The following is a 54,144-nucleotide window of genomic DNA, read 5'->3' as shown; positions in this document are numbered from 1 at the left end:
GCCGACCGCAGCGGTCCACATGCTTTTCAAGCCCCGGCGAGCAACATCCAGTGATGAGCGACACGTGGCATCCGGGAGAGGAGCGATGACCGTCGGCGTCGTCGGCGAGTCCGACCTGGCGACCCGGGTCGCCGATGCGGTCCGCGACGCAGACGGGACGGTCGAACGCGGCACAGCCGCGACGGTGCTCGACGCGGACCCCTCGGTCGTCGTCGCGCCCGGCGAACCGGCGGTGCTCGACGCGGTTCGCGCCGGGACGTCCGCCCCCGTGCTCGCCGTCGCGGCAGGACCGGAACTGGCCAGCGTCCCGGAGTCCGACGTCGAGGAGGCGGTGGCGGACCTGCTCGCCGACGAGTGGTCGACCACCGAGCGCCCGCTACTCTCGGTACGTATCGACGGCGAACGCGTCGCACGTGCACTGTACGACGCGATGCTGGTGACGAGCGAGGCCGCCCGCATCTCGGAATACGCGGTCCGGACACGCCACAGCGATGTCGACCAGTTCCGCGCCGACGGCGTCGTCGTCGCTACGCCGACCGGGAGCACCGGGTACGCGTACGACGCCGGCGGGCCGGCAGTGGAGCCGGAAACGGGCGTCCTCTCGGTCGTTCCCGTCGCACCCTTCGCCATCCACCTCGGGAACTGGGTGCTGTCGGGGCCGGTGACGCTGTCCGTCGAGCGAGACGAGGGCGAAGTGTCGCTGTACGTCGACGACCGCAAAGTCGCGGAAGTGCCGCCGCGGACCCCAGTGGAACTGGCGTACGACGGCGCGGTCGAACTGGTGACCGTCGAGGGGAGCCGGCGGTTCTTCGAGTAGCGCTCGCGACTCGGAGCCCCTTCTTCGAGCGGGGCTGGCCAGGCGAATTGGAAAGAATATAATATGCTACCGCACTCAGTTCCGGACATGCAACTGCTATCGCTGCTCGGGCCCATCGACGTGCTCGAACCCGTGGCCGGCTACCTCGTGGTCGCGCTCGTGCTGGTCAACATGGGCACGCGGTGGCTCGCGTTCGGGAAATACCGCGAACAGGCGAAAGACGACGACCGAGAGGAAGTCGACCGCTGGATTCCCCACGAACTGACGAACGTCCTGCTCGTGCTCGCGTCGTTCTACTACCTGACGCTGCACCACCACGGCGGCATCGTGCTCTCGTCGCTCGTCATCGGCCTGTTCATCGCCGACTTCTTCGAGGTCGAGGCCCGGAGCGTCGAGATGCGCCGGGACGTCCCCCTCGACCGCCCGAAGGCGGCCATAGCCGCGTCCGTACTCGTGTTCCTCTACGCGGCGTACAACACGCTGTTCTTCCTCGTGAAGCCCTGGTGGAGCGCCATCGTCTGACGACGGCTCCCCCCTCTAGCTTCGAACGCCTTCGAACGTCGCTTTCGTCGAGCTACGGCCGACGCTCTCCGGTGGGTTGACGAGACAGCGATAGAGAGAGCAGCCGAAGGGACGATTCGCAGCGAAGGAAAGAGAGTGCCGGCGCGGTTACAGCGACTCCCAGGCGTCGAATGCGCGACCGATGGAACTCACGTCGGCGATCCAGCGCGCGGCGGCGGCCTTCTTCAGGAACTCGGCGGCCGAGGAGTTGAACGTGTCGACGGGAACCAGGGGGATGTCGTGGGCGACCGCTGCGTCGCCGATGGAGATGAGCGTCCCCTTGTCGTCGTAGGTCCAGGTCGCGAGCGGCTGCCCCCGGATGCTGCGGGCGATGTTCTCGCCGGCGACCTCGGCGGCCTGCCAGGCGGCCTGCGCGGTCGGCGGTGCGGGGTCGTTGCCCTGGTCGACGATGGCGCAGTCGCCGATGGCGAACACGCAGTCGTCGCTAGTCTGGAAGTTCGCCTCGGTCGTGACGCGGTTGTGCTCGTTGTCGAGTCCGCAGTCGTTCATCGCATCGCGGCCCGTGATGCCGCCGGTCCAGAGGAATACGTCGTACTCCAGCGGGTCGCCCTCGTCGAACTGGATGTCGTCCTCGGTGGCCTCCGTGATAGGGTCGCCCGTCAGAATCTCGACGTCTTTCTCCAGCAGGTACTTCTTGACCGTCCCCTGGAGTTCGGGGTCCTGGCCGGGCATGATCTCGTCCAGCGCCTCAACGAGGTAGATGTCAATAGGTGCGCGGTGTTTGTCACGGTACTCGGCGATCTCGCCCGCGCTCTGGATGCCCGACAGGCCCGCACCGCCGACGACGACCGTCGCTGGGTCATTGCGCGTGGCCTCGCCTGCGGCCTCCTTGACAGACTCGTGAATCTCCAGCGCATCGTCGAGGCTCTTCAGCGTCAGGGAGTTCTCGTCGAGGCCGGGGATGCCGTAGTAGGCGGTCTGGCTTCCAAGTCCGACGAGGAGGTAGTCGTACGCTATCTCGTCGCCGGAGTCGAGTTCGACGTTTCGCTCGTCGGTGTCGACGCCGGTCACGGTCCCTTCGACGAACTGCGTGCTCGGGGACTTGATGTCGTGGACGGGCAGCGTTATCTTGTCCTTGACCCGGGGGTCGCGGATGACCCGGTGGGCCTCGTGGAGAACGAGATGATAGTCGTTGTCGGAAACCCAGGTGATGTCGGCGCTATCGAGTTCTGCTTCGAGCTGCTGAATCGCGCCAGCGCCGGCATACCCGGCTCCGAGCACGACGACCTTCGCAGTCATACGCGCAACTCAGGAGGCATTCGATACAAAGGCTTTGAAACCCCGATACGATGGGAGAGATTCTCACTCGCAGAGGGCGGCCCCGGTCGCCCGGCCGTTTCGAGGAGCGCCGGACGGGAAGACTCGGCGCCGCCGAGCCCTACTGGACGGTAAGAGTGGAAACGGTGACCGACGGACGAGCGCTCACTTGAGTCGTTCCTGGAGAAACGAGGGATGGGCGGCCGTGACGCCGTCGATGGCGAGGACGTCCTCGCTGATGACCTCGCCGACGGCGTCGCCGTCCGGCGCGCGAACTTCCGCCATCAGCATGTGGTCACCGCTGCAGGTGTACAGCGTCTCGATGTCGTCGAGTTCCTTGAGCGCGCGCGTGGCTTCGACGTACTGCTCGCTCGCGACGTCGATGCCGACCAGGGCGATGCTCTGGCTGGAGAGCTTCTTCGGGTCCACCTCCGCCGAGTAGCCGACGATGACGCCTTCGTCTTCCAGTTTCTCGATGTACTTGCGGACGGTCGGCTTCGATACGTCGGCGCGCTCGGCAATCTCGGCGTACGACGCCTGGGCGTCGTTCTCCAGAACGGTGAGAATTCGGTCTTCCGTCGACTCCGTGCTCATTGCTACTGGAATGTTTCCCGTACAGTGAAAAATATCTTCCGAACTCGAAAACAGTTTGCTGGCTGTAAGAATGTTCGTCGAACTACCGTCGGAGTTTGGTCGAAAAAGCGTCGACAGCGAACGTAGCCGGGTTACTTGTGCCGGTCAAGCAGGTCGTAGCTCCGCTCCCAGTCGTACTCCTCGTCGAAGTACCGCTCTGCGAGCGGCGTCTCCGGCATGTCGCCGGTCGACTGCTTCTCCTGCTGGTAGGACGGTCGGTCCTCGTCCACGTAGAACCGGCCGGTCAGCACCGTTCCCTCGTACAGTTTGTCCTCGACCTCGTGCATCATCTCCGACGCCTCACGGCGGTCGTTGACGTCGAAGTCGTAATCGTCGCTGTCCTGCACGTCGACGTAGGGGACGTACTGCTTGGCGTCCTTGTTCCACGTCGGGCACTGCGTGAGGAAGTCGACGTGTGCGAACCCGTCGTGTTCCATCGCCTCAGCCAGGATGTTCTTCGCCTGGTTCGGATTGACCGCCGCGGTCCGGGCGACGTACGACGCGCCGGACGTCAGCGCGAGCGACAGCGGTCGAATCGGGCTCTTGGCGTTGCCTTGGGGCTGGGTCTTGGACTTGTGCCCCTTCGGCGACGTGGGCGACGTCTGGCCCTTCGTCAGCCCGAAGATCTCGTTGTTGAAGACGATGTACGTCATGTCGTGGTTCTCACGGGCGGTGTGCATGAAGTGGTTCCCGCCGATGCCGTACCCATCACCGTCACCGCCAGCCGCGACGACCTCGAGACCGGGGTTGGCCATCTTGGCCGCTCGCGCGACCGGCAGGGAGCGCCCGTGGATGGAGTGGAAGCCGTAGCTCTGGAAGTAGCTCGAGAGCTTCCCCGAACAGCCGATGCCCGTGACGAGCAGCGTTTCGTCCGGCGTGCGGCCGACCTCTGGCATCGCCTGTTTCAGCGCCTTCAGGACACCGAAGTCACCGCAGCCCGGACACCACGTCGCCTGCGGTTCCAGGCTCGGCGTGAACTCGTCTTTCTCGATATCTCGTTCCTCTCCGATGGCGTTGAATGCACTCATTTTAATCACCTGTCGCGGATTCGATACGGGTGTTGTAGCCCCCCGTCTCCACGCTGTCTTCGAGCCGGGACTCGAAGCCGTCGACGACTTCCGCCGGCTCGAAGGGGTTGCCGTCGTACTTCAGCAGACTGTACAGCTTCTCGCCGTACATGCCGAGTTCACCCTGGATGTGACGGCGGAACTGTGCCGACGCGTTCATCTCGACGACCAGCGCCTCGTTGACGCTCTCGAGGAACTCGCGGACCTCCTCTCGCGGGAACGGGAGCAGGTCGCTGACGTTCATCGCCTTCACCGAGTGGCCGTCGTCGTTCAGGCGGTCGACCGACTCCTCGACGACGCCCTTCGTGCTCCCGAAGCCGAGGATAGCGTAGTCGGCGTCCTCGGGACCGTAGACGGTCTGGTTCGACTGGTCCATCGAGTCCAGTTCCTCGCGGATGGCGTCGAGCTTGCCCATCCGACGGTTCATCTGGAGAACGCGGTTGTCGGGGTCCTCGCTGATGTGACCGGCCTCGTTGTGCTCGTTACCCGACGCGAGGAAGTTCCCACCCTTCTGCCCCGGGATGGAGCGCGGACTGACGCCGTCCTCGCCGTCGTAGCGGTACCGCTTGAACCGACCGGCGAGCCGCTCCGCATCCTCGAGTTCGTCTTCGGTTACGACGTCGCCGATGTCCGGATTGGGCTCCTCGTCGAACGTCGACTCCGGGACGGTCTGGTGGCCGCCCGACAGCTTCTGGTCGTAGAGGACGATAACGGGAATCTGGTAGCCGTACGCGATCTGGAACGCTTTTCGAGCCTGTTCGTAAGACTCCTGAGCGTCACCCGGTGCCATTACGACCCGGTTGGAGTCACCCTGGCTGGTATACAGGACGTGTTCGAGGTCGCCCTGCTCCGGCTTGGTCGGCATCCCCGTCGACGGTCCCGCGCGCATCGCCTCGACGAGCACGAGGGGCGTCTCGGTTATCTCGGCCAGCCCGAGCGGCTCCGACATGAGCGCGAACCCACCGCCGGACGAACCGCTCATGGCCTTCGCGCCGGCGTGGCTGGCTCCGATGGCGAGCGACGCCGCGGCGATTTCGTCTTCGACCTGCTCGGAGATGCCGCCCATGTCCGAGAGGTTCTGGGTCATGATGGTGTACACGTCGGTCCAGGGCGTCATCGGATAGCCCGAGATGAACCGACAGCCCTCGTCGAGAGCCCCGTACGCGATGCCGTGACTACCGGAGACGAGTACCTGGTCTTCGTCGTGTTCGCCCGTCGGCAGCGAGATACCGACGTCCGTCTCGTAGTCCTCCTGGACGGATTCGTAGGCTTCGTGGAGAATCTCGAGGTTCGGCTCCAGTATCTTCTCGGGCATCGCGTCTTCCATCAACTTCTCGATGGGTTCGAGGTCGAGGTCGACGATGGCGCACGTCGCACCGACGCCGGCCGTGTTCCGCATGACCTCCCTGCCGTGCTCCTTCGCGAGTCCACGCAGGTCGAGGTCGTAGACGTGCCAGTCGTTCTCCTCGACGCGCTCCTCGAAGTTCGGGATCTCGTCCGTGTCGAGCAGCCCCGAGTCGTAGACGATGACGCCTCCCTCGCGGAGTTCGTCCAGGTTCTCCGAGAGTGGTTTGATCTCCTCGTTGCCGTAGTAGGCTTCGTCCTGGGGGTTGCGAGCGAAGCTGTCCCCGAGTGCGAGGAGGAAGTTGTAGTTGTCGCCCCTCGATTTCACGTCGTGGTCGCTCGCGCGAATCTCCACGTACGTGTGTCCGCCACGGATGCGAGAGGGGTAGTGCCGATGCGTAAATACGTTCAGCCCCGAGCGCATCAGGGCCTTTGCGAAGTTCTGACTCGTCGAGTCGATTCCGTCTCCGGAACCGCCTGCGATTCGCCAGATGAGTTCATCGTCTGTCATAAGTGGACTCCTGGCCTCCCTGGCCTTGACTTACAGTTTCTCGGCTCAGAGGTAAAGCCTTTGCTATCGATTACCAAGGAACTATTGTGATGGATAGCTTCTAAGGGCCGATTTCGGCCATTTAGCGGTGTATTACTCAATATTTAACGTGGGTAAATCAGACCCCAAATTTCGATTTCGAATTCGATATTTTAACATTTCCCCCTGCTTTTTTCACTAATAAATTTTTAACATTCAATTAGATTTGAATATCCGAAAAGCTCTGAGATTCACGACCCAAATTATCATAATGGAAAATAATGCTACAGAAATCTTCTCTCCTTCAAGAACAGGTGCTATAAGAGATACAAGTGCTGCAAGATACAAAATTAAGAGCGCTAGTGTAGATATACCTGGAAGGGCGTATTTTTTGTCTACGGGGAGTCCATATTTATCAGTGAGTATATCGATACCCTTTGAGAGGGGTACATAGGCAAAGGGAGCAAGTATAGCGGCTACCAATCCAAGTAACAGAAACACCACATCATTTGTAAAAATATATATATATATATATACCAGGCTAATAGCTGGAAGATAGACCCCTTCCGGCTGGGCTTTTGCTGACTTAAAAGCAACTCCTGACAACACAGGAGCTTCTAAAAATGGTTGGTGTATAATACTTACTTTTTTATTATATATTTATAGCTAATTTTGTCAGGACTTCACTCCTCTTTGGTCCGGACGATTTCGCGCATGTTGAGGTAGATGTCGCGCGGCGACGTCTCCTCGTCGGGGTCGTACAGGTCGCTCACCCGGTACAGCAGCGCGGCGACCTGCTTGCTCTCGCTGCTCTCCCCGCGAACGTCGTCGGCGACGTTCCGGAGGAGTTCCACGCGCTCAGAGTCGGAGTCGAACGAGTTCGTCTCGGGAGACATGGTTCAGCGCTGTTTCCGGCGGTTGAGAATCCCGACGTTGTTGGCGACGTTCTCCGTGAGGATGCGGAACGCGTCGCCGGTCTCGCTGTCCTCGTCCAGGACGATGGGTTGTCCGTCGTCGCTGCCGGTGCGGACGGCGGGGTCGATCGGAATGGAGCCGAGGAACGGCATGTCGTGCTCGTCGGCGAACTTCGCACCGCCGCCGCGGCCGAAGATGTCGTGTTCGCTGCCGCAGTCCGGACAGCGGAACGTGCTCATGTTCTCGGCGATGCCGAGAACGGGCGTGTCGTGTTTGCCGAACATTTCGAGCCCTTTGCGCGCGTCATCGAGTGCGACCTCCTGGGGCGTCGTGACGATGACGGCACCGGTGACGGGGACGCTCTGGAGGAGTGTCAACTGCGTGTCGCCGGTGCCCGGCGGCAGGTCGACGACCATGTAGTCGAGTTGGCCCCATTCGACGTCCTCCCAGAGCTGAGTGAGAACCTTGTGCACCATCGGGCCCCGCCAGATGACCGGGTCGTCCTCGCCGACGAGGAAGGCCATGCTCATCAGTTTCAGACCGAACTGCTCGGGCGGAACGAGCTTCTCGTCTTCGGTCGCCCGCGGATGTTCGTCGGCGGCGACCATCCGCGGGACGTTCGGGCCGTAGATGTCGGCGTCGAACAGCCCGACGCGTGCGCCGAGTTTCGACAGTCCGGCGGCGAGGTTGACGGCGATGGTGCTCTTGCCGACGCCGCCTTTGCCGGACGCGACGGCGATGACGTTCTTGACGCCGGGCAGTACCTGCTCGTCGTGAGAGAGATCGTCGTCGACCCTTGCGGACAGCTCCGCGTCGAGTCCGTCTTCGGCGAGCACCTCGCGGACGCGGTCGGCTATCTGCGTCTCGTGTGGCGCGTACGGTGCTCCGAGAGCGAGCGAGACGTGAGCAGTCTCTCCGTCGACGGTGACGTCGTTTACGAGCTCGAGGGAGACGATGTCCTCGCCCAGGTCGGGGTCCTCGACCGTCCGGAGACGGTCACGTACGTCGGCTTCGTCCATGAAAACACCTAGGGAGGACCCGTCGATAAGGCTTGTGAACCGGTCGACCCGACGAGCAGAGCGAACGTCGAGACACCGGTGGGCTGGCGAGCCAATGGAACTCGTCCTCTTTTCTCTCCCTGCACCTCGTAACCGAATTCGGTTACGTCAGCGGACGTTCCTCCCGCGAGTTTATGAAGTCTCGTCCGGAAGGTGCGAGTAATGCTGGAAGACTCGTTCGGGCGCGAGGTCACCGGCGTCCGGGTGTCGCTCACCGACCGGTGTAATTTCGACTGCGTGTACTGTCACAACGAGGGACTGGGAGATACGCGCGGTCCGATGGAAGCCCAGGACGACGAGATGAGCGCGGACGACGTGGTCCGGTTTCTCGAAGTCGCACGCGAGTTCGACGTCGGCAAGGTGAAGTTCACGGGGGGCGAGCCGATGCTCCGTGAGGACCTCGAAGAGATAATCCGACGGACGCCCGACGAGATGGAGGTCTCATTGACGACGAACGGGACCTTCCTCCCCGGGCGCGCCGAGGCCCTCCGCGACGCCGGACTCGAACGAGTGAACGTCTCGCAGGACGCACTCGACCCGGACGACTTCGCGAAGGTGACCGAAACCGGTGCGTACGAACAGGTCCTTGACGGCGTCCGGGCCGCCGTAGAGGCCGGGCTGTCTCCCGTGAAGCTGAACATGGTCGTGTTCGAGGCCACGGCGGGGTACGTCCCGGAGATGGTCGAACACGTGGCGGACAACGACGGCCTCCGCCTCCAGTTGATCGAGTACATGCCCGAACTGACGGGCAACCCCGAGTGGGCCATCGACATCCAGCGCGTCCACGACTGGCTCGAAGAGAAGGCCGACGACATCGAGATTCGGGAGATGCATGGCCGGCGACGCTACTGGGTGGACGGCGGCATGGTCGAGATCGTCGACCCCGTCGAGAACCCCGAGTTCTGTTCGAACTGCCACCGCGTGCGCGTGACCCACGAAGGCTACCTCAAGGGCTGTCTGAACCGCAACGACGACCTCCGCTCGATGGGCGACATGACGAAGCCCGAGATTCGCGAGACGTTCCGCGAGACCGTCGCGAACCGGGTCCCGTACTACGGCGAGTACATGGTCCGGGGCGACGACGGCGAGTGGGAAGTCAACGACGAGTACATCGACGTCTAGAGCTTCTCACTCCAGGTCGTCGACGAAGCTCGGATGGGGCACGGGCGTCTCGTCCTCCCACTCTTCGAGGTAGGTCCGCAGGCGGTCGTGGCCTCGCCGAGCGCGGCGTCGGCGCTCTTCTTCGCTGATCTCCTCGCAGCCCTTCGGCACCTCGTGGCCGCGATTCGTGAAGTACCCCTCCGGCGTTACCCAGTCGTTGTAGAAGTCCGGGTCGGCGTCGCCGACGACAGTGAGACCGACCTGCGAGCCGTGGCCCGCGGCGACGATAGCCTGGTGGTACCGGTTCGCCAGCCGACCCGCCGCGTACAGTCCGTCGACGGCGGTCCGGCCGCCGTCCGTGGCCGAGACGAACCGCTTTCCTCCCGACCGCTCGAACGCCACGTCGAGCGGTTCGAGATACTCGCCGTCGGCCCACGAGGCGGCGACGACGCGCTCGGCTTCGACCGTCCCTCCGTCCGTCCGGACGACGAACCCATCGGCGGCGGACCGGACCGCCTCCGCCCGGGCGTCGAGACGCGAACAGCCGGCGCGTTCTATCTGCTCGTCGAGCATGAGGCAGAACAACCGGGGGTCGATGCCCGCGGGGAAGCCGGGGAAGTTCTCCAGGATGGCGTTCCGTTCGAGAATCGAGACGCCGTCGTTCACGACGAGCGTGTCGAGGTCCGCGCGAGCGGTGTAGAGGGCCGCCGACAGCCCCGCGATGCCGCCACCGACCACGACCACGTCGTAGCGTTCGTTCGTCATACCCGACCCTTCGAAGCCGGGGGATACCAACTGTGCGGTTGGGGCCGGTACGGCGCGAACATTAACTTCGAAGCCGAATGCCAGAATGCTTACTTTCGGTCGTTCACAATCAACGGCGTGGACAGCGTCGAACTCAGCACCGTCGTCTACGTGCCGCCGGAGGAGGCCTACGAGTTCCTCCTCGACTTCCCCGGGTACACCGACTACTCGAAGCACCTGGCGCAGGTGACCCACCGGGGCGACGGCGGACCGGGAACCGAGTACGACATCCACCTCCAGTGGTGGAAGCTAACCTACACCGTCAGGTCGGAGGTGACCGAACTCGACCCGCCCAACCGCATCGACTGGAAGATAGTGAAGGACCTGCACGCGCACGGCCACTGGCGCGTCGAGCCCGCGCCGGCGGATGCGCCCGAGGACCGCGAGGCTGCGTCGAGGGTCTACCTGTACATCAAGTTCGACGCCGATTCGGCCGACGCCGGCATGCTCGACCTGCCGATGTTCGTCTCGCTCGGCTGGGTCGTCGACAAGGTGCGGCCGCTCGTCCAGAAGGAGGCCGAGAAGGTCGTCGAACGCATCGTCGCCGACCTCGAAGGCGAACCGCGCGACGTGGACCTGGAGTTCCACGAGAAACCCGACACGGTCTGAGTTCTACTCCACCTGTACGACCAGTACGCCGCCGAGCACGAGCGCGCCACCGACCACGGTAGCGAGCGTCACGGGCTCGGAGAGGACGGCAGCGCCGAGCAGCAGCGTCACTACCGGCTCGGTGGTGCTGACAACGCTTGCACGGCTCGCCCCGATTCTGGCGAGGCCGGCGAAGAACGTGAAGATAGGCAGCGCCGTGGCGACGACAGCGATGGCGACGACGATGCTCCACTCGTACGCCGTGGCCGGTACCGCGAGCGCTCCGGTCGCGGAACCGTAGACGAAGTACGCCGCGGCTGCCGCCGGGAGGACGTGCGCCGTGAGCCGGTCCGCCGGGACGGCGTCCAGCGCAACCCGGCTGACGGTGATGTACGTGGCGTAGACGACCGCGCCCGCGACCACGACGGCCACGCCGCGCGGGTCGGCACCCGCGGGGTCCGCACCCGTGACGAGCGCGACGCCCGAGAGCGCCAGCGCCAGCGCGGCGGCGGTCCGCCGGGTGACGCGCTCGTCTAGCGCGAACGCGGCCAGCACGACGACGAAGACCGGATACGTGTACAGCAGGATGCCGACGAGTCCGGCGGTCATGAACGACAGCCCCCAGAAGTAGAGACCACTCATCGCCGCGTAGCCGAACGCGCCGAGGCCGAGGCCGACGAGCAGGTTCCGCCCGGAGAGGAGGTCGAGCCGCCCGCGAACCGCTAACAGTCCCCAGACCAGCGCGGTGGCGAGCAGGAACCGGAACAACAGGACGGTCGGAATCGAGAGGCCGGCGGCGGCCGCGAGCTTGCCGAAAATCCCCAGCGTGCCGAACCCCGCGGCCGAGACGAGAACGAGCGCCACGCCGACCCGGTCGGTCATAGGTGAGTCTCCGCCGTACTGCGTTTTAGGTCGTTCGACTGCGGAACGTGAGCCCTGCAGCTCGTAGCGAGTCGGGGACGGGGCCCGGAGCAAAGCAGGTCCGTCGATTCGATACCGGTGCCCGAGCCGGTCGCTATCAGGTGGACGACGCCCGTCAGCGGGTCGGTCTATCGGGGAACGTCGACCGTCAAGTCGCTGGCGATCCAGCCGTCGGTGTTCCCTTCCTCGGTCAGGACGTTGCGTCCGGGTCGCGTCTCGTGCAGCGACAGCGTGGGCGTGTCGGTCTCGGCGTCCGCAGCGACGGGTACGTCACTGTCTGTCTCCAGATCTGCGGCCATGCGAGGTTTTAGGCTAGCCTAATCATTAAAACGCTTCGGTCCCGCCTCTCGACGTCCGGTACAGAAGGAACGACCGCGTACTCGAGATAGCACCGCTGTAACGCCGGAATTCTCGTTTCGGCGGGAAATTATATACCGTGTGGCGGCGTAGCACTGACCATGGGAGCACGACAGCAAATCCGCCAGCAATCGGACACCGTCGAGGAAAACCCGCTTCGTCTCGACCAGGACAAGGCCGAGCAGATAATCGACGCGCTGAACACCGACCTCGCCAACGCGTACGTCCTCTACCACCAGCTCCACAAGCACCACTGGAACGTCGAGGGCGCCGAACACCTCGGAATCCACGAGTTCCTCGAGGAGGCCTACGAGGACGTCGAGCACGCAGCCGACGAGGTCGCAGAACGCGTCCAGACCCTCGGCGGCGTCCCCCACGCGAGCATGACCGCACTGTCGAACGCCGCGACGGTCGAGAGCGAGGACGAAGACGTCTACGACATCCGAACCTCCTTCGAGAACGACATCGAGATGTACGGCAGCATCATCGAGAGCTACCGCGAACACATCGAACTCGCGGAGAGCCTCGGCGACCACGCGACGGGGGAGATGCTCCGCCAGCAACTCGTCGAACTCGAGGAACACGTCCACGTCATGGACCACTACCTCAAGGACGACACCCTCGTCGAGAGTTCGTAGGTCCCCGTCGCCGACCGTGGAGCGCACGTCGGTCGAGTGGCGTCCCGGACGAACGCGGCGGTCTCACCGCCACCCGGAGACGGGCGCTTACCGACGCGGGGAGACGGGCGACCCCGGCTCTCCCGTCACGGAATCCGGACGTCGTGGGTGAGCGTGCCGACGCCCTCGACTTCGACCTCGACGCGGTCGCCGTCCGAGAGCGGTCCGACGCCGGCCGGGGTGCCAGTCAGCACGACGTCGCCGGGTTCGAGCGTGAGGTAGGTCGTTATCTCGGCGAGCAGTTCCGGCACGGAGAAGATGAACTCGTCGCGGGAGGACTCCTGACGGAGGTCGCCGTTCACGCGCAGTCGGACCGCGGCGTCCGCCGGTACCTCGTCGGGCGTCGCCAGCACCGGACCGAGGGGACAGGAGTTGTCGAACGCCTTGCCGCGCACCCAGTTCTGCTCGCGGTCCTGGTCGTCGCGGTTCGAGAGGTCGTCCGCGCACGTGAACCCGGCGACGGCGTCCATCGCCTCCTCTGGGGTGAGGTTCCGACACTGCTCGCCGACGACGACCGCCAGTTCCGCCTCGTGGCCGATGCGGTCCTTGCCGGCCGGGAGGGTGACGGTGTCGCTGTGCGCGGAGACCGCGTTCGGCGGTTTGAGGAAGAGGAGGGGACGCTCGGGCAGGTCCTTGTCGCGCTCGGCCGCGTGGTCGGCGTAGTTCAGGCCGACGCAGACTATCTTGGAGGGGTCGGCGGGTGCGAGCACGTCGACGTCGTCGGGGTCGTACGTCTCGCCGCCGAACGCGATGCCGGCGTCGGTCCACTCGCCGTTCCGGACGGAGCCCGCGGGGTCGCGGAATCGAATTCGTCGCATACGGAGTGGTCTCGTTCCCCGAGTCTAATAGCGTTCGGTCCCGGCGAACCCTCGTCGGCGACGCGAGGCCGCCATCCTTTATGGCTCTCTGCGAAGAAGTGAAACCGTACCCATGGAACTCACCTGGCACGGACACTCGACGTGGCACGTCACAGTCGGCGACACCGACCTGCTCATCGACCCGTTCTTCGACAACCCCAAGACGTCGCTCGAACCGTCGGACGTCGACGACCCGGACTACCTCCTCCTGACGCACGCACACGCCGACCACATCGGCGACGCCGGGGAGTTCGGCGACGCCACCGTCGTCGCGACGCCGGAACTCGCGGGGTACGTCGAGGACGAACTCAGACTCGACGAGGCCATCGCCGGCATGGGCATGAATATCGGCGGTACCGTCGAGTGTGGCGACGCCTACGTCACGATGCATCGCTCGGACCACACGAACGGTGCCCAGACCAGCTACGAGTACGACGTCGGGATGCCCGTCGGGTTCGTCGTCAGCGACACGAAGCCGACGCAGGTCAGCGACGAGGAGAGCGAGACGTTCTACCACGCGGGCGACACTGCGCTGATGACCGAGATGCGCGAAGTCATCGGGCCGTACCTCGAACCGGACGCCGTCGCGGTCCCCATCGGCGACCACTTCACGATGGGACCGTCCCAGGCCGCCATCGCCGTCGACTGGCTTGACGCCGACGTCGCCTTCCCGATGCACTACGACACCTTCCCGCCCATCGAACAGGACCCGGCAGACTTCGAGCGCGAGGTCGAGGCCACCGGCAGCGACGCTGAGGTCCACGCGCTCGACGGCGACGAGACGGTCGACCTGACCGAGACGCTGTACTGACCACCCGGACAACGCTGCGTCGACCCTCTTTTCGAAAACGACGCTGCGGAGTTCGCTCGACCGAGATACGGAGCCGTTCGCTGGCCGTCGTGCAATCGCTACGAGAGTTCACGTTCGGGTCGGTCGTCGCTCGCGAGCGGCGGAGAACGGGACTGCGGCAACGGGTTAACTGTGAATACCCATCGCCTCTATCTGTTCCTGGTAGCGGTTGCGGATGGTGACCTCGGTGACCTGGGCGACGTCGGCGACCTCGCGCTGGGTCTTCTTCTCGTTGCAGAGCAGCGACGCGGCGTAGATGGCGGCCGCGGCGTACCCCGTCGGCGACTTGCCCGACAGTAGCCCTTCCTCGGCGGTCGTCTCGATGATGTCGTTCGCCTTCGACTGGACCTCCTCGCTGAGTTCGAGTTCAGAACAGAACCGTGGGACGTATTTCTTCGGGTCGACCGGCTTCATCTCGAGGCCGAGTTCCTGGGAGATGTAGCGATAGGTGCGACCGATCTCTTTCCGTTCGACGCGCGAAACTTCCGAGATTTCCTCCAGACTTCGCGGAATGCCCTCCTTTCGGCAGGCGGCGTAGAGAGCGCTCGTGGCGACGCCCTCGATGGAGCGGCCGCGGATGAGGTCCTCTTTCAGTGCACGTCGGTAGATGACGGAGGCGACTTCGCGTACGGACCGGGGAACGCCCAGTGCGGAGGCCATCCGGTCGATCTCGCTGAGCGCGAACTGGAGGTTGCGCTCGCCGGCGTCCTTGGTCCGGATGCGCTCCTGCCACTTGCGCAGTCGGTGCATCTGACTTCGTTTCTTCGAGGAGATAGAGCGACCGTAGGCGTCCTTGTCCTTCCAGTCGATGGTGGTCGTCAGTCCCTTGTCGTGCATCGTCTGGGTCGTCGGCGCGCCGACCCGGGACTTCTGTTGGCGTTCCTGGTGGTTGAACGCCCGCCACTCCGGGCCGGGATCGATCTGTTCCTCCTCAACGACGAGACCGCAGTCGTCACAGACTAGCTCCGCGCGATCAGAACTCTTGACCAGATTGTCGGAATTACACTCCGGACAAGCCCGCTCTCCCTCTTTTTCGTCCGCCGTTTGATCCCCTTCGAGTTGGCGCTCCCGCTGACGAGTGGACCGTGTCATCGCACTTTTATAGTAGTATCTCCTACGCACTTAAACCCTTGGTCACAACGGTTTTATAACTGGCGATACTGCGCGCCGATAACACGTCTGGGGGCGGCCATCGGAAAGCGTATACTCCATCGTGGCCGAAATCCGATAGATGCCTGTTATCGAATGCGACGTCGACGAGGCCCGCGAGGCGCTTGCCAGCGCCGGGGCAGAGCTATCGGAGGGGAAGACGCACCACGAGCGCTGGCGTGCCGAGCGCGGCGACGCAGTCGCGGTCGCCTACGACGACAAGGTCGTGATACAGGGCAGTTCGCCGCAGGACATCGAGGCCGTCCTGCGGGACGAGGGCGGTCGCGCGTACGTCTACTTCGACGGCGCGAGCCGCGGCAACCCCGGTCCGGCCGCCATCGGGTGGGTCATCGTCACTAGCGACGGTATCGCCGCCGACGGCGGAGAGCGCATCGGCCGCGCCACCAACAACCAGGCGGAGTACGCGGCACTCGTCAGGGCGCTCGAAGCCGCCAGCGATTACGGGTTCGACGAGGTGGAGGTGAAAGGAGACTCGCAGCTCATCGTCAAGCAAGTTACCGGCGCGTGGGACACCAACGACCCGGAACTGCGCGAACGCCGCGTCAGGGTCCGGGAGCTGCTCGAGCACTTCGACGACTGGTCGCTCGACCACGTACCGCGGGAGGTAAACGAACGCGCCGACGAACTGGCGAACGAGGCACTGGACGATGGCTGACCTGCCAGACGACGCCGTCGAGCGGGCGGAACGACTCACCAGACTCGCCCGGGAGGCGGTCGACGACGACGAACGGGAAAAGTATCGGAACGAGCGCGACTCACTGCTGGCTGAATACGAATTCTCCGCACGCGTGCGTAGCGAAGATAAGCGGGACGTGCTCGTGCTCCACCCCGACGAGTGGACCGAGGACGGGACGGTCCGCGTCGAACGCATCGAGGACACCGACCGCGCGGCGGAGATTCCCCTCGACGGTCCCGGCGACCCGGAGGACTGGGACGAGGTCGACGAACACAACCGCGCCGTTGCGACGGCGGTCCGGGAGGAACACGGCGACGTTCACGGCGCGAACGCCACCGCGTTTGCCGACTTCATGAGCAACCACTACGCGCGCCCTGTCGAATCGGCGACCGACGACGAAGTCGAGGAGTTCCTCTCGGAGTACTTCCCGCGCAACGCGTGGCCGACGGGGCGACAAAAAGAAATCGTCGAAGAGTCGGTCGAACTGGTGTTCGAACGAGCTAGTTCCGGCTTTCGATGAGCGCCCGAACCTTCTCGGCCCGCTCCTCGCTCGTGACGAACTTCGAGAGCGACCAGGCGATCTGGTCCTTGACTGCTTCGAGCCCTTTCTCGGTGAGAGCGTACTCGTTGGTGCGCTTGTCGAGTTCGCTCTTCTCGACGAGGCCGCGCTCGACGAGCGTGTCCAGGTTCGGGTACAGACGACCGTGGTTCACTTCCTCCCCGTAGTAGTCCTCGAGTTCGCGCTTGATGGCGAGCCCGTACATGGACTCCTCGGTGAGCACCATCAGGATGTTCCGCTGGAACGCGGTGAGGTCGCGCGCAGTACTGCTCTCGCTCAGTGTTTGTGCCTCTGACATTGGCTTTGACAGAACGAAATATGTAACCGAGATATTTAACCCTTCTCAAGTTTCTTGGCGTTTCCGGCCGCGGTAATCCGTTTTTCGTTTCGAAACCTGCCCGAGAGCGTAGAGACGACGCCGCGTGGGGAGGTCGTTGACGGAGCTTTGAGTCGATGCCGAAAGGACTTTTTGGTCTTCCCGTCGATTCCTGACTGACCCATGACGAACCTCTGGGAAGACCTCGAGACGGGCCCGAATCCGCCCGAAGAAATCTACGCCGTCGTCGAATGTCTCAAAGGCGAGCGCAACAAGTACGAGTACGACAAGGACATCCCCGGCGTGATGCTGGACCGCGTCCTCCACAGCAACGTCCACTACCCCTCCGACTACGGCTTCATCCCGCAGTCGTACTACGACGACGAGGACCCCTTCGACGTGCTCGTCCTCGTCAAGGACCAGACGTTCCCCGGCTGCGTCATCGAGGCCCGTCCGGTCGCGATGATGAAGATGGACGACGACGGCGAACAGGACGACAAGGTCATCGCCGTCCCCATCGAGGACCCCCGCTACGACCACGTCGAGGACGTCGACGACCTCACCGACCAGAAGAAGGCCGAGATCGAGGAGTTCTTCGAGACGTACAAGAACCTCGAAGCGGGCAAGGAAGTCGAGACCCTCGGCTGGGAGGACAAGGCGGCCGCGAAGGACGCCATCGAGCACGCGATGGACCTCTACGAAGAGCACTTCGGCTGAACGACGACCGCTTTCGAACTCTCTTGCTTTCTTCGACCGTTCGTCACGCCGTCCCCGACCAGCGCCCGGACGCCCATCGCAGCAAGTGACATTCTACTTACCTGTACAGGAAAGTATCTATCTCGTGGCGGAGGTACGCGACACCAATGGCCGCAGGCCTCCCCGTCGAAAACGCCGCTACGATCGCTCTCACCGCGCTCGCGCTCCTGCTCTCCGGCGGTATCGTCATGTACGCCATACAATCACAGGAAGCTGATACGACGGCCGAGGAGTCGCCCGTCGACTCGCTGCGGACCACCGTCGCCGGACAGAACCGCGTCGCCCTCGTCGTCCCCGAAGGGGCGAGCATCGACGCGCTCGCGGCCGCCGTCGGTCTCCAGGCGCTCTGCAAGGAGTGGGGCGTCGCCGCCCGCGTCCTCGCGGAGGGGGACGTGACCGAGGAGGACGGTAAGGCGTTCTGCAACATCTTCGACGTCGACCTCACGGTGCTGGAGGACGGCACGGAGAGCAGCAACTGCGACGCCGCCATCGCCATCGGCGGCGGCGGCGCGGTCCCCCGCCTCTCGAACAACCCGCCGGTCGTCGCGGTCGTCCGGCACCGACCGACCGCGGAGGAGAACATCCTCACCGTCACGCGCACCGACGACGGAGCCACCTCGACGACGGTGACGGAACTGGTCCGGGAGGCCGGCCTGGTCCCCGACCAGCGCGTGGCGACCGCGCTCCTGTACGGCATCCGCGCCGGAACCCGGGAGTTCCGTCGCGCGAACGGTCGCAACGACTACGACGCCGCCGGCTTTCTCCACGCGTACGCCGACCTCGGCCGCATCGAGGACCTGCGCTCGCCGGGCGTCAGCGGCGACACCTTCGACATGCTCGGCGACGCCATCGCCAACCGCGAGCGCCGCGCGAGCTTCGCCGTGACGAACGTCGGCGCGGTCCCGTCCGTCAGCGCGCTGGAGGAAGCGTCGGACTCGCTGCTCCGCCTGGAGGGCGTCTCGACCGCGGCCGTGTTCGGTCTCTACGAGGAGACCATCGTCGTCTCCTGTCGCGCCGAGGACGTCCGGACGAGCGCGGTGGACATCCTGACGGCGGCGTTCGACGCCAGCGAGACGACCGGCGGGAACGCCGACGCCGCGACCGCCCGGGTCCCGCTGGGCATCTTCGCCCGCGTCGAGGGCGAACACGAGGAGACGCTCGACGCGCTCATCGACGCCAGCACGCGGAAGGCGCTGTTCTCCGCGTTCGAGCAGTCCTGACCGCTCTCCCGCTTCCCGTCCGCCGGTTCGAGGGTTGGTAGCACGGAAAAGAAACTACTTGTGTCCGCCCGTGATAGGGCCGCGTATGGGTTTGTTCGACAAGCTCCGTGGCGACGACGAGCCGCGGGTTGCTTTCTTCGGCATCGACGGCGTGCCGTACAGCTTTCTGAAGGACAACGCCTCCGAGTTCGAGAACATCGCCGCACTCGCCAGAGAGGGCAGCGCCGGCCCCATCGACAGCATCGTGCCGCCCGAGTCGTCCGCGTGCTGGCCGGCACTCACCACCGGTGCGAACCCGGGCGAAACCGGCGTCTACGGCTTCCAGGACCGCGAAACCGGATCGTACGACACCTACGTCCCGATGGGTCGGGACGTGCAGGCGACCCGCATCTGGGACCGGGTCACCGACGCCGGCCGGAACTCGACGGTGATGAACGTCCCCGTCACGTTCCCGCCGCAGCGTAACGTCCAGCGCATGGTCTCCGGTTTCCTCTCACCCGGCGTCGACAAGGCCGCCCACCCCGACGAACTCCGGGAGTATCTCGAATCCATCGACTACCGCATCGACGCGAACGCGAAACTCGGACACGACGACGACAAGTCCGAGTTCATCGAGAACGCCCACCGCACCCTCGACGCGCGATTCGAGGCGTTCGAACACTACATCGAACAGGACGACTGGGACCTCTTCTTCGGCGTCTTCATGACGACCGACCGCGTCAACCACTTCCTGTTCAAGGACTACGAGGAGGACGGCGAGTACAAGGAGGAGTTCATCGACTTCTACCGCCAGGTCGACGAGTACATCGGCCGCCTGCGCGAGATGCTGCCCGACGACGTGACGATGGTGGTCGCCAGCGACCACGGATTCACATCGCTCGACTACGAGGTCCACTTCAACCAGTGGCTCGCCGACGAGGGCTGGCTCTCGTACGAGGACGACGACCACGAGGAACTCGGCGACATTGCCGACGACACCGAGGCGTACTCGCTCATCCCGGGTCGGTTCTACATCAACCTGGAGGGCCGCGAACCGCGCGGAAGCGTCCCCGAGGAGGAGTACGAGGAGAAGCGCGCCGAACTCAAGGCCCAACTCGAAGACCTCGAAGGCCCCGACGGCCGGAAGGTCTGCGAGCGCGTCGTCGAGAAGGAAGAGGCGTTCCACGGCGACCACACGGACATCGCGCCGGACCTCGTCGCCATCCCGAGCCATGGCTTCGACATGAAGGCCGGCTTCAAGGGTCACGACGACGTGTTCTCCCAGGGTCCCCGGAACGGGATGCACAGCTTCGACAACGCCTCGCTGTTCGTCGACGACCCCGACGTGACCGTCGACGACGACGTCGACCTGTTCGACATCGCGCCCACCATCCTCGACCTGATGGAGATGGACTACCCCGACCACGAGTTAGAGGGTCGGAGCCTGGCGTAACGCCGGTCGGTCTCCCCGACGCTCGCACGTTTTTCGCCGGACCGTCACCACCGCGAGCGACGCCGCCGTCTCGTTCGACGACCGCCGTCCGGCGCACCCCGCGTCGGTGGCCGAGACCGGAGGGCGTCCGGCCCCCCGATCCGCGGCGAGATAGAAAGTTTATGTCGCCGCGCTGGGGAGGCCGGAACATGGTCCCCCTGTTCGGTCCGGTTCCCGGCGGCATGGAGCTGATAGTAATCCTGCTCGTGGCCGTCATGATGTTCGGCCTCCCGCTGACCGTGTTCGGCGGGTTCTATCTCGTCTATCGACGCTCGAAGACCGACGAGGCCGAGGAACTGGAGGCGCTCCGCGAGGAGGTCGCGGCGCTCCGCGACCAGCTAGACGAGCGAGACGAGTAGCGACGTCAGGAGAGCCGTTCGACGGTTCGCTCCCGCAGTCGCTCCCGGGTCCGGTGGCTCGACTCGGCGTCGGTGACCGCCTCGACGACGTGCGTACCGGGCGTCGACAGCGACGCCCGAACCCGCTCGCGCAGGGCCGACAGCGACTCGACCCGCGAGAAGTCGAGGTCGTAGAGCTCCCCCGTCGGCTCGAAGTCGAGGCCGTGTGGAGTCCGGAACTGGTCGGTGAAAGGCGGGTCGAACTCCTCGATGGGGAGCATGTGGAAGATGCCGCCGCCGTCGTTGTTCACCTCGATTACGGTCGCGTCGACGCCGCAGCGGCTGAGCGCGAGCAGGCCGTTCATGTCGTGGTAGTACGCCAGGTCGCCGGTCACGACGACGAGGGGGTCGTCGGTCGCGCTGCCGGCACCGAGCGCGGTGCTAGTGATGCCGTCGATGCCGCTCGCGCCGCGGTTGCCGAGCGCCGTCACGTCCGCCGAGCGCGGCCGGGCGAACCGGTCCAGGTCCCGGACCGGCATGCTGTTGGAGACGAACAGGGTCGCGGGGTCCGGGAGCAGGTCGGCGACCGCACCGACCACGGCCCCCTCGAAGTAGGCCCCGCTCTCCGCCACGACTTCCCAGTGGCTCGACTCCGCCCGCTCGAAGCGCTCGCGCCAGTCGTCGCTCCCTCGGGAGTCGACGGCGGCCGCCACCTCGCGCGCGAACCGCGTCGGGTCGGCGACCACGAGGTCGCTCGCGGTGAACGTCGCCTCGCGCCACTCGCCCGCGGGGTCGACGAGGAACTGCCGGGCGTCGACGCGTTCGAGATACCGGCGGAGGGGCTTCGAGGTCGGGGACGCGCCGAACCGGACCACGACCTCGGGGTCCGGCCACTCGTCGGTCACCCCGGGTGCGAGGTAGGCGTCGTACCCTCCGGCGACGGACCGCTCGTCGCCGTGGCCGAACCGGTGGCCCGACAGGGGGTCGGCGAGCACCGGAAACCCGGTCGCGTCCGCGAGGGCGGCGAGGGCATCCCGGGTTGGCGTGGCCGCGCCGTCGGCCGACGCGGCGTCCGCCGGTCCGGCGACGAGCAGGCCCCGGTCGGCCGCCGAAAGGGCGTCCGCGACCGTCGCCAGGTCGCGCTCGTCCAGTTCCGGCTCGCCGCGAGTCACCGCGACGAACGGTCCGTCGCGACCCTCGGCGGCGAGCGGGTCCCGCTCGGCGAGGTCGGCGAGAACGTCGCCGGGCACCTCGGTCGGCTCCAGGGGTTTCCGGAACGGGAAGTTCAGGTGGACCGGGCCGGCGGGCGTCCCGGTCGACTCCGCGATGGCGCGTGCCGCGGTCGTCCGGAGCGAGCGCAACTTCCGCGGCTCCGCTTCGGGTTCGGGGATGTCGGCGTACCAGCGCACGGCGTCGCCGTACAGCTTCTCCTGGTCGACGGTCTGGTTCGCACCGCTGTCGCGCAGTTCCGGCGGGCGGTCGGCCGTGAACACGAGCAGCGGCACCCGCGCCTGGTTCGCCTCGATGACCGCGGGGTGGAAGTTCGCGGCAGCGGTGCCGGAGGTGCAGACGACCGGCGTCGGTCGCCCCGTGCGCTTGCCCCGTCCGAGCGCGAAGAAGGCCGCCGAGCGCTCGTCGAGGTGCGAGAAGACGGTCACGTCGTCGTGCTCGGCGAACGCGACGGTCAGCGGCGTCGAGCGACTGCCTGGCGCGAGACAGGCCGCGTCGACGCCCGCGGCCACGAGTTCGTCCACGACCGTCTCCGCCCACAGCACGTTCCTGTTCGGTGCCGTCATTCGAGTTCGTCGAATATCGGCAGGTACTTCAACTGCACTTCCTCCCACTCGTCGTCCGGGTCGCTGTCGGCGACGATGCCGTTGCCGGCGAACAGGGTCGCCCGGTCGCCGGCCGCGACGCCGGCGCGGATGGCGACCGCGAACTCCCCGTCGCCGTCGGCGTCGAACCAGCCGACGGGCGATGCGTACCAGCCGCGGTCGAACGTCTCCGTCTCGCGGATGGTCCGCATCGCCGCGTCCGGTGGCAGTCCGCCGACCGCGGGCGTGGGATGCAGCGCCTCGACCACGTCAAGGACGTGGCCGTCAGCGCTGAGCGTCGCGGAGATGGGCGTCTGGAGGTGCTGGATGGTCGAGAGGCGGCGGAGGCCGCGACTGCCGACGGTCACCGATTCGGCCAGCGGTGCGAGACAGTCGCGTATCGTCTCGGCGACGAGCGCGTGTTCCTCGCGAACCTTCTCGCTGTCCAGCAGTTCCGCGGCGAGTTCGTCGTCCTCTTCGGGCGTCTCCCCGCGACCGACCGTCCCCGCGAGTGCCTCGGTCTCGACGGTGCGCCCGGAGAGGGAGACGAGCCGTTCCGGGGGTGCCCCGAAGAACCCGCCCCCGTCGCTCGGCTCCAGCAGGAACCGGTAGCAGTCGGGGTAGGAGGCCCGGAGGCGTTCGAGCACGTCCGGCACCGACACAGGTTCCGAGAGGGTCACCTCGAGCGCCGTCGCGAGTACGACCTTCCGGAGTTCTCCGCGGTCGATGCGGTCGGTCGCCCGCCGGACCTGGGCGCACCACTCCTCGCGGGAGGTAGTGTGACGAGTGGTCTCGACGCCGGGCGGCGACCCGGCGGGGCGCATCGTCGGCAGGTCGGCGAGGTCGGACCGCGTCTCGGCGAGCAGCGCGTCGGCCTCGTCCACGTCCTCGACCGCGACGGTGAGCCACGTGTCGCTGTCCGTCCGGGTCAACTGGACGCGCGGCAGGACGAACTCCGCGCCCGGAAACCCGTCCCACGGGGACACGGAGTCGTGGTCGGCGTGGAACGCGAATCCGCCGAACAGCCGGGGGCGCGTCGCGGCGGGCGCGTCGTCGGGGGCGTCGAGCGCGTCGAAAAGCTCCGCGCCCTCGTCGCGGACCGCCTCGAACCGTTCGGGCCCGTCCGCTGTCAGTCGCGCTGCCGCGCCGCAGGCGGCGATCTCGAGCCCGTCCGGCGCGACCCAGTGGACGCGCGGGGAGGTCCGCCCGGCGAGAAACGAGCGAAAGGAGACGTCCGGGATGCGGCGAGAGCGTGCCACGATGCGAGCCCCCGCCGACACCTGGCCGTCGCGGTGCGGTGGCATTGCACTGGAATCAGGAACGCGATGCCTTCAGCCTAACTATATCTCTCCTCGTTCCACGGATTCGCGGTGTTCGAGTAGCCGCGCTTCTCCCAGTAGCCGCGCTCCGGTTCGGTGAGGAACTCGACGCCGTCGACCCACTTCGCACCCTTGTACGCGTACTTGTGCGGCGTCACGACCCGGACCGGGCCGCCGTGTTCCCGCGGTAGCGGCTCGCCGTCGAACTCCCAGGTGAATAGGACCTCCTCGCGCATGCACTCGTCCAGCGGAAGGTTGGTCGTGTACCCGTCGAGCGCGGAGAACAGGACGTGGACGGCGTCGTCGCGCACGCCCGCGCGCTCGGCGAGTTCGGGGAACGTGGCCCCGGTGAACTCGCAGTCGAACTTACTCCACCCCGTCACGCAGTGGAAGTCCTGGCGCTGGGTCTCGGCCGGGAGGTCGGTGAACTCGTCCCACGAGAACGCGAGTTCGTCCTCGACCGCGCCCGTCACGGTGAACTCCCAGGTGTCGGGGTCCCAGTCCGGGGTCCCGCTCTTCGAGAGGACTGGGAACTTGCTCGTCTCGCGCTGACCCGGCGGCAGCCGCTTGCCGTCGAACTCCCGGTGAAGGTCGGTCACGTCCCGCTTGCTCATGTTCGGGTGATGGGACGGCGTGCAGGTAGGTTTAACGACACCCGTCGGGGAGGACCGAAGGGTCGCTCGGAACCGTTCGAAACGACCGATTATCGGCGAGTAATCGCAATATCGGAGTGTATTCCGGACCTTCCGCCGAGTAGCGACTGAATAACAAAGGACAGCCTCGCGCTATCGGTTGACGCATGTCCGAGGCAGAACAACGACCCAGAATGGCGGAGAGAGGAACGATGGAAGCGGCCGAGGAATCGACGCGCGACGTGGCGATAATCGCGTCGGCGATGTCGGTGCTGCTCGCGTGGCATCAATTTTTCCTCCGCGGGAACCGCGAGCGGGGGCTGTTCATCGGTCTCTGGCCGCCGACCATCCTCGCGTTCGCGAGTTACTTCAACCAGAAGCGAATGCAACAGCGACTGGAGTCGCTGGCGCCGGGAAGCATCATCAAATCGATCGACCAGATGCTCAACCGGTGAGGACCGGACGAGAAACGCTTTCTTTATCCAGTCGGTGAACTGCGAGCATTTTGCGAACAGAGAGTGAAATAGCCGTATCTGAAAACAAATCTTTTCGTTTGGAGCATCATCTTTCAGATACCGCCACTATATACCCGTCAGACTTAAGAACACCCCTCCCGAAGCCCACAACTGTTCCAATGCCGAAGGTAGAGATAACCGTCCCGGAGCACCTTGAAATGCAGATCGCCCAGATGGTCGAACAGGGCGAGTTCGTCAACCGCGAGGAGGCCATCGAAGACCTGTTGTCGACGGGCCTCAAGGCGTACAAGACGAGTGGCCCGATGGACGACGAGGACAGAGACGCCGGAATAGAGGACGAAGGAATGATGGGTCACGAAGACGAGTACGTCTTCTAACGCTGCCGTTCTTGTCAATCGATCCGACCTTTCTGGGAAACGCTTAAACGGCCTAACTCCCAATCCGCGGTTATGCACAAAGACGAACTCCTCGAGCTTCACGAACAGATGGTCACCATCATGGAGTACTTCCGCGGCTCGGAGGACGTCCCGGCAGGCACGTTCGAAGCGTACGACCAGCTGGACGTCGACCCATCCCACGTCCACAAATCCAAGAGCGAACACAAACACGCCGTGTTCGTGCTCGGTAACGCCCTGGCAACCGTGATGAGCGAAGACGAGTTCAGCGAGGCGGGCCGCATCGGCAAGCGGATGAAGGAACTCGCTGACGACGCCGAACAGAAGATCTGATTTTCGGACCGTCGCACTTTTGCCCGCACCGCGCGGAACGGCCCGCATGGACACGCTCGGCGACCTGGTGGCGCGCGAGCGCCGGAGCGACGACCCGGCGCTCCTCGTGCCGGGCGACTCCGCGCGAGAGTTCGACTATCACCGATTCTGCACTACCGCGTGGAAGACGGGAAACTACCTCCGGCGGCTCGGCGTCCGCGCGAGCGAGGAGCGTACGAGCGACGACGCCGCGGACTCGTCGGGGGCGACCGTCGCCATCGTCCCGGCCCGCGCGCCCGAGGCGGTGCTCGCGCTCCTCGGCACGGCCCTGCTGGGCGCGCGAGTCCGGTTCGCCCCGCCCCGCGACGCCCGGGCGCGGGTACTGGTCGCGCCGGGCGACCGAATCGGTGAGTACGACCTCCCGCCGGGCGGCCAGCGAATCGCCTTCCGCGAGGAGGCCGACGACCCCGCAGTCGCGTGGTTCGGCGAGAGCGTCTGGAGCGAGAACCCCGCGTTCCCGCCGACGCCCGTCTCGCCGGACGCGCCCGCACTGACCGACGGGGACCGGGACCACTCGCACGCCGCGTTGCTCGCCGCCGCGGAGACGGTCGCCGCGGAGTGGAACCTCGAAACGGGCGACGCCGTGGCGGTTCGCGCGTCGCTCGCCGACCCCCGGGCCGTCGTCGCCGGCGTGCTCGCGCCGCTGCTCGCCGGTGCCGCGATTCTGCTGCCCGACGGCCGGAGCACCGGGACGTTCGCGGTCGTCGCGGACGGCGACGATGCCCCGGAGGACGACGCGCTGTCGCTGACCGAGGTGGCGCTCTGAAGCCCCGGTCCGCGGCCGCTTTCCGCCAGCGCGAGAGGTCCGCGCGCGGAGTTCCCCGCCGGCCCGTTACCTATTAGCACGCGTTCGACGAACCGTCGATGGGGATGACGGGGGAGTCGACCGACGGCGAGAACCTCGAACCGGAGCACGCGTTCCACCTCGTGGGCCACGAGATACGGGTCGACATCCTGCTCGCGCTCTGGCGCGCGCCGGAGCACGCGCTCGCGTTCTCCGAACTGCGGGACCGAGTCGACGTGCGCGACAGCGGCCGGTTCACCTACCACCTGTCGAAACTCGAAGGACGGTTCGTGCGCCACGAGGGCGACCGGTACGAACTCCTGTACGCCGGCCATCGAGTCATCGACGCGATACGGAGCGGCGTCTTCCACGAGACGACCGAGGTCGAACCGACCGGTCTGGGCCAGCCCTGTCTCGACTGCGGGGCGACGCTGGCGTTCGATTACGCCGGCCACGTCGGCACGGTCTCCTGCCCGGACTGCGGAACGACGTTCCTCGAATATCCGTTCGACCCAGGCGGCGTGGTCGGCCGGTCCGTCGAGGAGGTCGCGGCGGCCTTCGACCGCCGAACCCGCCACGTGTGGGCGCTCGCCCACGAGGCCGTCTGTCCCGTCTGCTCGGGGACGGTCGCGAAACGGCTGGTGACGTCCGCGACCAAGAGCGAGGACCACTACGCGAGCCACCACCCCGTCGTCGCGTCCCTCGACTGCCAGCGGTGCAGTTTCTTCAGCTACGTCCCCGTCGGCGGGACGCTCCTGGCCCACCCCGCCGTCGTGAGCTTCCTGTACGAACGCGGCGTCGACGTCCGAAAGACGCCGCTGTGGCGTCTCGACTTCGTCGTCGACGCTGACCGCGTCGAGGTGCTGTCGACGGACCCGCGACGGGTGGCGGTCGTCGTCTCGGCCGGCGACGAGACGATGCGCGTCGTCGTCGACGACGAGGCGAACGTGTTATCGGTCGACGGATGACGTCGGAGGGTCGCCGTCCGGTCGCGTTTCCTCCCCGCGGTCCGTGAAACGCGTTTCAGTAAGCCGCGCTACTGAAGTGTAGTTCAGATTATACTTTTGGCAGTGGGGCACCAACTTCCGAACGCGTCCGTGAGAACGCGACCATGAAATTCGACTGCACGCGGTGGAAGACGGTGACGAACTGGTATCGGTGCCGGCGGCGCAAACTGCAACTGGGCGCGTCGGTCACGGCGTCCGCGGGGTGACGCCGGCACCCGAATCGCATCGCAGACGGTCGGCATCCGAACTGTCCTCACGTGGAACCCCTGCCCGTTAACTTCGCGCTCCCCCAACCGGGGGTAGATGCCGACCGAGACCCTGCCGACCGTCGGACTGGGAACGATGGAGATAGACGACGCCGACCGCATCGCCGACGCGATAGCCGCGGGCTACCGACACCTCGACACGGCCCAGATCTACGACAACGAGGCCGTGGTCGGTCGCGGCATCGAGCGCTCGGCGGTCGACCGCGAGGACGTCTTCCTCGCGACGAAGGTGTGGGCGGACAGCCTCGGAGCCGACGACGTGCGCGAGTCCACGGCGGAGAGCCTCGACAGACTCGGCGTCGACGCCGTCGACCTGCTGTACGTCCACCGTCCCATCGAGGACTACGACCCCGAGGAGACGCTGCCGGCGTTCGACCGTCTGCGCGACGCGGGAGCGGTCGACCACGTCGGCGTGAGCAACTTCACGGCCGACCAGCTCGATACGGTCCGCGAGACGCTCGACGCGCCCCTCTTCGCCCACCAGGTCGAGATGCACCCGCTCTACCAGCAGGAGGAACTGCTCGCCTACGCCCGGCGTCACGACCACTACCTGGTCGCGTACTCGCCGCTGGCGCAGGGCGAGGCGTTCGACCTGCCCGCGGTGACCGCAGTGGCCGAGAAACACGACGCGACGGCGGCGCAGGTGAGCCTCGCGTGGCTCGCCGGCAAGGAGAACGTCGTCCCCATCCCGCGGTCGGCCAGCCCGACGCACCTGCGGGAGAACCTGGCCGCGCGCGACCTGGCGCTCGACGACGAGGACGTTGCTCGCATCGAGGCCATCGACCGCGAGAAGAAGCTGTTCGAGTAGCTAGCTCGCCTCTTCGAGTTCCTCCAGCGCCCCGGGGTTCTCGATGCTGGACATGTCGCCGAGGTCCTCGCCGGTGTAGGTCGCCTCGATGGCGCGCCGGATTATCTTCCCGCTCTGGGTCTTGGGGAACTCGGAGACGAACAGTATCTCGCGGGGGCGGAACGGCTTGCCGAGTTCGTCGCCGACCTGCTCGCGCAGCACCTCCCGGAGCGCGTCGCTCGGCTCCTGGTCGTCTTCGAGGATGACGTAGGTGACGACGGCCTGGCCGGTCGTGTCGTCCGGAACGCCGACGGCGGCGGCCTGGTTGACGGCCTCGTGGTCGATGAGCGCGCCCTCGACCTCGGCGGGGCCGACCTTCCGCCCGGCGACGTTGATGGCGTCGTCGGCGCGGCCGTGGAGGAACCAGAAGCCGTCCTCGTCCTTCTGGGCCCAGTCGCCGTGGTCCCACATCGGCGGGTCCTCGAACGTCGACCAGTACTCCGCCAGGTAGCGCTCGTCGCCCGACCAGAGGCTCTTGGTCATCGACGGACAGGAGTCGCGGGCGACGAGGAAGCCGCGTTCGTTGGTGTCAGCGATGGACTCGCCCTGCGAGTTCACGATGTCGACGTCCATCCCGAGGCCCGGCCCGCCGAGCGTGCATGGCTTCAGCGACTGGATGGGCATCGGCATGAGGAAGCAGCCGCAGATCTCCGTGCCGCCGGAGATGTTGATGATGGGCGCTTCCCCGCCGCCGACGTTCTCGTGGAACCAGTTCCAGGACTCAGGGTCCCACGGTTCGCCCGTGGAGCCGAGCAGGCGGAGGGTGGAGAGGTCGTGGCCCTCCAGCCACTCGTCGCCGTGCTTCCGGAGCGCACGGATGGCGGTCGGCGAGATGCCGAACTGGGTGAGGCCGTGGCGGTCTATCATCTCCCAGAAGCGGTCCGGCTGGGGGTGGTCCGGCGCGCCCTCGTACATGAAGACGGTGCCGCCGAACGCGTGATTGCCGATGAGCGTCCACGGCCCCATCATCCAGCCGATGTCGCTCACCCAGAAGAACCGGTCGCTGGGTTTGAGGTCGAAGCCGAAGTAGAGCTCTTTCGCACACTGGACCAGTTGCCCAGCGTGCGTGTGGACGATGCCCTTCGGTTTGCCCGTCGTGCCCGACGAGTACAGCAGCATCGACTCGTCGCTGGCGTCCGTCTCTACCGTGTCGAACTCGTCGTCCTGCTCGGGGACGACGTCGTGCCACCACTCGTCGCGCTCGTCGTCCCACGGAATCGCGGCGTCGCCCGCTTCGTCACTGTCCTGCTCGCCGTTCGAGGCCCGCTGGGCCTCGCTACTCCCCAAACGGTCGTAGACGATGGTGTGTTCGACGTGGCCGACCTCCTCAATGGCGTCGTCGGCCGTCCCCTTCAGCGTGACCTCGCTCCCCCGCCGGTAGAAGCCGTCGCCCGTGAACAGCACCGAACACTCCGAGTCGTCGATGCGGGTCGCCGTGGCGTCCGTGCCGAACCCGGAGAAGATGGGGACCGCGATAGCACCCGCCTTGAGGATGCCGTAGAGGATGGAGATGACCTCGGGCACCATCGGCATGTAGAGGCCGACCGTGTCGCCCTTCCCGACTCCGCGTTCGGCGAGCGCGTTGGCGACCTGGTTCGACTCGCGGTGGAGTTCGTGAAACGTTATCTCCCGCACGTCGCCGGGTTCGCCCTCCCAGATGCAGGCGACCTTGTTGCGCTCCTCCGCGTCGGGAGCGGCCCAGCGGTCGACGACGTTGTGCGCGATGTTGACGGCGCCGCCGGGATACCACTTCGAGAACTGCGGCCCCTCGGAGTCGTCCCGGACCGCATCGTAGTCCTCGTAGAAATCGATGTCGAGGTAGTCGACCATCTCGTCCCAGAACCAGTCGACCTCCGTCGTCGTTCGCTCGATGAGCTCCTCGTAGTCCTCGATGTCGTGCGTCTGCATGAACTGCCAGACGTTCGTGGATTCGACGAACTCCTGCGACGGTTCGTGGACGACCTCGTCGACGTCCGCAAGCGTATCCATGTGGGTTTCCTCCTGTGGCAGATTTGCACACGCGCCTCAAAATAGTTTACTTCGGCATCTCAGGGCGCGTTCGATGGGATGCGTTCGGCTCCAGACGTCTCGATGGCAGTCGCTCTCGAAACGTCGTCGGGCAAGCGGAGGCGAATCGGGCGTAGCGTCGACGGCCGTCGACCGAGCGCCGGGGACGGTCGCGTTCTCAGGGCAGTTCGCCGCCGTCGAGTTCGTCGAGGCGCTCGACGACGTCCTTGAGGTCGGCGGACTCCTCGACGTCGTCGCGCACCCGCTCGCGGACGCGTACCGCGTTCGAGTCGGCGTCGTACGACCGGACGTACTCGGCGCGCGAGTGCTCGTCGAACGCGTGCCGGATGGCGAAGTAACCGTCGGGGACGACCGCGCCGCAGACCGCGCACTCCTGGCGCTCGTGCTCGGTGGTCTGGTGGACGATGGCGTCCTCGACGCTGCCGAACTGCTTCCCGCAGCCGTCGATGTCGCATTCCCAGGCCGACATTCGGATGGACATTGTAAGCCCGGTGATAAAACCTTTTCTTGCGCTACTGGGACCGTCCCGGGCGCGACTGCCGCAGGAGCGTCGACCGACTCGGCGACGCGGGGTCCGCGAGCGCCGCCGCGGACCGCTCCGGGTGGCGGCGTCGGAAGTCCCGTCGACTCGGCCGCCCGACGGTCCGACCCGTAGGTGGCGCGTAGCGACCGCTGGTGAGGCGTAATGACGGAGTATGAATGCGGACGACCGGGGTTGCCCGGCGTTCCGGGCCGGGTAGTCCCGGGTGCCTTCTCCACCCCGCAACCCTACGAGCGACAGATGTCCGGCGGTCCGCTGCTCACTTCCGTGCCTGACGGATTACCACCGGTTAACTGCGACGACGACGCCCCTGCGGGCGTGCGCCGCAGACCTCTGTCCCCGCAGGACGAGGCTTCTGCGTCGGCTTCCGGGGCCCGGCCCGGTCTGACCGGACGAGCCCGGCGTTCGGTCCCCGCTGAAGACCATAGTGCGGGTGACGAGCAGGGCCTAACTGCCCGACCTAGTCCATTTCATAGTAGTCGACTCTGACTTAAGGACTTTTCGCCTTCCTGGCCGACCGTCTCCGTTCGGCGTACGAACCACGAACCGGGGTCACGCCGCGACCGAGGCGATGGCCAGGAGGTTCGAGATGACGACGAGCGTCCCGACGATGAGATAGACGAAGCTTCCCAGGCGGAAGGTCCGGCGCGAGCGTCGGGTGAGCGTCGGCAGCACGACGAGCAGACCGGCGGTGACGGCCTTCACGAGGACCAGTCCCGCGATGCCGAGGTGGGCCAGCAGGGTCGCCACGACGGGGTTGCCCTCGTCCAGGCCGAGGTGAAGTCCTACGCCGGTCGTGACGACGTCCCCGGCCATGACGACGAGGACGGCCAGCAAGAGCGGTGGCGAGACGTGCGACCACGGGGCGTCGTCTCGCCGAACGCGGTCGACCGACCGGCTAGCGTCGGCCGATCGACCGGCATCCGGCGAGGGGGCAGCGTCAGACGACGAACCGGCGTCGAGGTCGGTTCGAGGCACGGAGACGACTCCGTCGTCCCTGTACTTTGTTATAGCCAGACTGACCGGGGGTAACGAGCCACTGCGACGCGAAACGACGGTCTATCCCCGCCGGCGGCCGGGGACGATTACAGCACGCTCCGGGCGTACCAGGTCGCGCTCGCGGGAATCGCCAGCGCGGCCAGCAGCACCACCCAGCGGTGGTACTTCAGGGAGTCCATCCGCGCGGTCTCGATCAGCGTGTCGGCGGGCGTCGCGGTCACCCACCAGAGCGTGAGAAGCGCGATGAAGCCGCCGAGGGCGAGCGTCGCTCCCGCGACCGTCGGCGGGTCGGTGCGTTCGTTGATGGCGGAGCCGAACACGACGACGGCCACCGACGCGAACAGGGCGTCCAGCAGATAGACCGGAACGGCGACGGTGCCGTAGTAGACGGCGACGGCGGACCCAGGCGCGACGAAGTAGGGAAAGACGAGCGCGGCGAGCAGCACCAGACACGACGCGATGCCGACCGCGGGGGCGAGTCGCTGGCTCATGTCCGGGGGTGACTCACCCGACCGAGTTAAGCCCCGTGCTTCAGTCGGAAAAATGAGGGTAGTGGAGCACGACGGGACATGCATGGGACTCGGAGGAACCGCCAAGAAGATCCAGAAGCTGGCCGACCGAGCGGAACAGCTGTACAGCCGACTGAACGAGGTGTACGACCAGGTCCAGAAGCTACGCGAGAGCCTGGAGACCACCGAGCAGCGCGTCAAACGACTGGAGACCGAGAACGCGAAACAGCATGCGCTCGTGGAGGCGCTGGCGCGCGAGCAGGGTATCGACGTCGACGAGGTGCTGGCAGACGTCGAGGGCGACGCGACCGACGCCGCGGACGCCGGAGCGGAGTCAGGCAGTTCGACCGACTCGACCGCGACGCCGACGGACTCGTCCGAATAACAACGACTAACAGCCACGCAGCCATCGTTTCACGCGAATGACGACGCATCTGGAACCGCTCGATTCGGTGCTCGACACCGTCGGGCAGACGCCGCTCGTGCGAGTCCACGCCGGCCCCGACGACGTGCCAGTGTACGCGAAACTGGAGTCGTTCAACCCCGGCGCGAGCGTCAAAGACCGCATCGGGAAGTACATGATCGAGCGGATGCTCGAACGGGACGACCTCGAACCCGGCGGCACCGTCGTCGAGCCGACCGCCGGCAACACCGGCATCGGATTCGCCGTGGCCGCCGGCCAGCTCGACGTGAACGCAGTCTTCGTCGTCCCGGAGCGGTTCAGCCTCGAAAAACAGCAGCTCATGCGGGCGCTCGGTGCGGAGGTCATCAACACGCCCACCGAGGACGGGATGGGCGGTGCCATCGACCGCGCCCACCAGCTCGCCGAGGAGACGGAGGGAGCGGTCGTCCCCCAGCAGTTCGCCAACCCGCTCAACGTCGAAGCCCACTACGAGACCACGGGCCCCGAGATGTTCGAGGCGCTGGACGGCGAGGTCGGCGCGGTCGTCGCCGGCTGTGGCACCGCGGGCACGCTGATGGGCATCGCGAAGTACGCTCGCGAGCAGGACCCCGACACGTACGTCGCCGCGGTCGAACCCGAAGGGTCGCTGTACGCCGAGACGACGGGCGCGGACGTCGAGGAGGCGGAGTACAAGATAGAGGGCATCGGCACGCACGACCCCTCGACGAACGAGCTGTTCGACCCCGACCTCGTCGACGACGTCGTCCGGGTCGCCGACCGGGCCGCCCAGGACGAACTGAAGCGACTCGCCCGCGAGGAGGGCCAGCTCGTCGCTTCCAGCGCGGGTGCGGCCAGCGTCGCCGCGCGGGCCGTCGCGGAGGGCATCCGCGACGGGAACGTCGACGCCCCCCACGACTCCGTCGTCACGGTGTTCCCGGACTCCAGCGAGCGGTACCTCTCGAAGGGCATCTATCGCTCCTTCGAGGACTGGGAGGGCTGAGCCGTCCGGAGTTCCGCCGCACGAGTGGGTCCGCGACGCGGTCGGGAGGTTTTTTGCCCCTGCCCCCGTCCGGTACCAGCATGGACGAGGGCGAGGAGGACGGTCGCTGGACGCCGTCGGGTAGCGTCGGGACGAACCCCATCGCGTCCGACGGCGGAACGGAGGGCATGAAGGCCCACGTCGAGGAGTACATGACCCGCGAGGTGGCGACCGTCTCCCCCGACGCGACCGTCGAGGAGGTCGCGCGACGCATCGCCGAGAGCGACGGACACAACGGCTTCCCGGTGTGCGACGGCCGGCGGGTCGAGGGGTTCGTGAGCGCCCGCGACCTGCTGCTGGCCGACGACCAGGAGCCGATTTTCAAGGTGATGAGCCAGGAACTCATCGTCGCCCACCCCGAGATGGACGTGGACGACGCGGCGCGCGTCATCCTGCGGTCGGGCATCCAGAAGCTCCCAGTCGTCGACGACGCGGGCAACCTGGTGGGCATCATCAGCAACACGGACGTCATCCGGAGCCAGATAGAGCGCGTCACGCCCGGCAAGGTCAGCAAGCTGATGCGCACTCTGGAGTCCATCCACGGGACGGAGGTCTCCCAGGAGCGCCGGAAGGTGCCGCTCGCGGAACTCACGCCGACCCAGGGGAAGGTGTACGCCGACGAACTGGAGGGCCGCGTCTACGAGATGGAACGCGGTCTCGCAGAACCGCTGGTCGTCATCGAGAACGGCGACAACCTGCTCCTCGCCGACGGCCACCACCGCGCGAAGGCGGCCGACCGCCTGGACATCGCGCGGATGGACGCCTACGTCATCGTCACCGACGACCACGTCGAACTCGGGATGGCCGATACCGCCCGCAAGGAGGGGCTGGAGACCATCGACGACATCGACGTGGTCGACTACGCGCGCCACCCGCTCGTCGAGACGACGAAGCGACTCCAGTAGCGACGCCCCTCCGTTCTCGCGACGGCCGGTCTCCGTCGAGTAGAACCCGGGACGGCGTTCCGCAGAAGCGTCGCCCCGAAGCCGTTCCGGATGCAGGTCGGTGCGGTGTCGCGCTGACGCCGACGGAAGGGGAGGGAACCGGTCAGCCGAACAGCTTCTTCGCCCAGTCGCTCGTCGAGAGTCCCGAGAACTTCTCGTACAGCAGGTCGCGGTACTTCGCTGGGACGAAGCGGGCGTACTCGGCGACCTGCGCGGCCGTCCCGACCGGGTAGCGCGGGTCCGGGTCCTGGACGTTGGCGGCGTCGAGGATGGTGTCCGCGACCTCCTTCGGGTGGACCGCGCCGGGCATCCCCCCGTCGATGGCCCGGCGGTCCTCGTACATCTCGTAGAACCGCTCGTACGCGCCGGAGCGTTCGACGCCCTCTATCTCGTCATTCGCCCGGTCGTAGAACTCGGTGTCGACCGGACCGGGTTCGACCAGCACGGCGTCGACGCCGTACTCTGCGACCTCCGAACGCAGCGAGTCGGTGATGCCCTCCATCGCGAACTTCGACCCGCTGTAGATGCCCATGCCGGGGACGGCGAGGCGCCCGACGGCGCTGGAGACGTTGACGACGGTGCCTTTACCTCGCTCGCGCATGTGGGGCAGGGCCTCTCGAATCAGTCGGAGGGGGCCGTAGACGTTCACGTCGAACTGCGCGTGGACCTGCTCGCCGGGCACGTCCTCGACGGGACCGGGCTGGGCGTACCCGGCGTTGTTGACGAGACAGTCGAGGTGGCCGTGCTCGTCGACGATGTTCGAGACGACGCGCTCGACGTCGTCGTCCTCAGTCACGTCCAGCGTGGCGATGTTGCACCCCTTCTCGCCCAGCGTCTCCACGTCGGCGGGGTTGCGCGCCGTCGCGTACACCTCCCAACCGTCCGCGAGGAACGACAGCGCGGTCTCTCTCCCGATTCCCGACGAACAGCCCGTAATCAGCACCGTTTCGACCATGGAATTGCTTTCGAAGCCGCCCGGCTAAGAACCAACGGTTTCCGACGCTTACCCGTCCGACCGAACGCGCGCTTTCACCTCGTCGGCGTAGGCGTCGGCGCGCCGCGTGGGCTCGGGTAGCTTGTACCCCGCCGACAGCTGCCAGGCGAGGTCGGCCGCCGTCTCCGCGCCGACGCGATGGCCGGGACTCACGTAGAGGGGGTTGACGTGGCGCTTCTCGGGATTGTCGTACTGGCGGGACTGGAGCGCGTAGCCGATGACGGTCCCGTCCGGCGCGGTCACGTTCCCGTCGGCGACGACCGGCGCGCGCTCGCCCGCCGACATGTACCCCTCCGGTTCGTCGCGCAGACGGCCACAGAGCAGGTTCTTCGCGACGCCGACCGTCGGCAGGTCGAGCATCACGCCGACGTGCGTGGCGATGCCGGCCTCGCGGAAGTGGATGCGACCGCTGCCGTCGACGAGCGCGAGGTCCGGGTCGACCGACAGCTCCTCGAACGCCCGCAGGACGGCGGTCCCCTCGCGGAACGAGAGCAAGCCGGGGATGTACGGTATCTCGGTGTCGGCGACGGCGTGAACGCGCTCTACCACCTCGCCGTCCCGGAGCACGACGATGGCGCTGACCGCCCGGTCGTCGACGAACGCCTGGTCGACGCCCGCGACGACCGGGGCCGCCTCGTTCGCGCTCTCGTCGCCCGACGTCTCGCCCAGTTCGATCTGGGCGTCGTCGGCCGACGTCGCCCGGACCGTCCCGGGGTCGAACGACAGGTCGTCCGCGAAGACGGCGAGGTCGGCGAGGTCGCGCTGGAGGGTCTCCATCTCTTCGCGCGACAGCGACGCGTCGGGCGCGAACTCGGGGTGGACGACCTCCATCAGAAGCGACCCCGTCCGGGACCGCCCATCCGACCGCCACCGCCGCCGCCGCCGAGCTGGAGCTCCTTGGGCGCGCTCTCGCCGTCCTTCCGCAGCTTCGCGCCGTACAGCAGGCCGAGTCCCAGGCCGGTGAGGTGGGCCAGCTGGGCGACGCCGCCGGCACCGACGCCGCCGGCGACGCTGACGAACGCCGAGTAGACGGCGAAGGCGAGCGTCGCGACCCACAGCGGCATCGGGATGATGAAGTAGAGGTAGATGCGCAGGTTGGGGTTCAGCACCGTCAGCACGCCCATGATGGCGGCGATGGCACCGCTCGCGCCGAGCACCGGGACGAACGTGCCCGGTTCGGTCAGTATGGTCGCGCCGACCTGCGCGAGCCCGGCGATGGCGCCGGAGAGGATGAACAGCGCGGCGAACTTCTTGCTCCCGATGCGCCGTTCGACCACCGGGCCGAAGAAGTACAGCACGATGCTGTTCAGGAAGATGTGGGCCGGCCCGCCGTGGGCGAACACGGAGGTGACCCACGTCCAGACGTAGAGCGGGTTGGCTGTGTTCAGCGTGAAGACGTTGATCCACGTCGGCGAGAACGTGGGGTAGCCGACGGTGGGAAAGATGAGGAACTGGAACGCGAACGTAATCCACATCAGCGCGAGGAAGACGTACGTCATGTTCCCGCGGAAGTAGCCGAGCGGGCCGCCGGGACCGGTGCCGATGCTGAAGCTCCGGCCCTCGTTCTCGACGCTGTCGTCGAAGCCGCTGTCGAAGACGCCGTCCGGGTCGTTCCACTCGTTCAGTCCCGGACACGAGTGGCTCTCCGGCAGACGGTGTTCCGCACAGTAGGTGCCGTTGCAGCGCCGGCACTGGTACGGCATGTTCTCTTCTTTGCCACACACGTCACAGTTCGCCATTGGTGCGCTCTTTGGCCCGGCACCTGAAAGGGGTTTGGGTGATTCGCCGCGCGAACGCGGCGTAGACGCCGCCGAACGCGCTTCCACCGGTCTGCGGTACTCGCGGGCGATGCGTCGGGGCATCCGTCGTGGAACCGGCACCCGACGCGCGGACGGCGACGCCGTCGGCCGCGAACGCGAACCCGTCGGCGGACGCCGCGAAACGAGCCCTTACCGGCGGGGAGTACGCCTTTACCCCCGGCGCACCTACGCCCGACCCATGCGAGTCGCCGTACTCGGCGCTGGTTACGCCGGCCTGACGCTCGCCCGGAAGCTACAGCGAGGCCTCCCCGACGACGCGGACCTCGTCGTCGTCGAGCGGACGGGCGAACATCTCGTCCAGCACGAACTCCACCGACTCGTCCGCCGGCCGTCCCTCGACGACGAGGTCCGGATTCCGCTGGCGGACGTGCTGGACTGCGAGGTTCGAGAGACCAGCGTCGAATCCGTGGTCCCCGAGGAGAACCGCGTCGAACTGGCGGACGGGGACCTGACGTACGACTACGCGGCCGTCTGTCTCGGCGCGGAGACGGCGTTCTACGACCTGCCGGGCGTCGAGGAGCGCGCGACGCCGCTGAAGCGGGTCGAGGACGCCCGCGAGATACGGTCGGACTTCCGGACGCTGCTCGACGGACGGGGCGACGGGAGTGCGTCGGCCGGCGGTCGCGTCGTCGTGGGCGGTGCGGGCCTGTCGGGGGTCCAGATAGCTGGCGAACTCGCGGCGATGGCCCGCGAGGAGGGCGGCGACCCCGACGCCGGTCGTCCCGGGGTCGTCCTGCTCGAACAGATGGACAGGGTCGCCCCGTCGTTCCCCCGGAACTTCCAGGACGCGGTGCGCGACCAGCTGGAAAAGCGAGGCGTCGGGGTACGGACGGGGACGGCGGTCGAGCGCGCGACGGACGAGGCGGTCGAACTCGAGGACGGAACGGAACTCGGCTACGACCAGTTCGTCTGGACGGGCGGTATCCGCGGGCCGGCGGCGTTGGGCGGCGACCGCCCGGAAGTGAGGGGGAACCTCCGACTCGACGGCGACACCTTCGTCGTCGGCGACGCGGCGCGCGTGGTCGACGCCGAGGGCGAAGCGGTGCCGGCGAGCGCGCAGGCGGCGGTTCGGGAGGCCCGCGTCGCGGCCACGAACCTGCTCCGACTGGTCGAGCACGACCGCGACGGGTCGGGCGTGTTCGAACCCCGACTCGACCCGTTCACCTTCGACTCGCCGGGGTGGCTCGTCTCAGTGGGCGACGACGCGGTCGCGCAGGTCGGCCCCACCGTCCTCACGGGCCGGGCGGCGAAGGCGCTGAAGACGACGGTCGGAGCGGGATACCTCTCCTCGGTCGGCGCGGTGCGGAACGCGGTCGACCTGGTGGGAGAAGAGGTCGGGTGGGAGGATTAGACCGCGGGGATGCCCAGCGCGTCGAAGGTGACGACGCCGAGCACCGCGAGGACGTACAGCACGACGACGACGGCTATCCACGCGATGAATCCGATGGCGATGGCGTTGCCCCAGCCGCCGGGGTAGCGGACGTTGATGACCCATATCCACGCGACGAGCGCGAGTAGACCGCCGATCAGCGGTATCCAGCCGACCAGTACCGCGACGATCCACCAGACGAGCGAGCCGACGATGGCGGTGATGACCGCGTATCCGTAGTCGTCGGTGTCCGTGACAACCCGCGCGCCGACGTAGATGCCGAGCGCACCGATGAGCAGGCTGACGATGAACCCGACGACAGAACCGATGATGGATGCCATACGTAGTCGTCTACGTCAGAGATGTTTTTATAAGAACTGGTTGCAAACGCGTCGAACCGGCCGACTTAGACGGGGTGACCGATTCCCGTCGTCACGGAGAGAACAAGTTTAATATACCTAACTTTGCACCATCTTTAAGTTACTGGCATATCCTTGGCTGTCCATGGCACGCGAGACTACATTTGACAGAATGTTTATGGGGGCGGTCGGAATCGGCGCAGCGGCCGCCGTCGGGACTCGTGCACTCGAATACTACCGGGAACGCAGACGGCAGAACGAAGCACGTATCATCTGCACAGACTGTGGGGAGTCGATGCCCGTCGACGACGTTCTCGACCCGGTCGTGACCTGTTCCTGCGTCCCGGGCGTGCGCACCGAGTAACGAGTGCCGAACGGGAGAGGTCCCGGCCGCAGTACTCACGCCGGGAGCGTCTACTCCCCGAGTCCGCGTCTGCCGACGAACCACCGGACCGCGAGGTATCCCGCGACGGCGGAGAGCGCATAGACGGCGACCATGGCGTGGGTGAGCCGCGTCGGTGTGCCGATGGCCAGTTTCGCCACCGTGTTCGCGGGCGACTCGGGGAGCAGGTAGGTGACGCTGAAGACGACCAGCAGCCCTAGCGAGAACAGCAACTGGGCTCGCTTGCGGTCGCGGAATCCGAGCGCGAGCGTCGCGGCGAGCGCGACGACCGCGAGCGCGAACGCCGTCACGAGCAGCAGTATCTCGACGGGGTTTGCCACGCTCGTCCCGTTGAACGACAGCAGTGCCAGCCACGCGCCGGCCTGGAGTGGAGCGAGGACGCCCATCGCGAGCAGCTTCCCGTCGACGATGTCGATGCCCGAGAGCGGCGTCACCCTGAGCAGTTCCAGCGTCCCGCGGTCGTACTCCTCGGTTATCGCGTCGACGGCGACGCTCCCGCTGATGAACACCGGCAGGAACGTGAGCAGGGGGACGAGCACCGTGTACGTGAACCCGAAGTAGGGGCTCGAACGCGTCTCCGGCGGCAGTTCGACGGGCTGGCGTTCGAGCCGCGAGGCGAGTCGCCCCCGCTCCTGGCTCTCGAAGGCGTCCAGCAGCTCGCGGAGCTGGGTGACGACGAGCGTCGTCCGGACGTTGCCGTCGGGCGCGACCGCCGTCACCTGCGCGCGGTCGTCCGGGTCGAGCGCGGGCCGGACGACCGCGTGCACCTGCCCACGCCGGAAGTCGTCCATCGCGGCGTCGAAGCTCGGGTACCGGACCGCCTCCCAGCCGTCTTCGTGCTCGACGACCGGCGCGAGGTCGTCGCCGGCCTCGCCGGTCACGGCGAACTCGACCGTGAACTGGTTGCCCGCCGCGCTGGGGTCGTACAGCGAGACCAGTCCGACTGCGAGGAACGACGAGAACGCCGCGACGAACAGCTGGATGAGGACGGCGAGCACGATGGTCTTCTCGCTGCGGAGCGACGCGAGTTCGCGCCGCGCGACGACGAGGCGCTTATCCAAGACTGCTCACCACCGTTACGTTGTACGCGGCGTGAACCAGCGTCGCGGTGACGAGCGTTCCGAGGTACCACTCGCGGCCCTCCCGCGCGCCGTAGGCCGTCACGGTCGCCGTGGCGGTGTGGAGTGCGAGCGGCGCGAACAGGAGGCCGACGAGGACGAGCGGCGACGCCTCGACGCCGAGCCCGGTCGCGGTGCCGAACGCGGCCTTCCCGAGTTCGAGGTTCGGCAGGCCGACGGGTTGCGCCACGGCGGTCACCTTCTCGCCGAGGAAGAATCCGAGTCCCGAGAGCGCGCCCAGGACGCCGACCGTCGACGGCGAACTATCGAACCGCCCGTGGGCGTACCCCGCGTAGACGTGGACGCTCTTCGCGACCTCCTCGATGCCGGCGATGGCGACCAGCAGGACGGGCACGGAGACGTCGACGGGGAGCGCGAACAGCAGTGCGACGGCGAGCAGTTCGCCGACGAAGACGAACGGGATAGAGAGCGCGCTCAATTTCGCGACGCTGCGACGGCCCGATATCTGTCCGTCGAGCGCGTCGAGGAACTTCAGCGGCACGGAGCGCTGGGTGAACATGTCCTCCTCGCGGTAGACGCCCAGACCGAGCGCGAACAGGACGCCCGCCGAGAGGACGAGCGGGAGCGTCGAGAACGCGTAGTCGGCCAGCGGGACGGCGTCGCCCCGGAGCGCCCTGACGACCAGCGTCAGCGGCGAGATGGCCGCGACGGGATGCACGTCGGTGAAGATGGCGGGGACGAACGCGTACGCGGTCAGGAAGACGGACAGGGACACGGTCACGAACGTCAGTTCCTTGAACGACCGGGCGAACATCCCACCGACGAACGCGCAGGCGAGAAAGAGCAGGGCGATGGGAGCGACCGCCGCGACCGCCGTGGTCGCGGTCGCCGCGACGGACAGCGCTCCCGACCCGCCCGCGCCGGTCAGCCCGACGATGCCGACCGCGGTCGCGGACGCGATGGCGACCATGCCCGCGAAGTACGGCAGCGTCTTCCCGGCGACGACGTCGACGCGGGAGACGGGCGAGACGAGCAGGAGTTCGCCCCGCCGGTTGATGCGCTCGTCGAGTACGGAGCTGGCGTACGCCTGGATGACGAAGTTCATCGGCAGGACGAACGCGAACGCCAGCACCAGCGACTCGAAGGGGAACGGCGGCGCGATGTTCGAGGGCGTCCCCCGGCGCTGGTCGCTCCCGAACAGCGACGACCCGCCGCCGACGGCCGGCGGTTCGACCGCGCCGCCCGTCTCCCCGCCGGAACCGCTCCCGGCGTCCCCTTCGGGCGTGCCGCCGGCGCTGCCGCCGGTACCGCCGCCGAGGCGCTTCTCGCCCGCCGCCGTCGTCCGGGTGGTGAACCGGTCGACCGCGCGGTCTCCGTCGCTCGCGCCCGGTCCGGCTCCCGTCCGGTTCTGCTCGGCGTAGAGCAGCGTGACGTTGACCGGGAACGCGGCGGCGCGGTCCGGTTCCTCGGCCATCGCGCGGTCGTTGTACGCCCGGACCGTCGCGCGGAGTTCCGCGAGGGCGGCCCGCCCCTTCGGGTCGTCGTCCCACGCTATCTCCCCGGGCGGGCAGACCGCGAGTCCCTCGGGGCAGACGAACACCTCCACGCGGTCGGTGCGGTAGTTCAACGCGGTCGGTTCGACGACGACGAACTTCGACTCGGGGTCCTCGACGGCCGGCTCGTAGTACGGGCTGTCCTCCGGGATGGCGACCCGGTAGATGCCGTCGTCGACGGTGTTGCCCCGGCTGGCGACCATCGGGGCGAGCGCCCCTATCAGCAGGACGACGGCGGCGAGGACGGCCAGGGTCCGGCGGTCCAGTCGACCGGCGTTCGAGCGGGCCTCCCAGCGCGCGATGCGCAGCGTCTTCCGGAGCTTCACGGCCGCCCCTCCGCGCCCGGCGACTCCGTCGCGATGTCGAGGAAGATGTCCTCGAGGCTCGGCGTCTTCGTCTCGATGTCGGCGACCTGGCCGCCCGCGGCGGTCGCGAGTTCCCGGGTCTCCTCGACGGCGTCCATGCTCTCGACGACGCGGCGGTAGACGCCGCCGGCGTCGGAGGTCGCTCCGGCGGCGGCCCGAACGGTCGTCCTGGCGTCGTCCACCGGGACCGCCCCGGCAACGTCGACCGTCGTGTAGACGTGGTACTCCGTCCGGCCGTACTCCTCGCGGATGGCCTCGACGCTCCCGCGGGCGACGATTCGGCCGTCGTTCATCACGGCGACGCGGTCGCAGACGCTCTCGACGTGGAAGAGGTTGTGCGCGCTGAAGACGACGGTCTTGCCGGATTCGGCCAGGTCGCGCGTGAACTCGACGATGTAGTTCGTTGTCAGCGGGTCTAGGCCGCTCGCGGGTTCGTCGTAGACGAGCACGTCCGGGTCGTTGACCAGCGAGCGTGCGATGGCGACCTTCCGTTTCATCCCCTTCGACACGTCGCCGAGGGGTCGGTCGCGGTGGTCGAGGTCGAGTTCGTCGAGCGTGTCGTGGATGCGTTGCTCGGCAGTCTCGTCAGGAACGTCGTAGAGGTCCGCGAAGAAGTGGAGGTAGGACGTGGCGGTCATGTCCTCGTACAGCGGGGACTCCTCGGGGAGGAAGCCGAGGTGCTCGCGCATCTCGGCGTCCCGGGCATCGTAACCGGCGACGCGGGCCGACCCGCTCGTCGGTTCGACGAGGCCCGCGAGCATCTTCAGGGTCGTCGTCTTCCCCGCGCCGTTCGGGCCGACGATGCCGAACATCTCGCCCTCCGGGACGGTGAAGTCGCTCCCCTCGACGGCGACGAAACCGCCGTATTCTTTTCGCAGGTTTTCTACTTCGATCATCGAGATATCCGTCACTCGACACCGGGGGGACTTCAGAGTATGGGACGACTCCGACACCCTCCGTCGGTTTTCACTCCGAGGCGGCTGCGGACGACGGATAGCTACTTGGACGGTGCGGACGTAAGATGGTACCATGCAACTGCCAGACGTGAAGTCCGCGCTCGCCAGATCGCTCGGTGCGACAGCACTGCTCGGGGCGGCGTGGGTCGGGTGGGGCCTCTACGTCCGGACGACCACCGAATCGGTGCCGTACGACACGGTCGTCACGCTGGACGGCGTCGAAGTGCGGCGCTATCCGGAGACGGTCGTCGCGACGACGACGGCCGGCAGTCCGAACGAGGCGTTCGGTCGCCTGTTCCGGTACATCGAGGGGGAGAACCGCGCAGACGAGGATATAGCGATGACCGCGCCGGTCGCCACGCGCCCCGACGCGGTCCTCGCCAGGCCCGAGTCGATTCCCATGACCACGCCGGTCGCTACCGAGAGCGCCAACGGCGAGACGGAGATGGCCTTCTTCCTCCCGACGGAGTACGTGGTCGAGTCGGCGCCCGCGCCGACCGACCCGGAGGTACGGGTCGAACGGCTCCCCGAGCGAACGCTGGCGGTGTTGCCGTTCTCGTGGTACGTCACCGACGAGCGCGTCGACCGCCTCGAACGCCGCCTGCTCGACGTCCTCGACGACCACGGCGTGCCCGCCGTCGGCGACACGTTCCTCATGCGCTACGACCCGCCGCTGACGCCGCCGTTCATGCGCCGCAACGAGATCGCCGTCGAGGTAGCGCCGACGTAGGTCGACCGCCCGTCGCACGCTGACCTTTAAATCCGGAGGCGCGACCAGGGCCGGCCATGTGGAACCCCCTCTCGCAGCTCCACGGAGACGACGCCGACGCCTGCGCCTGCTCGCCGACGTTCGCGGACGGCGCGCTGGTCGTGGACGGGGACGACTGCCCCGGCGACGGCGATCTCGTCGACTCGCCCGCCTGCCGCGCGACGGTCGTCGACGCGCTGGCCGACCGCGAGGCCGACCGCGTCGTCACCCGCTCGGACGGCGTCGAGCGGGCGTACGAGGGCGACGCGGCCGCGCTGCTCGTCGCCGCCGGACGGTTCGCCGAGCGCGCCGCCTTCCGCGACGCCGACCTCGCCGCGCGAGCGCGACGCGACCCGCTCCGGGCGGCCGTCGACGCCACGGGACGTGCCGGTCCGTTGGCGGACGCGGCGGCCGAAACGGGGCTCGCCGAGGGCGCGCGCCGTATCGCTGACTACGACGAACTCCGGCCGTTCGTCGGCCCGACCGTCGCACGCTCCCGGGTTGCCGCCCGTCCCCCGGACGACGCGAGACTCGACGACCGGCGGACGCTCTCGACCGGCGCGACCGTTCGCGTCTACGCTCGGCCGGAAGACAGACTCCGGACCTACCACCTCGAACCGGTCGAACACGGCCTCGACCGCGCGACGTGGGCGACGCTCTCCCGTGCGCGCGACCTGCTCGCCGACGGTGGCGTCGCGGGCGGACGCTCGGCACCGGGGCGGGCGGTCCGTCGCGTCGCTGCCGACGACGCCCCCGTCGCCGACCTCGCGGCCGCTCTCCGCAAGCACACCCGGGGATTCGGCGTCCTGGAGGACTGCTTCGCCGCCCCCCTCGTCTCGGACGTGTTCGCCACCGCGCCGGTCACAGAGACGCGACTGCGCGCGACGGTCGACGGCGAGCGGATGCGGACGAACGTCAGGCTCACCCGCGACGGCGCGGACGCTCTCGCCTCCCGATTCCGGCGGACGAGCGGTCGTTCGTTCTCCCGCGCCAGTCCGACCCTGGACGCGACGGCCGACGTCGGCGGGACCCCGGTCCGCGTCGCGGGCGTCACCGACCCCGTGAGCGACGGCGTCGCGTTCGCGTTCCGCGTCGGCGGCGACGACGTCCTGCGACTCCCCGTGCTCGTGGACAACGGCACGCTACCGGCGGACGCGGCCGCGCTTCTCTCGGTGGCCGTCGAGCGGGCCGCGGCCGGCCTTATCGCCGGCGCTCGCGGCGCCGGAAAGACGACGATGCTCGGCGCCCTGCTGTGGGAGCTCCCCCCGAACCGACCCGGGCCGTCGTCCTCGAAGACACACCCGAGCTGCCCGTCGCCGCGCTCCGGTCGGCCGGCCGGGACGTGCAGGCGCTCCGGACGAGCCTCGACGGTCCGGGCTTCTCGCCCGCGGCGGCGCTCCGCACCGCACTCAGGCTGGGCGAGGGGGCGCTCGTCGTCGGCGAGGTGCGCGGCGAGGAGGCGGGCGTCCTCTACGAGGCGATGCGCGTCGGTGCGAACGGGAGCGCCGTCCTCGGCACCATCCACGGCGACGGCGGCGAGGCGGTCCGCGAACGCGTCGTCGCCGACCTGGGCGTCTCTCTGTCGTCGTTCGCGACGACCGACCTCCTCGTCACGCTGGAGTCACACGAGACCGACGAGGGTCGCGCCCGGCGCGTCAAGTCCGTCGAGGAGGTCGTCGGCACCGACCCGCCGCGCTTCGAGTCGCTGTTCGAACGCCGGGACGGGCGTCTCGCGGCGACCGGGCGCGTCGACCGGGGGAACAGCGTCCTCGTCGAGGCGCTCGCCCGCCCCGCGGAGTCGTACGCCGACGTGCTCGCGCTGCTGGACGACCGTGAAACGGCCATCGCGTCGGCGGCCACGGGCGCGCCGGGCGTCACCGTCGAGCGGCGAGAGGGGTCGTGATGCTCGCGGAACTGGCGGCGCTCGGCCGGCGCTGGCCCGTCGACGCGCCTGCCGACCCCGACGTCGAGCGCGCGCTCTCGTTCATCGGTGCCGACGCCGAAACCGCAGTCCGGGCGGGCTACGGAGCGGCGACGGTCCTCGCCGTTCTGGCCGTGCCCGTCGTCGCGCTGGCCTCGCCGCCCGTCCGGGTTCCGCTCGCCGCGCTCGCCCTCGCTGGAGTGCTCTCCCCGCCCGCGGTCGCGCGACGGGCGTCGCTCGCGCTCGCCGCGGCACGGCGGACGCGGGCGCTCGGCGCGGCCCCGGACCTCGTCGCCCGGGCCGTGCTCCGGATGCGAGTCGAACCGACGGCCGAGCGCGCCGCCGCGTTCGCCGCCGAGACGGGCGACGGCCCGCTTGCGGCGAGTCTCGACGAGCACGTCCGGCGCGCGGCCGGCACACCGGGAGCGGGGTTCACCTCGTTCGCCGCGGAGTGGGCCGACTGGAACCCGTCGCTCCGCCGGGCGGTCCTGCTGGTCGCGGCCGCGGCGGACGCCCCCGCCGGCGAGCGCGAACGGACCCTGGACCGCGCGCTGGCGGCCGTCCTCTCGGGTACCCGCGACCGGATGGCCGAGTTCGTCGCCGCGATTCGGGGGCCGACGACGGCCATCTACGCCTTCGGCGTCCTCCTCCCGCTGGCGCTCGTCGCGGTGCTGCCCGCGGGCCGCGCCGCCGGTCTTCCCGTCTCTCCCGCCGCGCTGGTCGTCGTCTACGACCTTCTGCTGCCGGCAGGTCTGCTCGGTGCAAGCGCGTGGCTGCTCGCGCGCCGACCCGTCGCCTTCCCGCCGCCCGCGGTCACTCGCGCACACCCCGACGTGCCCGACGGACGCTGGCGCGTCGCCGCGGGCGCGCTCGCGGTTGGCGCGACCGCGTTTCTCGCCGCGCCCGCCCTGCTCCCGGCGTGGACGCGCTGGGTGGCCGCCGCCGGGAGCCTGGCCGGGACCGCACTGGTCGGGTGGACCCGTCCCGTCGTCGCGGTCCGGGAGCGCGTCCGGGCGGTCGAGACCCATCTCGCGGACGCGCTCTACCTCGTCGGTCGCCGGGTGAAGGAGGGCACGGCCGTCGAGGACGCCGTCGCCGCCGCGGCCGAGGAGGTGGTCGGCGAGACGGGCGACGTGCTCGCCGCCGCCGCGCGCAACCAGCGGCTGCTCCGGGAGGGCGTCCGCGAGGCGTTCCTCGGCGAGCACGGCGCGCTCGCGGACGTCCCCAGTCCGCGCGCCAGGAGCGCCGCCGCCCTGCTCGCGCTGGCCGCCCGGGAGGGGCGGCCCGCCGGGTCCGAGATCGTCTCGATAGCCGACCACCTGGACGACCTCCGCGAGGTCGAGCGCGAGGCCCGCCGCGAACTCGCGCAGGTGACGGGCACGCTGAGGAGCACCGCCGCCGCGTTCGGCCCGCTGGTCGCCGGTGCGACCGTCGCGCTCGCCCGGGGGATGGCAGGCACCGGCGAGTTCGGCGGCACCGTGCCGACGGCCGCCCTCGGCCTCGCGGTCGGGACCTACGTCATGTTGCTCGCCACCGTCGTGACGGCGCTCGCGACCGGCCTCGAACGCGGGGTCGACCGGACCCTCGTCGGCCACCGCGTCGGTCTCTCGCTCCTGTCGGCGACCGCGGTCTACCTCGCGGCGTTCGCCGGGGCGAGCGCGCTCACGTAGGTTCAAGTACGGAGACGGGACCAGACGGGGCCATGCTCGACGCACCAGTCGACGCGTGGTACGTCTGGATCGGCGTCGCCGCCGCGAGCGCCGCGGCGTTCGGCGTCGCAGCCTCGTTCCCGACCGCACCGCCGCCCGACGCCGCCGGGGTGGCCAGCACCGTCGATTCGGTCGCAGACTGCGAGTACGCCGCGACCGCCGAACACCCGCTCTCGGCCGACGAGATACGGATCGGCGCGCACCGCCTCGGACTCCGCGGCGACGGGGGGACCGCCCACGCGACGTTCGCGTACGGCCCCGTCGCACCCGTCGCAGCGGGGACCGGCCTCGACGCCGTCGCCCACGGCGCGTCGCCCGAGACGGCGTTCGACTCGCCGGCCGTCTTCCGGACCGCGGTCCGGGACGCTCGCGACCGCCGACCGGAGTGGCGTCCCGCCGCCGACCGACTGCTCGTCCGCTGTGTCTCCTGGGAGGGGTTCGATGCGACGCTGGTCGCCGGATAGGGGCCAGACCGAGCCGCTCGTCGCGCTCGTCGCCGTCTTCGCCGTCGCCGTCGGTCTCGCGACCTACGCCGGGACGCTGTCGAGCGCGCTCCCGGAGGCGGAACGGAATCACGCGAGAGACGTACTTCCCGAGGTCGAGGCGGCCGCGACGACGAACGGCGTGGTCGACCCCGCTACTCTCCGGAGCGCGCTCGCCGCGGGACCGGACGGTCGCTCCCTCGCGGTGACGCTGTCGACGGCCGGCGAGCGGTGGCACGCCGGTCCCGAGGCCCCGCCGGACGCGGAGACGGCGGCGACCACCTTGAGCGTCCGCGTCGCCCCCGGCGCGGTCCGGCCAGGCCGACTCCAGGTGGCGGTGTGGCGATGAGGGCCGTCAGCACCGCACTCGACGCGAGGCTCTGTCTGCTGCTCGTGAGCGCCGCAGCGCTGACGCTCGTCCACGCCGACGCGCCCGACCGCGCCGCACCGGACCCCGCCGAATCGGTCGCCACGACGCTGACGACCGCGACGGCGCAGGTGAACTACACGCTCTCGACCGCCGACGGGCGGAGTGACCGCCGGAGCGCTCACGACACGGTCGCCGGCCACGCGGCCGCCTGCGCGGCCGGCGGCGTCACAGTGGCGGACGCCGAGCGCGCTCGCCGGACCGGCGGCTTCGAACGCGCGCTCGACCGGAAACTCCGTCGGTTCGACGCCGTCAGCGACCGGACCCGGCGCGTGCAGGTCGTCGCACGCTGGGAGCCGTACCCGGACGCCAGCGTCGCCGGTCGCTGCGTGCTCGGGCCGTCGCCACCGCCGGACGCCGACGTCCACGCCGCGAGCGTCACCCTCCCGAGCGGGATGGCCCCGCCGAGAACGCCGGACGTCCCGAAGGCTGGCGGACGTACGGCGGCGTCGCCGACGCCGTCGCGCGAAGCGTCGTCCGCGGTCTCTTCCCGCCGGGCCGACTCGGAGTCGCGCTCCGGAATCGTCGGACCACACCGCTGGCGCTCCCGCGCCTCCGTCGTCTCGCGGCACTGACCGACGCCGACGTCGACGGCGAATTCGCGGCGGGCGACGCCGCCGGCGTTCGCCGCGAACTCGTCGACGCGCTCGCAGCGGCCGTCGAATCCGAACTGCGGGCCCGTTACGCATCGCCGGACCGCGCGGCCGCGTCCACCGCCGTCGCTCGCGTCGAGGTCGTCGTCAGGGTGTGGTCGGCGTGAGACTCGCCGACGACACGCGCGCCCGGGTGCCGTTCGCGCTCGTCGGCGTCCTGCTGCTCGTCGGCAGCGCGACCCTCTCGGCGACCATCGTCTCTCGACCGCCACCGACCGTCGACCGGGACGCGGACGAGGCCGTCGAGCGCGCCGTGGCGAGTTCGCGGACGGCGCTCCGGGACGCCGTCCAGCACGCCGGCCGAGACGCCGCCGCTCGGCCCGTGGTCGAGCTTGCGAACACCAGCACCGGACGTGTCCTGAACGCTTCCGCCCCGTTCCGGGACTATCTCCGCCTGCGAATCTACGTGACCGCGCGCCGCGAACTTCGAACCGTGGCGACCCGGGTCGGGACGCCCGCGCGTCGGTGACGCTGTCGCCGACGCCGAACGCGAGCACGCTCCGGCGGGCCAAGCGGGACGTGACGGTCGAACCGATCGGCGCGCCGACCGAGAGCGGCCTCCGCGTCCGCGTCGAGAACCTCTCCGTTCGGGTCGAACGAGGCGGGCGGGAGGTGGCGCGGGAGTCCCGGACGGTCACGCTCACGGTGGCGACGCCCGTGCTCGCCGTCCACCGCCGCGTCGCCCGGTTCGAGCGACGGCTGAGTCGCGGGCCGCTGAAACCGGGCCTCGGACGGCGGCTCACCGCCCAGCTGTATCCCGTCGTATGGGCGCGCGGCTACGCCCAGCACGGCGGCGCACCCATCGAGAACGTGCTGGCGAACCGCCACGTCGAACTGGTGACGAACGGTGCGCTCCTGAGCGAACAGCGGGCGGCGTTCGGTCACAGCGACCCGGCCGGCCAGTCGGCGCTCCGCCGCGCGACCGCTCGCGTCGGCCTGACCGACCTCCTCGCTCCCATCGAGCGCCGGGGCGGCCCCTGGGTCGACTACCTCCTGGAGCGGACGGACCGCCGCGCTCCGACCGGACTCCCCGGCGTCGGCGGCGGGGGTCGCTCACCGGAGATGTCGACCACCGTCGCGGTCAACGGGACGGCGGACCGGGCGCTGTACGACTTCATCGGCGGGAGGTCGGACGACGAACTGGACGCTGCGCTGGCCGACGCCTACGGAGTGAGGGCGCGCCTGGTTGCCTCGGTCCGATCGATTCGCCAGGAGTCGAAGCCGGCTCCGGACCGGCCGGGGAAGAACTGGACGCTCGCGAACGCGACCGACCGAACCCGCGTCTCGGTCACGACCACGAGCACGGAGACGCCGGAGACGCCCGCCGGCTGGCATCTCCTCTGGGACTCGGGACGGCGCGTCGTCCGCCGGCACGCCGTCGTCCGCACCTGGCGGAACGGCGACCGGACGAGACGAACCGTGGCGCGCTGGCGGGAGGTCGTCGACGTCGCGCTCGGCGTGGCCGGCGACCACCGCTCCGGAACGCCGGCCCCGCCGCGACTCGTCGCGTCGGTCCACGAGCAGGGTGGTCCGCTCGGCGGGCCGAACCTCGCCGACGTCGAGGAGGCGGCCGTCTCGAAACTGGTCGAAGACCGGGGCGGCACGGACCGACTGGCGCGGCGAGCGGCGAGACGCGCCGTCGACACCCGACCGGTGACGGTCCAGGGAAAGCGTCCCGACGGACTGCGCGACCAGACGTACCGCGACCTGGCGTCGGTGCGCGACCGGGTCCGGAACGTCTCGGTGTCGGTGCCGCGCGGGCGACTCGCCGGGCGGACGAACCCGGCGGCGAAACTGGCGAAGCGCCTCCGCGAGCGCCGGGGCAAACTGCTTGGAGCGCCGTCCAGATACGACCACGCCGTCGAACGAGCGCGGTTCGCCGCCCGGGCAGCGTACCTCGACCGCGTCCTCGCCCGACTCGACGAGCGGGCCGACCGCTCGAAGGAGGCTCGCCGTCGGCTGGGCGACGTTGTCGGCGACGCGACCGGCGTCTCGCTGGGGAAGATTCAGCGCATCCTCCGGGCACGGCGGAGCGTCGACGCGCCGGAGCGTCGGCAGGTGTCGGCCGCCGGCCCCGGGTCCGCGGTCGACCTCGACGTCACCGGCGCACCGCCGTACCTCACCCTCGCCGCGGTCGAGCACCGACAGGTCCCGGCGGTCCCGTCCGGGAGGTCCGTCCACCCGATGGCCGCCCGGACCGTCAACGTGTTCACGGTGCCCTACGGTGACGCCGCCGACACCGTCGTCGGGAACCTCCCCGGCGGCCGCGGGGAGTCTCGGGTCGACGTGCGGACGGCGGCCCTGACGTTACGCGCGGCGAATCGGACACTCGCGTCCGCATCCAACGCGACGCTCCGGACCCGTCGGAACGAGCTACGGTCGTCGCTCGCGTCGTCGCTCGACGGCGTCGAGCGGAGCGTCCGGTCGCGTCTCCGGCGAAGGACGCCCGGCGTCTCGGGACTCGACGACGGGACGGTCCGGCGGGGCGTCGCCCGCGGGCTGGCGCGCTGGAAGGCGACCGACGAGCGAGCGATGGCGGTCGTGAACGGCACCGCAGCGCGGACGATAACGACTGCGCTCGCGACCGAACACGGCGGCTCCTGGTCGGCCATCGAGCGCGGCCGGGTTCGACTCGCGACGCGAATCACACTCGACGCTGCACGGCGGAACGTCAGCCGGCCGAAACAGGAGTCGGTGAACGGGACGCTGTCGCAGACCCGGGACGTGGTGAGAGCCGAACTGAAACGCGTCGCGGGAGCCGCCGTGGACAACCTCAGCGAGTACGCCCAGAAGCGCCGGTTCGACGAGGTGATTTCCGACGTGCCGGCCGGCCTCCCCGTCGCCCCGGTTCCGGGTTACTGGTACGCGACGGTCAACGTCTGGCAAGTCGAGGTACGGGGCGGCTACGAGCGGTTCGTCGTCCGCGCACCCAACGGGGTGCCCGACGTCCCCGGCGGGACGACCTACGTCCGGGAGGCCGGGACGGTTCGAGTGGACGTGGACGGCGACGGGCAACGAGAGACGGTCGGGCGGACGACGCCGGTGTCATTCCGGACCTGGACCACCGTCGCCGTCGTCGTCCCGCCAAACCGGCGCGGCGTCGGCGACGTGAACGGCGACGCCGACGAGCGCTCGCCCGGCTGGTCCGCCCGGAGTGACAACCCCTTTCACTCGCGCTCTCCACTGGTCGACCATGCTCTACGACGAGATATCGGAACCGGGAGAGTTGACGCCCGAGGAACTGCGGGAGCAGTACGAGGCTGAACTCGCCGAAACCGTCGAGACGGTGGGCGTCGACGCCGTCGTCGAACGGACGGACGTGGACCGCGAGGTCGTCGCCGGACTCGCGGACGGCGCCGCTCCCGAGTTGACCGTCGAGGACGCCGCCGCCATCCTGGCGACCGCCGAGGACGCGCCGGCGAAGGACGCCATCGTCGCGGAGGTTCGCGACCACCTGCTGATGGGGATGACGACGGCGGTCCTGGACGTGGATTCGCTCGCCGCGGAACTCGACGAGGACGTCGAGGCGCGGACGGTCCAGCAGATGGTGGAAGGTCGCCGGGAGATGACGCTGGCGGAGTACGCCCGAATCCATCACGCCATCGCCGAGCAGAACGCCGCGTAGGACGACCGGCTTTTTCCGGAGGCGACCCCAAGAGTTGGTATGAACGTCGCAATCCTGGGCTGTGGGTACGTCGGTCTCGAACTCGGCCGACAGCTCGCCGCCGGCGGCCACCGCGTCGTCGGCGTCCGTCGCTCCGCGGAGGGGATTCGCGCTGTCGAGGACGCCGGCTTCGACGCGGTCCAGGCGGACGTGACGGAGTCGGACGACCTCGCCGCCGTTCCCGACGTCGACGCGGTGGTCTACGCGGCCAGCGCGGGCGGGCGCGACGTCGAGTCGGCGCGGACCGCGTACGTCGACGGTCTCGGCACGGCGGTCGAGACGTTCGCGAATCGGGCTGACCCGCCGGACAGGTTCGTCTACACGTCGAGTACGGGCGTGTACGGCGACCGGGACGGCGCGTGGGTGGACGAGCGGACACCTCTGGAGCCGACGACCGAACGCGA

56 protein-coding genes, 1 other RNA gene and 3 pseudogenes (1 of these 60 running past the window's edge) are annotated in these 54,144 nt (G+C 68.2%); 32 read left to right on the top strand and 28 right to left on the bottom strand.

Going from position 1 to position 54,144, the window contains the following annotated elements:
• Positions 1 to 85 precede the first annotated feature (85 nt).
• Both ACRYA2_RS11740 and ACRYA2_RS11735 read left to right on the top strand, forming a co-directional pair.
• A complete protein-coding gene (locus ACRYA2_RS11740) occupies positions 86 to 817 on the top strand; it encodes an NAD(+)/NADH kinase (RefSeq protein WP_433628072.1) in 732 nt (243 codons plus the stop codon).
• Between the two features lie 87 nt (positions 818 to 904).
• The gene (locus tag ACRYA2_RS11735) at positions 905 to 1,339 is read left to right on the top strand and encodes a DUF7313 family protein (RefSeq protein ID WP_113277475.1); all 435 of its coding nucleotides are present in this window, start codon (positions 905 to 907) and stop codon (positions 1,337 to 1,339) included.
• Between the two features lie 147 nt (positions 1,340 to 1,486).
• On the opposite strand, the gene ACRYA2_RS11730 is transcribed toward ACRYA2_RS11735, so the two are convergent.
• From ACRYA2_RS11730 to ACRYA2_RS11700, 7 genes are all read right to left on the bottom strand, one after another.
• Positions 1,487 to 2,638: an NAD(P)/FAD-dependent oxidoreductase gene (locus ACRYA2_RS11730; RefSeq protein WP_433628068.1), complete on the bottom strand. Its 1,152-nt coding sequence runs from the start codon at positions 2,636 to 2,638 to the stop codon at positions 1,487 to 1,489.
• A 183-nt stretch (positions 2,639 to 2,821) separates the two neighbouring features.
• The gene (lrpA1, locus tag ACRYA2_RS11725; protein WP_113277477.1) at positions 2,822 to 3,250 is read right to left on the bottom strand and encodes an HTH-type transcriptional regulator LrpA1; all 429 of its coding nucleotides are present in this window, start codon (positions 3,248 to 3,250) and stop codon (positions 2,822 to 2,824) included.
• A gap of 131 nt (positions 3,251 to 3,381) precedes the next feature.
• A complete protein-coding gene (locus ACRYA2_RS11720; protein WP_433628065.1) occupies positions 3,382 to 4,317 on the bottom strand; it encodes a thiamine pyrophosphate-dependent enzyme in 936 nt (311 codons plus the stop codon).
• 1 nt (position 4,318) lies between these two features.
• Positions 4,319 to 6,211: a 2-oxoacid:acceptor oxidoreductase subunit alpha gene (locus tag ACRYA2_RS11715; RefSeq protein WP_433628062.1), complete on the bottom strand. Its 1,893-nt coding sequence runs from the start codon at positions 6,209 to 6,211 to the stop codon at positions 4,319 to 4,321.
• A gap of 234 nt (positions 6,212 to 6,445) precedes the next feature.
• Complete coding sequence (locus ACRYA2_RS11710) at positions 6,446 to 6,838, bottom strand: hypothetical protein (RefSeq protein ID WP_433628059.1); 393 nt, start codon at positions 6,836 to 6,838, stop codon at positions 6,446 to 6,448.
• A gap of 74 nt (positions 6,839 to 6,912) precedes the next feature.
• Positions 6,913 to 7,125, bottom strand: coding sequence for a DUF7976 family protein (locus ACRYA2_RS11705; protein WP_433628057.1), 213 nt, complete (start codon positions 7,123 to 7,125; stop codon positions 6,913 to 6,915).
• Between the two features lie 3 nt (positions 7,126 to 7,128).
• Positions 7,129 to 8,163 (bottom strand): Mrp/NBP35 family ATP-binding protein, encoded by a 1,035-nt coding sequence (locus tag ACRYA2_RS11700; protein ID WP_433628054.1) that lies wholly within the window; start codon positions 8,161 to 8,163, stop codon positions 7,129 to 7,131.
• A 201-nt stretch (positions 8,164 to 8,364) separates the two neighbouring features.
• On the opposite strand from ACRYA2_RS11700, the gene moaA reads away from it, so the two are divergent.
• Positions 8,365 to 9,324 carry a GTP 3',8-cyclase MoaA gene (gene moaA, locus ACRYA2_RS11695; RefSeq protein WP_433628051.1) on the top strand — a complete coding sequence of 320 codons (960 nt, stop codon included), beginning with the start codon at positions 8,365 to 8,367 and terminating at the stop codon, positions 9,322 to 9,324.
• A gap of 6 nt (positions 9,325 to 9,330) precedes the next feature.
• Here the strand turns inward: moaA and ACRYA2_RS11690 are convergent, their stop codons facing one another.
• The gene (locus ACRYA2_RS11690; protein WP_433628048.1) at positions 9,331 to 10,068 is read right to left on the bottom strand and encodes an FAD-dependent oxidoreductase; all 738 of its coding nucleotides are present in this window, start codon (positions 10,066 to 10,068) and stop codon (positions 9,331 to 9,333) included.
• Between the two features lie 117 nt (positions 10,069 to 10,185).
• Between ACRYA2_RS11690 and ACRYA2_RS11685 the strand changes: the two genes are divergently transcribed.
• Positions 10,186 to 10,716, top strand: a complete 531-nt coding sequence (locus ACRYA2_RS11685; protein WP_433628046.1) for a type II toxin-antitoxin system RatA family toxin — start codon at positions 10,186 to 10,188, stop codon at positions 10,714 to 10,716.
• Positions 10,717 to 10,719: 3 nt separating this feature from the next.
• On the opposite strand, the gene ACRYA2_RS11680 is transcribed toward ACRYA2_RS11685, so the two are convergent.
• Both ACRYA2_RS11680 and ACRYA2_RS11675 read right to left on the bottom strand, forming a co-directional pair.
• A complete protein-coding gene (locus ACRYA2_RS11680; protein ID WP_433628043.1) occupies positions 10,720 to 11,577 on the bottom strand; it encodes a DMT family transporter in 858 nt (285 codons plus the stop codon).
• Between the two features lie 167 nt (positions 11,578 to 11,744).
• Complete coding sequence (locus ACRYA2_RS11675; protein WP_433628040.1) at positions 11,745 to 11,915, bottom strand: hypothetical protein; 171 nt, start codon at positions 11,913 to 11,915, stop codon at positions 11,745 to 11,747.
• Between the two features lie 159 nt (positions 11,916 to 12,074).
• Here ACRYA2_RS11675 and dpsA point away from each other — a divergent pair, with 159 nt between their 5' ends.
• A complete protein-coding gene (gene dpsA / locus ACRYA2_RS11670) occupies positions 12,075 to 12,611 on the top strand; it encodes a DNA starvation/stationary phase protection protein DpsA (RefSeq protein WP_433628037.1) in 537 nt (178 codons plus the stop codon).
• Between the two features lie 125 nt (positions 12,612 to 12,736).
• Here dpsA and ACRYA2_RS11665 read toward each other — a convergent pair whose 3' ends face one another.
• Entirely contained in the window at positions 12,737 to 13,468 is a 732-nt protein-coding gene (locus ACRYA2_RS11665) for a fumarylacetoacetate hydrolase family protein (RefSeq protein ID WP_433628035.1), read from the bottom strand.
• Positions 13,469 to 13,580: 112 nt separating this feature from the next.
• Here ACRYA2_RS11665 and ACRYA2_RS11660 point away from each other — a divergent pair, with 112 nt between their 5' ends.
• Positions 13,581 to 14,318, top strand: a complete 738-nt coding sequence (locus ACRYA2_RS11660; RefSeq protein WP_433628032.1) for a metal-dependent hydrolase — start codon at positions 13,581 to 13,583, stop codon at positions 14,316 to 14,318.
• A gap of 165 nt (positions 14,319 to 14,483) precedes the next feature.
• Here the strand turns inward: ACRYA2_RS11660 and ACRYA2_RS11655 are convergent, their stop codons facing one another.
• Positions 14,484 to 15,449 (bottom strand): transcription initiation factor IIB, encoded by a 966-nt coding sequence (locus ACRYA2_RS11655; RefSeq protein ID WP_113277492.1) that lies wholly within the window; start codon positions 15,447 to 15,449, stop codon positions 14,484 to 14,486.
• Between the two features lie 139 nt (positions 15,450 to 15,588).
• Here ACRYA2_RS11655 and rnhA point away from each other — a divergent pair, with 139 nt between their 5' ends.
• Together rnhA and ACRYA2_RS11645 are read left to right on the top strand one after the other, a co-directional pair.
• Complete coding sequence (gene rnhA / locus ACRYA2_RS11650) at positions 15,589 to 16,182, top strand: ribonuclease HI (protein WP_433628029.1); 594 nt, start codon at positions 15,589 to 15,591, stop codon at positions 16,180 to 16,182.
• Positions 16,175 to 16,723 carry a DUF7108 family protein gene (locus ACRYA2_RS11645; RefSeq protein WP_433628027.1) on the top strand — a complete coding sequence of 183 codons (549 nt, stop codon included), beginning with the start codon at positions 16,175 to 16,177 and terminating at the stop codon, positions 16,721 to 16,723. Before rnhA ends, ACRYA2_RS11645 begins: the two co-directional genes overlap by 8 nt.
• On the opposite strand, the gene ACRYA2_RS11640 is transcribed toward ACRYA2_RS11645, so the two are convergent.
• Positions 16,704 to 17,060: a PadR family transcriptional regulator gene (locus tag ACRYA2_RS11640; protein WP_433628025.1), complete on the bottom strand. Its 357-nt coding sequence runs from the start codon at positions 17,058 to 17,060 to the stop codon at positions 16,704 to 16,706. The genes ACRYA2_RS11645 and ACRYA2_RS11640 overlap by 20 nt on opposite strands.
• Positions 17,061 to 17,261: 201 nt before the next feature.
• On the opposite strand from ACRYA2_RS11640, the gene ACRYA2_RS11635 reads away from it, so the two are divergent.
• The 4 genes from ACRYA2_RS11635 (at position 17,262) to ACRYA2_RS11620 (ending at position 20,884) form a co-directional block, all read left to right on the top strand.
• Positions 17,262 to 17,795 carry an inorganic diphosphatase gene (locus ACRYA2_RS11635; protein ID WP_433628023.1) on the top strand — a complete coding sequence of 178 codons (534 nt, stop codon included), beginning with the start codon at positions 17,262 to 17,264 and terminating at the stop codon, positions 17,793 to 17,795.
• A 146-nt stretch (positions 17,796 to 17,941) separates the two neighbouring features.
• Positions 17,942 to 19,054: a DHH family phosphoesterase gene (locus ACRYA2_RS11630; protein ID WP_433628020.1), complete on the top strand. Its 1,113-nt coding sequence runs from the start codon at positions 17,942 to 17,944 to the stop codon at positions 19,052 to 19,054.
• Between the two features lie 85 nt (positions 19,055 to 19,139).
• The gene (locus tag ACRYA2_RS11625; protein ID WP_433628018.1) at positions 19,140 to 20,486 is read left to right on the top strand and encodes an alkaline phosphatase family protein; all 1,347 of its coding nucleotides are present in this window, start codon (positions 19,140 to 19,142) and stop codon (positions 20,484 to 20,486) included.
• Between the two features lie 188 nt (positions 20,487 to 20,674).
• The gene (locus ACRYA2_RS11620) at positions 20,675 to 20,884 is read left to right on the top strand and encodes a hypothetical protein (protein WP_113277499.1); all 210 of its coding nucleotides are present in this window, start codon (positions 20,675 to 20,677) and stop codon (positions 20,882 to 20,884) included.
• Between the two features lie 5 nt (positions 20,885 to 20,889).
• Here the strand turns inward: ACRYA2_RS11620 and menD are convergent, their stop codons facing one another.
• The 3 genes from menD to ACRYA2_RS11605 are packed head-to-tail and all read right to left on the bottom strand — an operon-like array spanning position 20,890 to position 24,610.
• Positions 20,890 to 22,659: a 2-succinyl-5-enolpyruvyl-6-hydroxy-3-cyclohexene-1-carboxylic-acid synthase gene (gene menD, locus ACRYA2_RS11615; protein ID WP_433628013.1), complete on the bottom strand. Its 1,770-nt coding sequence runs from the start codon at positions 22,657 to 22,659 to the stop codon at positions 20,890 to 20,892.
• Positions 22,656 to 23,981: an isochorismate synthase gene (locus tag ACRYA2_RS11610; protein ID WP_433628011.1), complete on the bottom strand. Its 1,326-nt coding sequence runs from the start codon at positions 23,979 to 23,981 to the stop codon at positions 22,656 to 22,658. Before ACRYA2_RS11610 ends, menD begins: the two co-directional genes overlap by 4 nt.
• Positions 23,982 to 24,013: 32 nt before the next feature.
• Positions 24,014 to 24,610, bottom strand: coding sequence for a sulfite oxidase-like oxidoreductase (locus ACRYA2_RS11605; protein WP_433628009.1), 597 nt, complete (start codon positions 24,608 to 24,610; stop codon positions 24,014 to 24,016).
• 212 nt (positions 24,611 to 24,822) lie between these two features.
• Here ACRYA2_RS11605 and ACRYA2_RS11600 point away from each other — a divergent pair, with 212 nt between their 5' ends.
• From ACRYA2_RS11600 to ACRYA2_RS11575, 6 genes are all read left to right on the top strand, one after another.
• Positions 24,823 to 25,083, top strand: a complete 261-nt coding sequence (locus tag ACRYA2_RS11600; protein ID WP_433628006.1) for a hypothetical protein — start codon at positions 24,823 to 24,825, stop codon at positions 25,081 to 25,083.
• A gap of 179 nt (positions 25,084 to 25,262) precedes the next feature.
• Entirely contained in the window at positions 25,263 to 25,481 is a 219-nt protein-coding gene (locus ACRYA2_RS11595; protein ID WP_113277504.1) for a ribbon-helix-helix domain-containing protein, read from the top strand.
• Between the two features lie 72 nt (positions 25,482 to 25,553).
• On the top strand, positions 25,554 to 25,832 hold the full coding sequence (locus ACRYA2_RS11590) for a UPF0058 family protein (RefSeq protein WP_433628003.1): 279 nt from the start codon (positions 25,554 to 25,556) through the stop codon (positions 25,830 to 25,832).
• A 46-nt stretch (positions 25,833 to 25,878) separates the two neighbouring features.
• A complete protein-coding gene (locus ACRYA2_RS11585) occupies positions 25,879 to 26,637 on the top strand; it encodes a hypothetical protein (protein ID WP_433628001.1) in 759 nt (252 codons plus the stop codon).
• A gap of 104 nt (positions 26,638 to 26,741) precedes the next feature.
• Complete coding sequence (locus ACRYA2_RS11580) at positions 26,742 to 27,623, top strand: winged helix-turn-helix domain-containing protein (RefSeq protein WP_433627998.1); 882 nt, start codon at positions 26,742 to 26,744, stop codon at positions 27,621 to 27,623.
• Positions 27,624 to 27,965: 342 nt separating this feature from the next.
• Complete coding sequence (locus ACRYA2_RS11575) at positions 27,966 to 28,736, top strand: aldo/keto reductase (protein ID WP_433627996.1); 771 nt, start codon at positions 27,966 to 27,968, stop codon at positions 28,734 to 28,736.
• Here the strand turns inward: ACRYA2_RS11575 and ACRYA2_RS11570 are convergent, their stop codons facing one another.
• From ACRYA2_RS11570 to ACRYA2_RS11550, 5 genes are all read right to left on the bottom strand, one after another.
• On the bottom strand, positions 28,737 to 30,764 hold the full coding sequence (locus tag ACRYA2_RS11570) for an AMP-binding protein (protein WP_433627993.1): 2,028 nt from the start codon (positions 30,762 to 30,764) through the stop codon (positions 28,737 to 28,739).
• A gap of 196 nt (positions 30,765 to 30,960) precedes the next feature.
• A complete protein-coding gene (locus ACRYA2_RS11565) occupies positions 30,961 to 31,272 on the bottom strand; it encodes a DUF7565 family protein (protein WP_113277510.1) in 312 nt (103 codons plus the stop codon).
• 230 nt (positions 31,273 to 31,502) lie between these two features.
• An RNA gene (gene ffs / locus ACRYA2_RS11560) (signal recognition particle sRNA) lies at positions 31,503 to 31,815 on the bottom strand.
• 81 nt (positions 31,816 to 31,896) lie between these two features.
• Positions 31,897 to 32,322, bottom strand: coding sequence for a DUF5658 family protein (locus ACRYA2_RS11555; protein WP_433627989.1), 426 nt, complete (start codon positions 32,320 to 32,322; stop codon positions 31,897 to 31,899).
• Positions 32,323 to 32,429: 107 nt separating this feature from the next.
• Positions 32,430 to 32,834, bottom strand: a complete 405-nt coding sequence (locus ACRYA2_RS11550) for a DUF7548 family protein (RefSeq protein ID WP_433627987.1) — start codon at positions 32,832 to 32,834, stop codon at positions 32,430 to 32,432.
• A gap of 82 nt (positions 32,835 to 32,916) precedes the next feature.
• On the opposite strand from ACRYA2_RS11550, the gene ACRYA2_RS11545 reads away from it, so the two are divergent.
• The 3 genes from ACRYA2_RS11545 to ACRYA2_RS11535 all read left to right on the top strand — a co-directional run bounded on the left by ACRYA2_RS11545 (position 32,917) and on the right by ACRYA2_RS11535 (position 35,199).
• Positions 32,917 to 33,237, top strand: a complete 321-nt coding sequence (locus ACRYA2_RS11545; RefSeq protein WP_433627984.1) for a DUF5798 family protein — start codon at positions 32,917 to 32,919, stop codon at positions 33,235 to 33,237.
• 37 nt (positions 33,238 to 33,274) lie between these two features.
• Positions 33,275 to 34,255, top strand: coding sequence for a PLP-dependent cysteine synthase family protein (locus tag ACRYA2_RS11540; protein ID WP_433627982.1), 981 nt, complete (start codon positions 33,275 to 33,277; stop codon positions 34,253 to 34,255).
• A 167-nt stretch (positions 34,256 to 34,422) separates the two neighbouring features.
• Positions 34,423 to 35,199 carry a CBS pair associated ParBc domain-containing protein gene (locus ACRYA2_RS11535; RefSeq protein WP_433628512.1) on the top strand — a complete coding sequence of 259 codons (777 nt, stop codon included), beginning with the start codon at positions 34,423 to 34,425 and terminating at the stop codon, positions 35,197 to 35,199.
• 142 nt (positions 35,200 to 35,341) lie between these two features.
• Here ACRYA2_RS11535 and ACRYA2_RS11530 read toward each other — a convergent pair whose 3' ends face one another.
• From ACRYA2_RS11530 to ACRYA2_RS11520, 3 genes are read right to left on the bottom strand one after another with little or no spacing between them, the layout of a single operon-like run.
• Positions 35,342 to 36,193 (bottom strand): SDR family oxidoreductase, encoded by an 852-nt coding sequence (locus ACRYA2_RS11530; protein ID WP_433627979.1) that lies wholly within the window; start codon positions 36,191 to 36,193, stop codon positions 35,342 to 35,344.
• Between the two features lie 48 nt (positions 36,194 to 36,241).
• A complete protein-coding gene (locus tag ACRYA2_RS11525; protein ID WP_433627977.1) occupies positions 36,242 to 37,063 on the bottom strand; it encodes an endonuclease V in 822 nt (273 codons plus the stop codon).
• Positions 37,063 to 37,971, bottom strand: coding sequence for a rhomboid family intramembrane serine protease (locus tag ACRYA2_RS11520; RefSeq protein ID WP_433627975.1), 909 nt, complete (start codon positions 37,969 to 37,971; stop codon positions 37,063 to 37,065). Before ACRYA2_RS11520 ends, ACRYA2_RS11525 begins: the two co-directional genes overlap by 1 nt.
• Before the next feature lie 259 nt (positions 37,972 to 38,230).
• Between ACRYA2_RS11520 and ACRYA2_RS11515 the strand changes: the two genes are divergently transcribed.
• Positions 38,231 to 39,403 carry an NAD(P)/FAD-dependent oxidoreductase gene (locus ACRYA2_RS11515; RefSeq protein ID WP_433628509.1) on the top strand — a complete coding sequence of 391 codons (1,173 nt, stop codon included), beginning with the start codon at positions 38,231 to 38,233 and terminating at the stop codon, positions 39,401 to 39,403.
• On the opposite strand, the gene ACRYA2_RS11510 is transcribed toward ACRYA2_RS11515, so the two are convergent.
• Entirely contained in the window at positions 39,400 to 39,762 is a 363-nt protein-coding gene (locus tag ACRYA2_RS11510; RefSeq protein WP_433627972.1) for a hypothetical protein, read from the bottom strand. The two genes, ACRYA2_RS11515 and ACRYA2_RS11510, sit on opposite strands and share 4 nt — an antisense overlap.
• A 163-nt stretch (positions 39,763 to 39,925) precedes the next feature.
• On the opposite strand from ACRYA2_RS11510, the gene ACRYA2_RS11505 reads away from it, so the two are divergent.
• The gene (locus ACRYA2_RS11505) at positions 39,926 to 40,144 is read left to right on the top strand and encodes a hypothetical protein (RefSeq protein ID WP_433627969.1); all 219 of its coding nucleotides are present in this window, start codon (positions 39,926 to 39,928) and stop codon (positions 40,142 to 40,144) included.
• Between the two features lie 50 nt (positions 40,145 to 40,194).
• Here ACRYA2_RS11505 and ACRYA2_RS11500 read toward each other — a convergent pair whose 3' ends face one another.
• Genes ACRYA2_RS11500 through ACRYA2_RS11490 form a run of 3 tightly spaced genes read right to left on the bottom strand, consistent with a single transcriptional unit; the run spans position 40,195 to position 44,076 of the window.
• Positions 40,195 to 41,244: an ABC transporter permease gene (locus ACRYA2_RS11500; protein WP_433627966.1), complete on the bottom strand. Its 1,050-nt coding sequence runs from the start codon at positions 41,242 to 41,244 to the stop codon at positions 40,195 to 40,197.
• Complete coding sequence (locus tag ACRYA2_RS11495; RefSeq protein WP_433627964.1) at positions 41,237 to 43,141, bottom strand: ABC transporter permease subunit; 1,905 nt, start codon at positions 43,139 to 43,141, stop codon at positions 41,237 to 41,239. The genes ACRYA2_RS11500 and ACRYA2_RS11495 overlap by 8 nt, the downstream gene beginning before the upstream one ends.
• A complete protein-coding gene (locus ACRYA2_RS11490; RefSeq protein ID WP_433627961.1) occupies positions 43,138 to 44,076 on the bottom strand; it encodes an ABC transporter ATP-binding protein in 939 nt (312 codons plus the stop codon). Before ACRYA2_RS11490 ends, ACRYA2_RS11495 begins: the two co-directional genes overlap by 4 nt.
• A gap of 133 nt (positions 44,077 to 44,209) precedes the next feature.
• Between ACRYA2_RS11490 and ACRYA2_RS11485 the strand changes: the two genes are divergently transcribed.
• The 9 genes and pseudogenes from ACRYA2_RS11485 to ACRYA2_RS11445 all read left to right on the top strand — a co-directional run.
• Positions 44,210 to 44,866 carry an SOUL family heme-binding protein gene (locus ACRYA2_RS11485; protein WP_433627959.1) on the top strand — a complete coding sequence of 219 codons (657 nt, stop codon included), beginning with the start codon at positions 44,210 to 44,212 and terminating at the stop codon, positions 44,864 to 44,866.
• A gap of 56 nt (positions 44,867 to 44,922) precedes the next feature.
• Positions 44,923 to 46,787: pseudogene (locus ACRYA2_RS11480) on the top strand (ATPase, T2SS/T4P/T4SS family).
• A complete protein-coding gene (locus ACRYA2_RS11475) occupies positions 46,787 to 48,475 on the top strand; it encodes a type II secretion system protein (protein ID WP_433627956.1) in 1,689 nt (562 codons plus the stop codon). The pseudogene ACRYA2_RS11480 and the gene ACRYA2_RS11475 overlap by 1 nt, the downstream one beginning before the upstream one ends.
• Before the next feature lie 32 nt (positions 48,476 to 48,507).
• Positions 48,508 to 48,978 carry a DUF7283 family protein gene (locus ACRYA2_RS11470; protein ID WP_433627954.1) on the top strand — a complete coding sequence of 157 codons (471 nt, stop codon included), beginning with the start codon at positions 48,508 to 48,510 and terminating at the stop codon, positions 48,976 to 48,978.
• Complete coding sequence (locus tag ACRYA2_RS11465) at positions 48,956 to 49,345, top strand: DUF7285 family protein (protein WP_433627951.1); 390 nt, start codon at positions 48,956 to 48,958, stop codon at positions 49,343 to 49,345. The genes ACRYA2_RS11470 and ACRYA2_RS11465 overlap by 23 nt, the downstream gene beginning before the upstream one ends.
• Positions 49,342 to 50,183: pseudogene (locus tag ACRYA2_RS11460) on the top strand (DUF7284 family protein). Before ACRYA2_RS11465 ends, ACRYA2_RS11460 begins: the two are co-directional and overlap by 4 nt.
• Positions 50,171 to 53,340, top strand: a pseudogene (locus ACRYA2_RS11455) (DUF7286 family protein). The pseudogenes ACRYA2_RS11460 and ACRYA2_RS11455 overlap by 13 nt, the downstream one beginning before the upstream one ends.
• Positions 53,270 to 53,701, top strand: coding sequence for a DUF5791 family protein (locus ACRYA2_RS11450; RefSeq protein ID WP_433627948.1), 432 nt, complete (start codon positions 53,270 to 53,272; stop codon positions 53,699 to 53,701). The pseudogene ACRYA2_RS11455 and the gene ACRYA2_RS11450 overlap by 71 nt, the downstream one beginning before the upstream one ends.
• 39 nt (positions 53,702 to 53,740) lie before the next feature.
• Positions 53,741 to 54,144: the 5' end (the start) of an SDR family oxidoreductase gene (locus ACRYA2_RS11445; RefSeq protein WP_433627945.1), read on the top strand. 442 nt of this gene lie beyond the right edge of the window; only the first 404 of its 846 coding nucleotides appear in the window; the start codon lies at positions 53,741 to 53,743; its stop codon lies beyond the right edge, outside the window.

This window comes from Halomicrococcus pelagicus, from assembly GCF_050954125.1.
This window is presented reverse-complemented; position numbering and strand designations above follow the sequence as displayed.

Bases quoted from the DNA above. Each gene is read 5' to 3' on its own strand.
- ACRYA2_RS11715 (WP_433628062.1), bottom strand. From the start codon at position 6,211: ATGACAGACGATGAACTCATCTGGCGAATCGCAGGCGGTTCCGGAGAC.
- ACRYA2_RS11630 (WP_433628020.1), top strand. From the start codon at position 17,942: ATGGCCGCAGGCCTCCCCGTCGAAAACGCCGCTACGATCGCTCTCACC.
- ACRYA2_RS11665 (WP_433628035.1), bottom strand. From the start codon at position 13,468: ATGCGACGAATTCGATTCCGCGACCCCGCGGGCTCCGTCCGGAACGGC.
- ACRYA2_RS11600 (WP_433628006.1), top strand. From the start codon at position 24,823: ATGGCGGAGAGAGGAACGATGGAAGCGGCCGAGGAATCGACGCGCGAC.
- ACRYA2_RS11550 (WP_433627987.1), bottom strand. From the start codon at position 32,834: ATGAGCCAGCGACTCGCCCCCGCGGTCGGCATCGCGTCGTGTCTGGTG.
- ACRYA2_RS11705 (WP_433628057.1), bottom strand. From the start codon at position 7,125: ATGTCTCCCGAGACGAACTCGTTCGACTCCGACTCTGAGCGCGTGGAA.
- ACRYA2_RS11740 (WP_433628072.1), top strand. From the start codon at position 86: ATGACCGTCGGCGTCGTCGGCGAGTCCGACCTGGCGACCCGGGTCGCC.
- ACRYA2_RS11735 (WP_113277475.1), top strand. From the start codon at position 905: ATGCAACTGCTATCGCTGCTCGGGCCCATCGACGTGCTCGAACCCGTG.
- ACRYA2_RS11730 (WP_433628068.1), bottom strand. From the start codon at position 2,638: ATGACTGCGAAGGTCGTCGTGCTCGGAGCCGGGTATGCCGGCGCTGGC.
- ACRYA2_RS11510 (WP_433627972.1), bottom strand. From the start codon at position 39,762: ATGGCATCCATCATCGGTTCTGTCGTCGGGTTCATCGTCAGCCTGCTC.
- ACRYA2_RS11675 (WP_433628040.1), bottom strand. From the start codon at position 11,915: ATGGCCGCAGATCTGGAGACAGACAGTGACGTACCCGTCGCTGCGGAC.
- ACRYA2_RS11520 (WP_433627975.1), bottom strand. From the start codon at position 37,971: ATGGCGAACTGTGACGTGTGTGGCAAAGAAGAGAACATGCCGTACCAG.
- rnhA (WP_433628029.1), top strand. From the start codon at position 15,589: ATGCCTGTTATCGAATGCGACGTCGACGAGGCCCGCGAGGCGCTTGCC.
- ACRYA2_RS11625 (WP_433628018.1), top strand. From the start codon at position 19,140: ATGGGTTTGTTCGACAAGCTCCGTGGCGACGACGAGCCGCGGGTTGCT.
- ACRYA2_RS11465 (WP_433627951.1), top strand. From the start codon at position 48,956: ATGCGACGCTGGTCGCCGGATAGGGGCCAGACCGAGCCGCTCGTCGCG.
- ACRYA2_RS11620 (WP_113277499.1), top strand. From the start codon at position 20,675: ATGGTCCCCCTGTTCGGTCCGGTTCCCGGCGGCATGGAGCTGATAGTA.
- ACRYA2_RS11640 (WP_433628025.1), bottom strand. From the start codon at position 17,060: ATGTCAGAGGCACAAACACTGAGCGAGAGCAGTACTGCGCGCGACCTC.
- ACRYA2_RS11655 (WP_113277492.1), bottom strand. From the start codon at position 15,449: ATGACACGGTCCACTCGTCAGCGGGAGCGCCAACTCGAAGGGGATCAA.
- lrpA1 (WP_113277477.1), bottom strand. From the start codon at position 3,250: ATGAGCACGGAGTCGACGGAAGACCGAATTCTCACCGTTCTGGAGAAC.
- ACRYA2_RS11505 (WP_433627969.1), top strand. From the start codon at position 39,926: ATGGCACGCGAGACTACATTTGACAGAATGTTTATGGGGGCGGTCGGA.
- ACRYA2_RS11485 (WP_433627959.1), top strand. From the start codon at position 44,210: ATGCAACTGCCAGACGTGAAGTCCGCGCTCGCCAGATCGCTCGGTGCG.
- menD (WP_433628013.1), bottom strand. From the start codon at position 22,659: ATGACGGCACCGAACAGGAACGTGCTGTGGGCGGAGACGGTCGTGGAC.
- ACRYA2_RS11645 (WP_433628027.1), top strand. From the start codon at position 16,175: ATGGCTGACCTGCCAGACGACGCCGTCGAGCGGGCGGAACGACTCACC.
- ACRYA2_RS11610 (WP_433628011.1), bottom strand. From the start codon at position 23,981: ATGCCACCGCACCGCGACGGCCAGGTGTCGGCGGGGGCTCGCATCGTG.
- dpsA (WP_433628037.1), top strand. From the start codon at position 12,075: ATGGGAGCACGACAGCAAATCCGCCAGCAATCGGACACCGTCGAGGAA.
- ACRYA2_RS11595 (WP_113277504.1), top strand. From the start codon at position 25,263: ATGCCGAAGGTAGAGATAACCGTCCCGGAGCACCTTGAAATGCAGATC.
- ACRYA2_RS11450 (WP_433627948.1), top strand. From the start codon at position 53,270: ATGCTCTACGACGAGATATCGGAACCGGGAGAGTTGACGCCCGAGGAA.
- ACRYA2_RS11635 (WP_433628023.1), top strand. From the start codon at position 17,262: ATGACGAACCTCTGGGAAGACCTCGAGACGGGCCCGAATCCGCCCGAA.
- ACRYA2_RS11720 (WP_433628065.1), bottom strand. From the start codon at position 4,317: ATGAGTGCATTCAACGCCATCGGAGAGGAACGAGATATCGAGAAAGAC.
- ACRYA2_RS11690 (WP_433628048.1), bottom strand. From the start codon at position 10,068: ATGACGAACGAACGCTACGACGTGGTCGTGGTCGGTGGCGGCATCGCG.
- ACRYA2_RS11570 (WP_433627993.1), bottom strand. From the start codon at position 30,764: ATGGATACGCTTGCGGACGTCGACGAGGTCGTCCACGAACCGTCGCAG.
- ACRYA2_RS11515 (WP_433628509.1), top strand. From the start codon at position 38,231: ATGCGAGTCGCCGTACTCGGCGCTGGTTACGCCGGCCTGACGCTCGCC.
- ACRYA2_RS11660 (WP_433628032.1), top strand. From the start codon at position 13,581: ATGGAACTCACCTGGCACGGACACTCGACGTGGCACGTCACAGTCGGC.
- ACRYA2_RS11540 (WP_433627982.1), top strand. From the start codon at position 33,275: ATGACGACGCATCTGGAACCGCTCGATTCGGTGCTCGACACCGTCGGG.
- ACRYA2_RS11580 (WP_433627998.1), top strand. From the start codon at position 26,742: ATGACGGGGGAGTCGACCGACGGCGAGAACCTCGAACCGGAGCACGCG.
- ACRYA2_RS11700 (WP_433628054.1), bottom strand. From the start codon at position 8,163: ATGGACGAAGCCGACGTACGTGACCGTCTCCGGACGGTCGAGGACCCC.
- ACRYA2_RS11565 (WP_113277510.1), bottom strand. From the start codon at position 31,272: ATGTCGGCCTGGGAATGCGACATCGACGGCTGCGGGAAGCAGTTCGGC.
- moaA (WP_433628051.1), top strand. From the start codon at position 8,365: ATGCTGGAAGACTCGTTCGGGCGCGAGGTCACCGGCGTCCGGGTGTCG.
- ACRYA2_RS11470 (WP_433627954.1), top strand. From the start codon at position 48,508: ATGCTCGACGCACCAGTCGACGCGTGGTACGTCTGGATCGGCGTCGCC.
- ACRYA2_RS11590 (WP_433628003.1), top strand. From the start codon at position 25,554: ATGCACAAAGACGAACTCCTCGAGCTTCACGAACAGATGGTCACCATC.
- ACRYA2_RS11605 (WP_433628009.1), bottom strand. From the start codon at position 24,610: ATGAGCAAGCGGGACGTGACCGACCTTCACCGGGAGTTCGACGGCAAG.
- ACRYA2_RS11575 (WP_433627996.1), top strand. From the start codon at position 27,966: ATGCCGACCGAGACCCTGCCGACCGTCGGACTGGGAACGATGGAGATA.
- ACRYA2_RS11585 (WP_433628001.1), top strand. From the start codon at position 25,879: ATGGACACGCTCGGCGACCTGGTGGCGCGCGAGCGCCGGAGCGACGAC.
- ACRYA2_RS11680 (WP_433628043.1), bottom strand. From the start codon at position 11,577: ATGACCGACCGGGTCGGCGTGGCGCTCGTTCTCGTCTCGGCCGCGGGG.
- ACRYA2_RS11475 (WP_433627956.1), top strand. From the start codon at position 46,787: ATGCTCGCGGAACTGGCGGCGCTCGGCCGGCGCTGGCCCGTCGACGCG.
- ACRYA2_RS11490 (WP_433627961.1), bottom strand. From the start codon at position 44,076: ATGATCGAAGTAGAAAACCTGCGAAAAGAATACGGCGGTTTCGTCGCC.
- ACRYA2_RS11535 (WP_433628512.1), top strand. From the start codon at position 34,423: ATGAAGGCCCACGTCGAGGAGTACATGACCCGCGAGGTGGCGACCGTC.
- ACRYA2_RS11530 (WP_433627979.1), bottom strand. From the start codon at position 36,193: ATGGTCGAAACGGTGCTGATTACGGGCTGTTCGTCGGGAATCGGGAGA.
- ACRYA2_RS11525 (WP_433627977.1), bottom strand. From the start codon at position 37,063: ATGGAGGTCGTCCACCCCGAGTTCGCGCCCGACGCGTCGCTGTCGCGC.
- ACRYA2_RS11545 (WP_433627984.1), top strand. From the start codon at position 32,917: ATGGGACTCGGAGGAACCGCCAAGAAGATCCAGAAGCTGGCCGACCGA.